53 protein-coding genes (2 of these 53 only partly in view) are annotated in these 57,671 nt (G+C 73.1%); 40 read left to right on the top strand and 13 right to left on the bottom strand.

Features of this window, described 5'->3' with window-relative positions:
• The 3 genes in view from IEX42_RS09450 to IEX42_RS09440 are tightly spaced (at most 21 nt apart) and all read left to right on the top strand, a layout consistent with a single transcriptional unit that may run on beyond the window.
• Positions 1 to 1,473 carry the 3' portion of an APC family permease gene (locus IEX42_RS09450; RefSeq protein ID WP_188779544.1) on the top strand. Its footprint begins 21 nt before the window's first position, so 1,473 of the gene's 1,494 nt are visible here — the last part of the coding sequence; its start codon lies beyond the left edge, outside the window; its stop codon occupies positions 1,471 to 1,473.
• Positions 1,470 to 2,357, top strand: coding sequence for a universal stress protein (locus IEX42_RS09445; protein WP_188779543.1), 888 nt, complete (start codon positions 1,470 to 1,472; stop codon positions 2,355 to 2,357). The genes IEX42_RS09450 and IEX42_RS09445 overlap by 4 nt, the downstream gene beginning before the upstream one ends.
• 21 nt (positions 2,358 to 2,378) lie before the next feature.
• On the top strand, positions 2,379 to 3,209 hold the full coding sequence (locus IEX42_RS09440; protein WP_188779542.1) for an SDR family NAD(P)-dependent oxidoreductase: 831 nt from the start codon (positions 2,379 to 2,381) through the stop codon (positions 3,207 to 3,209).
• Between the two features lie 85 nt (positions 3,210 to 3,294).
• Here the strand turns inward: IEX42_RS09440 and IEX42_RS09435 are convergent, their stop codons facing one another.
• Positions 3,295 to 4,605 (bottom strand): lytic transglycosylase domain-containing protein, encoded by a 1,311-nt coding sequence (locus IEX42_RS09435; RefSeq protein ID WP_188779541.1) that lies wholly within the window; start codon positions 4,603 to 4,605, stop codon positions 3,295 to 3,297.
• A gap of 225 nt (positions 4,606 to 4,830) precedes the next feature.
• Between IEX42_RS09435 and hemL the strand changes: the two genes are divergently transcribed.
• From hemL to ccsB, 6 genes are read left to right on the top strand one after another with little or no spacing between them, the layout of a single operon-like run.
• A complete protein-coding gene (gene hemL / locus IEX42_RS09430; RefSeq protein WP_188779540.1) occupies positions 4,831 to 6,114 on the top strand; it encodes a glutamate-1-semialdehyde 2,1-aminomutase in 1,284 nt (427 codons plus the stop codon).
• Positions 6,111 to 6,854, top strand: coding sequence for a histidine phosphatase family protein (locus tag IEX42_RS09425; RefSeq protein ID WP_188779539.1), 744 nt, complete (start codon positions 6,111 to 6,113; stop codon positions 6,852 to 6,854). The genes hemL and IEX42_RS09425 overlap by 4 nt, the downstream gene beginning before the upstream one ends.
• Positions 6,851 to 7,420, top strand: coding sequence for a TlpA family protein disulfide reductase (locus tag IEX42_RS09420; protein ID WP_188779538.1), 570 nt, complete (start codon positions 6,851 to 6,853; stop codon positions 7,418 to 7,420). Before IEX42_RS09425 ends, IEX42_RS09420 begins: the two co-directional genes overlap by 4 nt.
• Positions 7,417 to 8,181, top strand: a complete 765-nt coding sequence (locus IEX42_RS09415) for a cytochrome c biogenesis CcdA family protein (RefSeq protein ID WP_188779537.1) — start codon at positions 7,417 to 7,419, stop codon at positions 8,179 to 8,181. The genes IEX42_RS09420 and IEX42_RS09415 overlap by 4 nt, the downstream gene beginning before the upstream one ends.
• Positions 8,181 to 9,788 carry a cytochrome c biogenesis protein ResB gene (resB, locus tag IEX42_RS09410; protein WP_188779536.1) on the top strand — a complete coding sequence of 536 codons (1,608 nt, stop codon included), beginning with the start codon at positions 8,181 to 8,183 and terminating at the stop codon, positions 9,786 to 9,788. Before IEX42_RS09415 ends, resB begins: the two co-directional genes overlap by 1 nt.
• Complete coding sequence (gene ccsB / locus IEX42_RS09405; RefSeq protein WP_188779535.1) at positions 9,785 to 10,786, top strand: c-type cytochrome biogenesis protein CcsB; 1,002 nt, start codon at positions 9,785 to 9,787, stop codon at positions 10,784 to 10,786. Before resB ends, ccsB begins: the two co-directional genes overlap by 4 nt.
• Before the next feature lie 139 nt (positions 10,787 to 10,925).
• Here ccsB and IEX42_RS09400 read toward each other — a convergent pair whose 3' ends face one another.
• Positions 10,926 to 11,186 (bottom strand): DUF4229 domain-containing protein, encoded by a 261-nt coding sequence (locus IEX42_RS09400; protein WP_188779534.1) that lies wholly within the window; start codon positions 11,184 to 11,186, stop codon positions 10,926 to 10,928.
• Between the two features lie 72 nt (positions 11,187 to 11,258).
• On the opposite strand from IEX42_RS09400, the gene IEX42_RS09395 reads away from it, so the two are divergent.
• A complete protein-coding gene (locus IEX42_RS09395) occupies positions 11,259 to 11,501 on the top strand; it encodes a hypothetical protein (RefSeq protein WP_188779533.1) in 243 nt (80 codons plus the stop codon).
• A gap of 1 nt (position 11,502) precedes the next feature.
• On the opposite strand, the gene IEX42_RS09390 is transcribed toward IEX42_RS09395, so the two are convergent.
• Together IEX42_RS09390 and IEX42_RS09385 are read right to left on the bottom strand one after the other, a co-directional pair.
• A complete protein-coding gene (locus IEX42_RS09390; protein ID WP_188779532.1) occupies positions 11,503 to 12,003 on the bottom strand; it encodes a putative immunity protein in 501 nt (166 codons plus the stop codon).
• Positions 12,004 to 12,027: 24 nt separating this feature from the next.
• Positions 12,028 to 12,912, bottom strand: coding sequence for a 1,4-dihydroxy-2-naphthoate polyprenyltransferase (locus tag IEX42_RS09385; protein ID WP_188779531.1), 885 nt, complete (start codon positions 12,910 to 12,912; stop codon positions 12,028 to 12,030).
• A 43-nt stretch (positions 12,913 to 12,955) separates the two neighbouring features.
• Here IEX42_RS09385 and IEX42_RS09380 point away from each other — a divergent pair, with 43 nt between their 5' ends.
• The 3 genes from IEX42_RS09380 to menD are packed head-to-tail and all read left to right on the top strand — an operon-like array spanning position 12,956 to position 16,508.
• Complete coding sequence (locus tag IEX42_RS09380; RefSeq protein ID WP_229660747.1) at positions 12,956 to 13,963, top strand: AMP-binding protein; 1,008 nt, start codon at positions 12,956 to 12,958, stop codon at positions 13,961 to 13,963.
• Positions 13,960 to 14,901, top strand: a complete 942-nt coding sequence (locus IEX42_RS09375) for an o-succinylbenzoate synthase (protein WP_188779530.1) — start codon at positions 13,960 to 13,962, stop codon at positions 14,899 to 14,901. Before IEX42_RS09380 ends, IEX42_RS09375 begins: the two co-directional genes overlap by 4 nt.
• Complete coding sequence (gene menD / locus IEX42_RS09370; RefSeq protein WP_188779529.1) at positions 14,898 to 16,508, top strand: 2-succinyl-5-enolpyruvyl-6-hydroxy-3-cyclohexene-1-carboxylic-acid synthase; 1,611 nt, start codon at positions 14,898 to 14,900, stop codon at positions 16,506 to 16,508. The genes IEX42_RS09375 and menD overlap by 4 nt, the downstream gene beginning before the upstream one ends.
• A gap of 321 nt (positions 16,509 to 16,829) precedes the next feature.
• Here the strand turns inward: menD and IEX42_RS09365 are convergent, their stop codons facing one another.
• Positions 16,830 to 17,297: a PGPGW domain-containing protein gene (locus IEX42_RS09365; RefSeq protein ID WP_229660746.1), complete on the bottom strand. Its 468-nt coding sequence runs from the start codon at positions 17,295 to 17,297 to the stop codon at positions 16,830 to 16,832.
• Positions 17,298 to 17,576: 279 nt separating this feature from the next.
• On the opposite strand from IEX42_RS09365, the gene hpt reads away from it, so the two are divergent.
• The 8 genes from hpt (at position 17,577) to IEX42_RS09325 (ending at position 23,878) form a co-directional block, all read left to right on the top strand.
• Entirely contained in the window at positions 17,577 to 18,128 is a 552-nt protein-coding gene (hpt, locus tag IEX42_RS09360; protein ID WP_188779527.1) for a hypoxanthine phosphoribosyltransferase, read from the top strand.
• A gap of 163 nt (positions 18,129 to 18,291) precedes the next feature.
• Positions 18,292 to 20,340, top strand: coding sequence for an ATP-dependent zinc metalloprotease FtsH (gene ftsH, locus IEX42_RS09355; RefSeq protein WP_188779526.1), 2,049 nt, complete (start codon positions 18,292 to 18,294; stop codon positions 20,338 to 20,340).
• A 40-nt stretch (positions 20,341 to 20,380) separates the two neighbouring features.
• Positions 20,381 to 20,965, top strand: coding sequence for a GTP cyclohydrolase I FolE (folE, locus tag IEX42_RS09350; RefSeq protein ID WP_229660970.1), 585 nt, complete (start codon positions 20,381 to 20,383; stop codon positions 20,963 to 20,965).
• Between the two features lie 65 nt (positions 20,966 to 21,030).
• Positions 21,031 to 21,849: a dihydropteroate synthase gene (gene folP, locus IEX42_RS09345; protein WP_188781039.1), complete on the top strand. Its 819-nt coding sequence runs from the start codon at positions 21,031 to 21,033 to the stop codon at positions 21,847 to 21,849.
• Complete coding sequence (gene folB, locus IEX42_RS09340) at positions 21,846 to 22,208, top strand: dihydroneopterin aldolase (protein ID WP_188779524.1); 363 nt, start codon at positions 21,846 to 21,848, stop codon at positions 22,206 to 22,208. The genes folP and folB overlap by 4 nt, the downstream gene beginning before the upstream one ends.
• Positions 22,205 to 22,774, top strand: coding sequence for a 2-amino-4-hydroxy-6-hydroxymethyldihydropteridine diphosphokinase (gene folK / locus IEX42_RS09335; RefSeq protein ID WP_188779523.1), 570 nt, complete (start codon positions 22,205 to 22,207; stop codon positions 22,772 to 22,774). The genes folB and folK overlap by 4 nt, the downstream gene beginning before the upstream one ends.
• Positions 22,771 to 23,280, top strand: a complete 510-nt coding sequence (locus tag IEX42_RS09330; protein WP_188779522.1) for a DUF3180 family protein — start codon at positions 22,771 to 22,773, stop codon at positions 23,278 to 23,280. The genes folK and IEX42_RS09330 overlap by 4 nt, the downstream gene beginning before the upstream one ends.
• 10 nt (positions 23,281 to 23,290) lie before the next feature.
• Positions 23,291 to 23,878, top strand: a complete 588-nt coding sequence (locus IEX42_RS09325) for a hypothetical protein (RefSeq protein ID WP_188779521.1) — start codon at positions 23,291 to 23,293, stop codon at positions 23,876 to 23,878.
• 25 nt (positions 23,879 to 23,903) lie between these two features.
• Here IEX42_RS09325 and IEX42_RS09320 read toward each other — a convergent pair whose 3' ends face one another.
• Positions 23,904 to 24,461, bottom strand: coding sequence for a TetR/AcrR family transcriptional regulator (locus IEX42_RS09320; protein WP_229660745.1), 558 nt, complete (start codon positions 24,459 to 24,461; stop codon positions 23,904 to 23,906).
• A complete protein-coding gene (locus tag IEX42_RS09315; RefSeq protein ID WP_188779520.1) occupies positions 24,458 to 25,291 on the bottom strand; it encodes a PhzF family phenazine biosynthesis protein in 834 nt (277 codons plus the stop codon). Before IEX42_RS09315 ends, IEX42_RS09320 begins: the two co-directional genes overlap by 4 nt.
• A gap of 92 nt (positions 25,292 to 25,383) precedes the next feature.
• Between IEX42_RS09315 and IEX42_RS09310 the strand changes: the two genes are divergently transcribed.
• From IEX42_RS09310 to IEX42_RS09245, 14 genes are all read left to right on the top strand, one after another.
• Positions 25,384 to 26,553, top strand: coding sequence for a glycosyltransferase family 2 protein (locus tag IEX42_RS09310; RefSeq protein WP_229660744.1), 1,170 nt, complete (start codon positions 25,384 to 25,386; stop codon positions 26,551 to 26,553).
• Positions 26,546 to 27,322, top strand: coding sequence for a metallophosphoesterase family protein (locus IEX42_RS09305; protein ID WP_229660743.1), 777 nt, complete (start codon positions 26,546 to 26,548; stop codon positions 27,320 to 27,322). The genes IEX42_RS09310 and IEX42_RS09305 overlap by 8 nt, the downstream gene beginning before the upstream one ends.
• Before the next feature lie 40 nt (positions 27,323 to 27,362).
• Positions 27,363 to 27,848 (top strand): PH domain-containing protein, encoded by a 486-nt coding sequence (locus tag IEX42_RS09300; RefSeq protein WP_229660742.1) that lies wholly within the window; start codon positions 27,363 to 27,365, stop codon positions 27,846 to 27,848.
• The gene (locus tag IEX42_RS09295) at positions 27,845 to 29,233 is read left to right on the top strand and encodes a PH domain-containing protein (RefSeq protein WP_188779519.1); all 1,389 of its coding nucleotides are present in this window, start codon (positions 27,845 to 27,847) and stop codon (positions 29,231 to 29,233) included. Before IEX42_RS09300 ends, IEX42_RS09295 begins: the two co-directional genes overlap by 4 nt.
• 16 nt (positions 29,234 to 29,249) lie before the next feature.
• Positions 29,250 to 30,200, top strand: coding sequence for a Rossmann-like and DUF2520 domain-containing protein (locus tag IEX42_RS09290; protein ID WP_188779518.1), 951 nt, complete (start codon positions 29,250 to 29,252; stop codon positions 30,198 to 30,200).
• On the top strand, positions 30,197 to 31,099 hold the full coding sequence (gene panC / locus IEX42_RS09285; protein ID WP_229660740.1) for a pantoate--beta-alanine ligase: 903 nt from the start codon (positions 30,197 to 30,199) through the stop codon (positions 31,097 to 31,099). The genes IEX42_RS09290 and panC overlap by 4 nt, the downstream gene beginning before the upstream one ends.
• Complete coding sequence (gene panD, locus IEX42_RS09280; protein WP_188779517.1) at positions 31,099 to 31,560, top strand: aspartate 1-decarboxylase; 462 nt, start codon at positions 31,099 to 31,101, stop codon at positions 31,558 to 31,560. Before panC ends, panD begins: the two co-directional genes overlap by 1 nt.
• Positions 31,557 to 33,233 carry an L-aspartate oxidase gene (locus tag IEX42_RS09275; RefSeq protein WP_188779516.1) on the top strand — a complete coding sequence of 559 codons (1,677 nt, stop codon included), beginning with the start codon at positions 31,557 to 31,559 and terminating at the stop codon, positions 33,231 to 33,233. The genes panD and IEX42_RS09275 overlap by 4 nt, the downstream gene beginning before the upstream one ends.
• On the top strand, positions 33,230 to 34,105 hold the full coding sequence (gene nadC, locus IEX42_RS09270; protein WP_188779515.1) for a carboxylating nicotinate-nucleotide diphosphorylase: 876 nt from the start codon (positions 33,230 to 33,232) through the stop codon (positions 34,103 to 34,105). Before IEX42_RS09275 ends, nadC begins: the two co-directional genes overlap by 4 nt.
• A complete protein-coding gene (locus IEX42_RS09265; RefSeq protein ID WP_229660739.1) occupies positions 34,102 to 34,932 on the top strand; it encodes a type III pantothenate kinase in 831 nt (276 codons plus the stop codon). The genes nadC and IEX42_RS09265 overlap by 4 nt, the downstream gene beginning before the upstream one ends.
• Positions 34,933 to 35,021: 89 nt before the next feature.
• Positions 35,022 to 36,533 carry a lysine--tRNA ligase gene (lysS, locus tag IEX42_RS09260; protein WP_188779514.1) on the top strand — a complete coding sequence of 504 codons (1,512 nt, stop codon included), beginning with the start codon at positions 35,022 to 35,024 and terminating at the stop codon, positions 36,531 to 36,533.
• Positions 36,534 to 36,622: 89 nt separating this feature from the next.
• Positions 36,623 to 36,952, top strand: a complete 330-nt coding sequence (locus IEX42_RS09255) for a histone-like nucleoid-structuring protein Lsr2 (protein ID WP_188779513.1) — start codon at positions 36,623 to 36,625, stop codon at positions 36,950 to 36,952.
• A gap of 100 nt (positions 36,953 to 37,052) precedes the next feature.
• A complete protein-coding gene (locus IEX42_RS09250) occupies positions 37,053 to 38,252 on the top strand; it encodes a sensor histidine kinase (RefSeq protein WP_188779512.1) in 1,200 nt (399 codons plus the stop codon).
• Positions 38,249 to 38,899 carry a response regulator gene (locus IEX42_RS09245; RefSeq protein ID WP_188779511.1) on the top strand — a complete coding sequence of 217 codons (651 nt, stop codon included), beginning with the start codon at positions 38,249 to 38,251 and terminating at the stop codon, positions 38,897 to 38,899. The genes IEX42_RS09250 and IEX42_RS09245 overlap by 4 nt, the downstream gene beginning before the upstream one ends.
• A 1-nt stretch (position 38,900) precedes the next feature.
• Here the strand turns inward: IEX42_RS09245 and IEX42_RS09240 are convergent, their stop codons facing one another.
• On the bottom strand, positions 38,901 to 39,617 hold the full coding sequence (locus IEX42_RS09240) for a YqjF family protein (protein ID WP_229660738.1): 717 nt from the start codon (positions 39,615 to 39,617) through the stop codon (positions 38,901 to 38,903).
• Positions 39,618 to 39,789: 172 nt separating this feature from the next.
• Between IEX42_RS09240 and IEX42_RS09235 the strand changes: the two genes are divergently transcribed.
• Positions 39,790 to 42,360: an ATP-dependent Clp protease ATP-binding subunit gene (locus tag IEX42_RS09235; protein WP_188779510.1), complete on the top strand. Its 2,571-nt coding sequence runs from the start codon at positions 39,790 to 39,792 to the stop codon at positions 42,358 to 42,360.
• Positions 42,361 to 42,433: 73 nt separating this feature from the next.
• Here the strand turns inward: IEX42_RS09235 and IEX42_RS09230 are convergent, their stop codons facing one another.
• Positions 42,434 to 46,648 (bottom strand): FtsK/SpoIIIE domain-containing protein, encoded by a 4,215-nt coding sequence (locus tag IEX42_RS09230; protein WP_188779509.1) that lies wholly within the window; start codon positions 46,646 to 46,648, stop codon positions 42,434 to 42,436.
• A gap of 206 nt (positions 46,649 to 46,854) precedes the next feature.
• Here IEX42_RS09230 and IEX42_RS09225 point away from each other — a divergent pair, with 206 nt between their 5' ends.
• Positions 46,855 to 47,130, top strand: coding sequence for a WXG100 family type VII secretion target (locus IEX42_RS09225; protein WP_188779508.1), 276 nt, complete (start codon positions 46,855 to 46,857; stop codon positions 47,128 to 47,130).
• Positions 47,131 to 47,186: 56 nt separating this feature from the next.
• Here IEX42_RS09225 and IEX42_RS09220 read toward each other — a convergent pair whose 3' ends face one another.
• Genes IEX42_RS09220 through IEX42_RS09205 form a run of 4 tightly spaced genes read right to left on the bottom strand, consistent with a single transcriptional unit; the run spans position 47,187 to position 51,437 of the window.
• The gene (locus tag IEX42_RS09220; RefSeq protein WP_188779507.1) at positions 47,187 to 48,038 is read right to left on the bottom strand and encodes an aldo/keto reductase; all 852 of its coding nucleotides are present in this window, start codon (positions 48,036 to 48,038) and stop codon (positions 47,187 to 47,189) included.
• Between the two features lie 35 nt (positions 48,039 to 48,073).
• The gene (gene zwf / locus IEX42_RS09215; RefSeq protein WP_188779506.1) at positions 48,074 to 49,522 is read right to left on the bottom strand and encodes a glucose-6-phosphate dehydrogenase; all 1,449 of its coding nucleotides are present in this window, start codon (positions 49,520 to 49,522) and stop codon (positions 48,074 to 48,076) included.
• Positions 49,523 to 49,579: 57 nt separating this feature from the next.
• Positions 49,580 to 50,893 (bottom strand): competence/damage-inducible protein A, encoded by a 1,314-nt coding sequence (locus IEX42_RS09210; RefSeq protein WP_188779505.1) that lies wholly within the window; start codon positions 50,891 to 50,893, stop codon positions 49,580 to 49,582.
• 58 nt (positions 50,894 to 50,951) lie between these two features.
• Positions 50,952 to 51,437, bottom strand: coding sequence for a hypothetical protein (locus IEX42_RS09205; RefSeq protein ID WP_188779504.1), 486 nt, complete (start codon positions 51,435 to 51,437; stop codon positions 50,952 to 50,954).
• Between the two features lie 203 nt (positions 51,438 to 51,640).
• Here IEX42_RS09205 and IEX42_RS09200 point away from each other — a divergent pair, with 203 nt between their 5' ends.
• From IEX42_RS09200 to IEX42_RS09190, 3 genes are all read left to right on the top strand, one after another.
• The gene (locus IEX42_RS09200) at positions 51,641 to 52,045 is read left to right on the top strand and encodes a hypothetical protein (RefSeq protein ID WP_188779503.1); all 405 of its coding nucleotides are present in this window, start codon (positions 51,641 to 51,643) and stop codon (positions 52,043 to 52,045) included.
• A gap of 180 nt (positions 52,046 to 52,225) precedes the next feature.
• Complete coding sequence (locus IEX42_RS09195; RefSeq protein WP_188779502.1) at positions 52,226 to 52,507, top strand: pyrophosphorylase; 282 nt, start codon at positions 52,226 to 52,228, stop codon at positions 52,505 to 52,507.
• Positions 52,508 to 52,625: 118 nt separating this feature from the next.
• On the top strand, positions 52,626 to 57,671 hold the 5' portion of the coding sequence (locus tag IEX42_RS09190; RefSeq protein WP_188779501.1) for a DUF6531 domain-containing protein. 276 nt of this gene lie beyond the right edge of the window; only the first 5,046 of its 5,322 coding nucleotides appear in the window; it begins with the start codon at positions 52,626 to 52,628; its stop codon lies beyond the right edge, outside the window.

The following is a 57,671-nucleotide window of genomic DNA, read 5'->3' as shown; positions in this document are numbered from 1 at the left end:
ACCCGGACCAAGAGCGTCGACGAGGTCATCCACCAGAACGACGCCGATCCCGAGGAGGGTGACGGCCAGCTCAAGAAGAACCTCACCACCAAGGACCTCATCGGCTTCGGCATCGGCATCGTGATCGGGACCGGCATCTTCACCCTGACCGGTCTGCAGGCGAAGGAGAACGCCGGTCCGGCGATCGTCATCTCGTTCCTCATCGCCGGGTTCGTCAGCCTGCTCGCCGCACTGTGCTACGCCGAGCTGGCCTCGGCGGTCCCGACGGCGGGGAGCTCCTACACCTACGCGTACGCGACGATCGGCGAGATCTTCGCCTGGATCATCGCCTGGGACCTGATCCTCGAGTTCGCGCTCGGCGCGGCCGTGGTCGCCCGCGGCTGGTCGGGCTACCTGGCGGGTGTGTTCGACCTGCCGACGGCCTGGTTCGCGGAGGAGGGGTCGATCGTCAACGTCGGCGCCATCTTCATCACCCTGGTGCTCGGGTACGTCGCCCTGCGCGGGATCCGCGAGTCCAAGTGGGTCACCAACGGCCTGGTCGTGATCAAGGTGTCGGTCTGCCTCTTCGTGATCGTCGCCGGCGCGTTCTACGTCAAGGGCGGCAACCTCTCGCCGTTCATCCCCAAGGCGGTGCCCGGGGACGACGACGCCTCGCAGACGTTGAAGGCGCCGTTGTGGCAGTTCGTCTCCGGCATCTCCCCGGCCACGTACGGCATCGCCGGCGTCTTCGTCGCCGCCGCCGTCGTGTTCTTCGCCTACTCCGGCTTCGAGGCCGTCGCCAACCTGGGCGAGGAGACCAAGAAGCCCGCCCGGGACATGCCGCTGGGCCTGCTCGGCACCCTCGGCATCTCGACGCTGCTCTACGTCGGCGTCTGCCTGGTGATCACCGGGATGGTGTTCTACAAGAACCTCTCCGAGGGCGACGCGGTGGCCGACGTCTTCGAGCAGGTGGGCCTGGGGTGGGCCGGGATCCTCATCGGCGTCGCGGCCGTGGCCGGCCTGACCTCGGTGATCCTCGTGGACATGGTCGCCATGGGTCGGATCGGATTCGCGATCGCTCGCGACGGGCTGCTGCCGCCGATGTTCAAGAAGATCCACCCCAGCTGGGGGACCCCGGTGCTGATGACGGGGCTGACCGTCGCAGCGGTGGCGGTCCTCGCCGGCTTCATCCCCATCTCGGTGCTCTCGGAGATGGTCTCGATCGGGACCCTGTTCGCGTTCGTCGTGGTGTCGGTCGCGGTGCTCGTGCTGCGTCGTACCCAGCCCGAGATGAAGCGTCCCTTCCGGACCCCGCTGGTCGCGGTCGTGGCGCCGCTGTCGGTGCTCAGCTGCGTGGGCCTGATGGCGTCGCTGGCGGTGGAGACCTGGCTGCGGTTCCTGGTCTGGCTGCTGCTCGGGTTCGTCGTCTACTTCGCCTACGGCATGCGGCACTCCCGCGTCGGCCGCGGCGAGACCGCGGGCAGCCGGCGATGAGCGGCGTCGTCCTCGGCTTCGGGCCGGAGTCGCGCAGCCGGTCCGGGCTCAACCTCGCGGCCCGGCTGGCCCGTTCGACCGACGACTCGCTCGTGCTGTGCTGCGTGGTGCAGGACTCCTACGACACCCCGACCCTGCGCGACGGCCACGACGTGGGGGCGGAGTGGCGCACGTACCTCACCGAGACCGCGCGCGAGGCGATCGCCGAGGCCCGCGCGGAGCTGCCCGACGACGTCGCCGTCACCGAGGTGGTCCGCTCGGGCCGCTCGGTGCCGGCCGCCCTGGCCGAGGAGGGTGCCCGTCGGGGAGCGGACCTGCTGGTCGTGGGCTCCGCGTCGGTCGGCAGCGTCGGCCGGATCTCGCTGGGGTCCACCTCCGACCGGCTGGTGCACTCGTCGCAGGTCCCCGTCGCGCTCGCCCCCCGCGGCTACCCGGTCGGTGACCGGCTCACCCGCATCGTGCTCGCCGTCGAGCCCACTCGCGGCGACGTCGCGCTGGCGCCCAAGGTGCGGGCCCTGGCCGAGCGGCTGGGAGCCGAGATCGAGGTGGTGACGTTCGGCGTCCGGCCGAGTCGCCGCTCTGCCCTCGGCGCCCTGGCCGACCAGGGCGTGTACGACGCCTGGCGCGCGCAGGTCCGTGAGACCCACGACGAGGTCCGCGCCGCGCTCTCGTCGGGCGACCACCCGGTCCCCGTCTCCGGCGCCGGGCTGGTCACCGGGGAGCGCTGGTCCTCCGCGCTGGACGGTGTCGAGTGGGCCGACGGCGACCTGCTCGTGGTCGGCTCAAGCCGGCACAGCCAGGTGGCCAGCGTCTTCCTCGGCTCGACGGCGACCCGGATCCTGCGGCACTCGCCCGTACCCGCCGTGGTGCTGCCCCGCCGCTGAGGCGCCGCTAGCCTCGGCACCGTGCGAGAGCTGAGCGAGCAGACCGTCCTGGTGACCGGCGCGACCGACGGCCTCGGCCGGGCGCTGGTGCACCGGCTGGCCGAGCACCAGGCGCTGGTCGTGGCGCACGGGCGCGACCCGCGCAAGCTGGCCGACCTCGTCGAGGAGGTCGACCGGGAGCACGGCGTCGCGATCGACACCGTGGTGGCCGACCTCGCGTCGCTGCGCGAGGTGGACGCCCTCGCCTCCGCCGTGATCGCGGAGTACGACGCCCTCCACTGCCTGGTCAGCAACGCCGGGGTCGGCTTCGGCCCGCCCGACGCGCCCCGTGAGACCAGCCAGGACGGGATCGAGCTGCGGTTCGCGGTGAACCACCTCGCCGGCTACCACCTGGCCCAGCGCCTGCGGCTGCTGCTGGAGACCAGCGCCCCCTCCCGGGTCGTGCAGGTCGCCTCGGCCGGTCAGCTCGCGCTCGACCCCGACGACCCGCTGACGGAGAGCGGCTACAGCGGCCTGAAGGCGTACCGCCGCGCCAAGCTCGCCCAGGTGATGGCCACCTTCGACCTCGCCGCCGACCTCGTCGGCACCGGCGTCAGCGTCAACGCGGTCCACCCCGCGACGATGATGGACACCACCATGGTCCGCGACACCGAGCTGCCCGCCCAGAGCACGCTCGAGGAGGGCCTCGACGCCGTCTGGCGCCTGGTCGCCGACGCCGACCTGGACGACGTCAGCGGGCGGTACTTCGACGGGCAGGAGATCGCCGACCCCGACCCCCAGGCCGACGACCCCGCCGCGCGGGCGTGGGTGCGTGGATTGTCGGACCGGCTGGTGAGGGACGCGCTGGGCTGAGGTCGCCTCAAGGCGTACGGTCGCCGGTCTCGACGACCGCTCCCTCGCTAGCGCTCGGTCGCTGCTCGACCTCCGGTGGTCGAGGTCAGCTGTTTCGGCCGAGGATGCCGCCGAGTCCGAGCACGTCTTCGAGAAGTGTCCCAACCACGCTTCGAGCATTGGCGGTCGCGTCGGACAGGGTCTTGACCGTCAAATCCGCCACGCACTGACTCAACAACTTGGGGAAATTCTCGATCTGCTTGTTCGCGCCAATACACAGCGACTGGGCCTTCAGATCGCTGATCGTGTCGTCGACGGTCTTCTTCAAGCCGTTGGTCGCGTTCTCGACCGCCTTCTTGGTGGCATCGCCGGCCTTCTTGGTGGGATTGTCGCTGGGGCCCTTCGGGCCGCTAGGACCCGCCGGGCTGCTCGGGCTGCTCGGGCTTGTGGCCGACGAACCAGGCGCCGTTGCCGTCCCGGGGGTACCAGCCTTACCGGAGCCGCCGCCGGTCGCTCCCTTGCCGGCCTTGCCGCCCTTGGCGCCGGCCTTGCTGCTGCCGCTGCCGAACGACGTCGTCCCGCCCTCGCTGGTCAGCGAGTACAGCGAGCCGGAGGTGGTGCTGTTCGGGACGGCCGTGTAGTCGCCCTGGGAGTACGCCTGCATCAGCCGCAGCACGAGGTCGACGTAGGACTGGCTGTGGTTGTAGCGGTAGACCGACGCGCGCTGGCCGGCGGTCGTCGACAGGTCGTCGGAGCCGGAGCAGAGGTAGACGGCGGTCGCGAGCGAGGCGTCGTCGATGTCCTGGGGGTTGCGCTGGCCGTCGCCGTCGGCGTCGACCTTCACCGAGGACCAGGTGCTGGGGATGAACTGCATCGGGCCGACGGCGCGGTCCCAGACCGGGTCCTTGTCGAGCTGGCCGGCGTCGGTGTCGGGCACCTTGATGGTGCCGTTGGTGCCGTCGAGCGGGATGCCGTAGATGCCCGGCGTGCTCACGCCCTGGGCGGACAGCACGTTGCCGCCGTAGCGGCCGTGGTCGGACTCGACGCGGCCGATCGCCGCGATCAGCTCCCACGGGATCTTGCAGGTGGTGTCGGCGGAGTCGATGATCTGGGCTCCGCGCTGGTAGGCGGACAGCGCCGCGGACGGGATGCCGCTGGTCGAGGCGCCGTCGACGACCGAGTCGGTCGCGCCGTTGGGCACGCCGGGGGCGACGACGCCGGGCAGCGAGACGTTGGCCGGCGCCTGGATCGCCTCGGACGGGACGGAGGCGCCGTCGGGGAGCTTCGGCTCGATCTTCGCGTCCACCGCGGTCGCCGCGCCGAGGCCGCCGAGACTCGCGGTCCAGACGCCGCACACGATGGCGAGCGGGACGATCGTCATCGCCTTCTGGCGACGAGTCAGCTTCTTCGATGCCATGGACCGCACTACCTTCTGTTGCTCTCCCCGTTACCCCTCCGCCAGGGGTAACCCTCGTCACGTCAACGCGTGAGTGTGGCCGAGGTTACGCTCCAGTACGGCATTCTGCCCACCGGTGGGTTTGGCTGCCCGTGGGGCGACGGACACAATGCTGAGGTGTCCGGATCCGCTGCTGCCCCCTCAGGCGCTCGCGGCCCCGTCGATCCTGTCGCGTCGCAGGAGCTGATGGAGCGCGCCCGCGCGGTCACGCCCGGCGGGGTCAACTCCCCGGTCCGTGCCTTCCACGCCGTCGGCGGCACTCCCCGCTTCATCGCGCACGCGCAGGGCGCCCGGCTCACCGACGTCGACGGCCTCGAGTACGTCGACCTGGTCGGCTCGTGGGGGCCGATGCTGCTCGGTCACGCGCACCCCGAGGTGGTCGCCGCGGCCACGGCGGCGGTCGGGCGCGGCACGTCGTACGGCACCCCGACGCGGACCGAGGTCGAGCTCGCGGAGGAGATCGTCGGGCGGACGCCGGTCGAGCGGGTGCGCCTGGTGTCCTCCGGCACCGAGGCCACGATGTCGGCCGTACGCCTGGCGCGCGGGTTCACCGGGCGCGAGCTCGTGGTCAAGTTCGCCGGCTGCTACCACGGCCACCTCGACGCGCTGCTCGCCTCGGCCGGCTCCGGGCTGGCCACCTTCGGCATCCCCGGCACGCCCGGCGTTCCCGAGGCGGCGACCGCGGCGACGATCGTGCTGCCCTACAACGACCGGGCCGCGGTCGAGAAGGTCTTCACCGAGCGCGGCGACGAGATCGCCTGCCTGGTCACCGAGGCGTCCCCCGGCAACATGGGCGTCGTCCCGCCCGAGCCGGGCTTCAACGGCTTCCTCGCCGAGACCTGCCGCCGGCACGGTGCGCTGTTCCTCTCCGACGAGGTGATGACCGGCTTCCGGGTCAGCCGCAGCGGCCAGTGGGGCCTCGACGGGGCCGTCGAGGGCTGGGCGCCGGACCTGATGACCTTCGGCAAGGTGATGGGCGGCGGCTTCCCGGCCGCGGCCTTCGGTGGACGCGCCGACGTGATGTCGGTGCTCTCGCCGGACGGTCCCGTCTACCAGGCCGGCACGCTGTCGGGGAACCCCGTCGCCACGGCAGCCGGGCTCGCCACGCTGCGCCTGGCCGACGACTCGGTGTACGCCCGCCTCGACGAGGTGTCCTCGGCGATCTCGGGCGCCGCGCACGAAGCGCTGACCGCCGCCGGCGTACCCCACCTGGTGCAGCACGACTCGAGCATGTTCAGCGTGTTCTTCACCGGCCGTGACGAGGTCGTCGACTTCGACGGTGCGAGCGAGCAGGACGTCCCGGCGTACGCCGCGTTCTTCCACTCGATGCTCGACCAGGGCGTCCACCTGCCGCCGAGCGCCTTCGAGTGCTGGTTCGTCTCCGCCGCGCACACCGACGCCGACGTGCAGCAGGTCGTCGACGCGCTGCCGGCCGCCGCCGAGGCCGCGGCCCGGGCCTCCGCCTCGTGAGCGCCCCCGGCACGACGGTCCACCTGGTCCGCCACGGCGAGGTCTACAACCCGCACGGTGTCCTGTACGGCCGGGCGCCCGGCTACCGGCTCTCCCGCCGCGGCGAGGCGATGGCCGACCGGGTCGGTGAGGCGCTGGCCACCCGTGACGTCGTCGCGGTGACCGCGTCGCCCCTGGAGCGCGCGCAGCAGACCGCGGGTCCGCTCGCCGCGCTGCTCGGGCTCGAGATCGGCACCGACGAGCGGATCATCGAGTCGGAGAACTTCTTCGAGGGCGCTCGCTTCACGATCCGCCGCGGGCTGCTGCTCAACCCGCAGGCCTGGCCGAAGCTGTGGAACCCGTTCCGCCCGTCGTGGGGCGAGGCGTACGACGAGGTCGCCGCCCGGATGTGGGCCGCGGTCCTCGACGCGCGCGCCGCCGCCGAGGGGCACGAAGCCGTCCTGGTCTCCCACCAGCTGCCGGTGTGGGTGTGCCGGCTGCACGCCGAGGGCCGCCGGCTCTGGCACGACCCACGCAGTCGCCAGTGCACGCTGTGCAGCGTCACCTCCGTCGTCTTCGGCGGCGAGGACGGCACGGACGTGGTCGCGGTCGGCTACGCCGAGCCCGCCGCGGACCTGATCCCGGTCGCCGACCGGCGGGCGAACTTCTCCTCCGGCGGTGCCGGCGAGATGCTGCCCGGCGTCGCGCCGGGCAGCGAGCAGGAGGAGGCCGCCGAGGCGGAGGTGGACGGCCCCCGATGATCGCCTCCCGCCGCCTCCTCGCTGCCGCCGCCGGCCTGCTGCTGGCGCCGGTCCTGGTCGCCTGCGGGACCGACGGCACGGGCGTCAAGGGCTACGTCACGGGCACGGGCAGCATCTCGCAGGTCTCCCCGTCGGACCGCAAGCCGATCGGAACGATCGAGGGCGAGACGCTCGACGGCAAGCAGCTGCGACTGGCTTCGTACGCCGCCGGCCGACCGGCGGTGGTCAACACCTGGGGGTCGTGGTGCGCGCCCTGCCGCAAGGAGGCGCCGGTCCTCGTCGCTGCGCAGCGCAGGCTGGGCGAGGACGTGGCCTTCCTCGGGATCAACATCCGGGACTCCGGTGCGCAGGACCAGGCGAAGGCGTTCGAGCGGCGCTTCGAGGTCCCTTACCCCTCGCTCTACGACCCCACGGGGCGCAGCCTGCTCCGTACCCCCGGCCGTACCGCCTCCGTCTCCATCCCGAGCACGCTGGTGATCGACTCGAAGGGTCGGCTGGCGGCCACCGTCGTCGGCGCGGTCCCGACCGCGCGGACGCTGGCCGAGCTGGTGCAGGACGCCGGATGACCCCGCTGGACATCGGGCAGGACTTCGCCGGCATCGCGTACTCCGGGACGCTGCTGCTCGCCGTCCCGGTCGCCATGCTCGCCGGGCTCGTGTCGTTCCTCTCGCCGTGCGTGGTGCCCCTGCTGCCCGGCTACCTGTCCTGGGCGACCGGCCTGTCCGGTGCGGACCTGGAGAGCGCCAAGCGGGGTCGGATGGTGCTGGGCGGACTGCTGTTCGTGCTCGGCTTCGCAGTGCTCTACGTCGCGCTCGGCGCCGCGCTCGGCGGTGTCGGCGACCTGCTGATCGAGCACCAGCGGGCGATCTCGGTGGTCTCCGGAGTCGTCATCGTGCTGCTGGGCCTGGCCTTCATGGGCCTGGTGCCGCTGCTGCAGCGCGACGTCCGCATCCACCGCGTGCCTGCGGTCGGACTGGCCGCCGCGCCGCTGCTCGGCGTGATCTTCGGCCTGGGGTGGACCCCCTGCGTCGGCCCCACCCTGGGCGCCGTCCTGGGGCTGTCGATCAACGACGCCTCGCCGACGCGCGGAGCGGTGCTGGCGTTCGCCTACTGCCTCGGTCTCGGCGTGCCGTTCGTCGTCGCCGGGCTGGCCTGGCGCAAGGTCCTCGGCGCGCTGCGGGTCGTGCGCCGCCACCAGGCCTGGGTGACCCGGATCGGCGGCGGGCTGCTCGTCGTGGTCGGCGTCCTGCTCGTGACCGGGGCCTGGGACGCGATGATCGCGTGGATGCAGGCGTCGTTCCTCGTCGGCTACACCCCGGGGATCTGATGACCGACGTCACCGAGCGCGTCGACCGGCAGGCCGAGCCGCTGCCGCCCGACCTCGGACCGGTGGCGCTGGCGCGCTGGGCGTGGCGCCAGCTCACCTCGATGCGGACCGCGCTGATCCTGCTGTTCCTCCTCGCGCTCGCCGCCGTGCCCGGCAGCGTCGTACCCCAGGAGGGCGTGGACCCGCAGCGCGTGGCCCGTTGGAAGACCGACCACGCCTCGCTGACGCCGATCTACGAGAAGCTCGGCCTGTTCGACGTCTACGCCTCGCCGTGGTTCGCCGCGATCTACGTCCTGCTCACCATCTCGCTGGTGGGCTGCATCCTGCCGCGGACGAAGGTGTACTGGCGCGCCGCCCGCGCGCAGCCGCCCTCCGCGCCCCGGCGCCTGGAACGGCTCCCGGAGCACCGGGTCTTCGAGGTGCCCGACGACGAGGGCACCTTCCTCGAGCGGGCCCGCCGGGTGGTCGGCAAGGACTTCGGCTACCGCGTGCGCGGTGACGACGCCGCCGGCGTGGTCTCCGCCGAGCGCGGCTACATGCGCGAGGCCGGCAACCTGATCTTCCACCTGGCGATCCTCGTCGTGCTGGTCGGCTTCGCCTGGGGCGCGCTGCTCGGCTTCAAGGGCGGCGTGATCGTGGTGACCGGCGACGGGTTCTCCAACTCGGTGAGCCAGTACGACGACTTCGATCCCGGCGCCCTCTTCTCGGCCGGCTCGCTCAAGCCGTTCACCGTGGACGTGAAGAAGTTCGACGTCCGCTTCATCACCAAGGGCCGTGGAGCCGGGTCGGCGCAGAAGTTCGTCGCGGACCTCGGGGTGCGGTCCTCGCCGACCGCCGCGGAGACGGACACGCGGATCCGGGTGAACAAGCCGCTGAACGTCGACGGCACCAAGGTCTTCCTGATCGGGCACGGCTACGCCCCGCACATCACGGTCCGTGACGGTGAGGGCAACGTCGTGACGCCGAAGTCGACGGTCTTCCTCCCGGAGAGCGCGGACTTCCGGTCCTTCGGCGTGGTCAAGGCGGCAGACGCGCTGCCCGAGCAGATCGGGCTCGAGGGGGAGTTCTACCCGACGTACGCCTTCACGCAGGCGACCGGTCCGTTCTCGGCCTACCCGGACGCGAAGAACCCGGCGATCTCGATGCTCGCCTACGAGGGCGACCTCGGCCTGGACTCCGGCGACCCGCAGTCGGTGTACTCCCTGGACAAGAAGGGGCTCAAGCCGATCCGGGACGCCGACGGGAAGCCGCTGCGGATCGACCTGCCGATGGGGGCCACGAAGCAGCTGCCCGACGGGCTGGGCAGCGTGACCTTCGACGGGCTGAGCCGGTTCGTGCGGCTGCAGGTGAGCAGCACCCCGGGGACCGGGGTCGCCCTCGGCGGCACGATCCTGGCGCTGATCGGGCTGTGCGGGTCGCTGTTCATCCGACCCCGCAGGGTCTGGCTGCGCACCCGCCGCGAGGGGGACCGTACGATCGTGACGCTGGCCGGGCTGGACCGCTCCAGCGGCGGTGACCTGGCCGGTGCGCTCGACCGGCTGCAGCGCGAGCTCGACCCCGCGGCAGCGACGGCGGGCACGTCCGGAGAACGCGAGGAGAGCACGTGAGCCACGACCAGTTCGAAGTCCTCAGCAACCAGGCGGTCGCCGCCTGCGCGTTCGTCTACTTCCTCGTGTTCCTGTCCCACCTCGCCGCCTGGGTGACCCGCCCGCGCGAGGTCGCCGCCGCCACGCCGGCGGCCGTGTCGACCGGAACGGCCGGGGGCGTCGCGGTCGCCGACCCTCCGGCGCAGGACACCGTCGGTGGCGGGTCGGACCGCGCCGACCTGTGGAAGCGGATCGCGGTCTCGCTGACCGTCGTCGCCGCCGTGATCCACCTGCTCGCGCTGGTCACCCGCGGCCTGGCCGCGGACCCGGTCAGGGTGCCGTGGAGCAACATGTACGAGTTCACGCTGACCGCCACCTGGGTGGTCGTGGCGCTGTTCCTCGTGACGTACAAGCGCTTCAAGCTGGCCTGGCTCGCGCCCGTGCTGTCGGTCTTCGTGCTCGTCGTGCTGATGGTCGACGTGCTGTTCCTGTACGAGCCCGTCGTGCCGCTGCGCGACGCGCTGCAGTCGCCGTGGCTGGTCATCCACGTGCTGGCGGCGATCACCGCCACCGGCGCCTTCACGATGGGCGGCATCTGCTCGGCGCTCTACCTCGTCAAGGACCGCTCGCAGACCAAGCACGGCACCGCGCGGGGCTGGCTCGCCTCGATCCCGAGCCTCGACGCGCTGGACCGGCTGGCGTACCGCTGGCACGCCTTCTCGTTCCCCGTGTGGACCTTCGCGGCGCTGATCGCGGGCCCGATCTGGGCGGAGTACGCCTGGGGCCGCTACTGGGGCTGGGACCCCAAGGAGGTCTGGGCCTTCATCACCTGGGTCGTGTACGCCGGCTACCTGCACGCCCGCGCCACGGCCGGGTGGAAGGGCCGCCGCGCCGCGATCGTCGCCCTCGTCGGGCTGGCGACGCTGTGGTTCAACTTCGTCGGCATCAACTTCTTCTTCGGTGCCGGCAGCCAGCACTCGTACGCCGCCGAGCTGATCGTCCGCAGCGTCGGGGGTTAGGCCCGCCCTCCGTTGGCGCCGCACGACGCGGCGCTGGTCGTAGCTCGACGTACCCAACGAGAGCACCGGCGCGGTCGCAACGCTCCTCTTGGCCGGTCCCGCGCCGGTAGGTACGTCGACCTCCGAGCCGCGCGACCGCTCAGTCCGCGTCCTCCTTCGAGCGCATCTCCTCGAAGCGCTCGGTGGCGCGAGAAGCCCGGGCCTGGACGTTCTCGGCGAGCCGCTCACGGGGGCCCTCGAGCAGCTTCCACGAGGCGACCGCGGAGATCGCGGCGGCCAGGAGGACCACGACGATCAGGTTGATCCGGTCGGCGACGATCGCGTACACGCCCCAGACGACGGCGAACGAGGCCACGAACAGGCCGATGCGCATGAGGGTGTAGCTCCAGAACGCCTTCACGCCTCCGAGCGTACGGACGCGCCCCACCGCGGTCGCCTGACACCCCTTGGGCGGGGTGCTTAGTCTTCTCGCGTGGTCCGGTTCTTGTTCGTGATCCTCCTCCTCGCGGCCGTGATCTATGCCGTGTTCTGGGCGATCAACCGGCGCAACGACGGTCCGCAGCAGCCGGCCGGTCCGCGCGGGCCCGTCGGTCCGGACGACGACGAGGACTTCCTGCGCCAGCTGGACTGGGAGCGCCGTCGCGACGCCCACCGCAAGCAGCAGGGCGAGGGTGGCGACACCGGCGGTGACCCGCCGCCGGCACCGACCGGCTGACTCAGCGCAGCAACGCGTCCAGCGTGTGTACCAGCGCCCCGGTGCGGCCGCCGCCGTCCGGGGGCCCCGGGTAGCGCCGCAGCACCTCCCGCACGACCGGCCCGGCCGCGTCGCTCGCGTCGCGCAGCGCCTCGTCTACCGAGGCCCCGTCGGTCAGCTCCGCGACCCGCACCGCCAGTGCCGCCGAGCGCAGGAGGTGCGGCACCTGGGTCGCGTGAGCGAGCGGGTGCAGGTACGCCGACGCGGCCGCGTCCCCCGCCGCGAGGGCGGCCAGCGCCGCTGCCTCGTCGGGGCACTCGCGGCCGGCCCGGAGGGCGTCCGCGGCCCTCGTGCGCAGCAGTGCCGTACGACGTCCGCCGGCGGCGAACGCCGCCGCGGCGTCGAGCGCGCGACGCGGTCGGTGGTCGTCGGAGCGGCTCGCCTCGAAGACCGGGAGCACCCGCTCGGCCCGAGCAAGGGCGTAGCCGGTCACGGCGCGCAGCTCGTCGAGGGTCAGCTCCACGGCTCCACCCTGCCGCGGCCCGGGTCAGGCGACGAGCAGCCCCACGAAGACCCCGACGCCGAGCAGCAGGTCGCCGGCGCCGGTCTGTGCGAGGACGGCGATCAGGGTGCGGCCGCGCGCGCCGCGCAGCACGGTGCGCGTCGCGCGGGCGACGGGGAGCAGACCGACCAGGCCGAGCAGCGCCCACCACGAGGTGACCGCCGCCAGCACGACCACGCCGGCGAGGGCGAGGAGGGCGAGCGCGGCGTAGAGCGTCCGGGTGCGGCGGTCGCCGAGCAGCACCGCGAGGGTGCGCTTGCCGACCACCGTGTCGGAGTCGATGTCGCGCAGGTTGTTGGCCACGAGGATCGCGCAGGCCAGGGCGCCGATCGCGACCGCTGCCGCCAGCGTCGCCGTCCAGGGGGAGCGGCCGGTGCCGGCGAGCTGGACGTACGTCGTCCCGCCCACGGCCACCAGCCCGAAGAACACGAACACCATCACCTCGCCCAGGCCGAGGTAGCCGTACGGCGTCGACCCGCCGGTGTAGTACCAGGCGGCGACGATGCACAGCACCCCGACGACGACCAGCCACCACGCGGTCGCGACCGCGAGCACCAGGCCGGCGACGGCGGCGACGCCGAAGCAGGCGAACGCCGCGGCCTTGACGTGCCCGGGCGAGGCGACGCCGGACCCGACCAGCCGGAGCGGGCCCACCCGCTCGTCGTCGGTGCCGCGGATCCCGTCGGAGTAGTCGTTGGCGTAGTTGACGCCCACCTGCAGGGCCAGGGAGACGACCAGCGCCAGGACGGCCTTCCACCAGACCGGGTCGCCGGCGTACGCCGCGACCGCCGTACCCGCCAGCACCGGCGCGACCGCCACCGGCAGCGTGCGCGGACGCGCACCCTCGATCCACTGCGCCGTCGTCGCCACGGGGCGCGATTCTGTCACCGGGAGGCGCGACTAGCCTCGCAGGGTGAGTGAGCGCGCGGGTCTGCGTCCGGTCGTGGGGGCGACCGCCGAGGTGGTCGGGCTGCTGGGCGACTGGCTGGTCGCCGAGGCCCCCGCGCCGCTGCTGATCGAGACGTCCGGCTCGACCGGGCGGCCCAAGCGGGTCGCGCTGTCCCGGGACGCCGTGGTCGCGTCCGCCACCGCGACCCACGAGCGGCTCGGCGGACCCGGGCTGTGGACGCTGCTGCTGCCGTCGTCGTACGTGGCCGGGGTGCAGGTGGTGGTCCGCGCCCTGCTCGCCGGCGCGGCGCCCGACGAGTCGCTGACGCGCCACGAGACACGCAGCTACGTCTCGGTCGTGCCGACGCAGCTGGTCCGGATGCTCGCCGACCCCGACGAGGCCGCGCTGCTCGCGTCGTACGACGCCGTCCTCGTGGGCGGCGCCTCGCTCGACCCCGCGCTCCGTGCGCGGGCGGAGGCCGCGGACGTACGGGTGGTGACGACGTACGGCTCCAGCGAGACGGCCGGCGGCTGCGTGTACGACGGCTACCCGCTCGACGGGGTGCGGCTGCGGACCGATGCTGCCGGACGGTTGCTCGTCGGCGGGCCCACGCTCTTCGACGGCTACGACGCCGACCCCGCTCTCACCGCCGAGACCCTCGTCGACGGCTGGTTCCGCACCTCCGACCTCGCCGAGATCGAGCCCGACGGACGGCTGCGCGTCCTGGGTCGCGTGGACGACGTCGTCAACACCGGCGGGGTCAAGGTGCCGGCCGCGGCCGTCGCCCGGAGACTGCGCGAGCACCCGGACGTCGAGACGGCCGAGGTGCTCGGCGTCCCCGACCCCGAGTGGGGCGAGCGCGTGGTCGCCGTGGTCGTCGGTCGTCTCGACCTCGGTGCCGCCCGCGACTGGGTCGCGGCCGAGCACCCGCGCACGTGGGCGCCGCGCGAGGTGCGTCGCGTGGACGCGCTCCCGCTCCTGGCCAACGGCAAGACCGACCGCCAGCGCCTGCGGGAGCTGGTGGGGGCGTGAGCGTGCACGTGTGGTCGGTGCCGATGCGCACCCGCTTCCGCGGCATCACCGTCCGCGAGGGCGTCCTGCTCGAGGGGCCGGCGGGATGGGGTGAGTTCTCGCCCTTCCTGGAGTACGACGCCCCCGTCGCCGCGCCGTGGCTCCAGGCGGCGCGCGAGGCGGCGTACGAGCCGTGGCCGGAGGCGGTCCGCGACACCGTCCCCGTCAACGTCACCGTCCCCGCGACCGGCGCCGACCGCGCGCACCGGATCGTGGCGGCGGGCGGGTGCCGGACCGCCAAGGTCAAGGTGGCCGAGCCCGGCCAGACGCTCGGCGACGACCTCGCCCGCGTCGAGGCGGTCCGTGACGCCCTCGGGCCCGACGGGCGGGTCCGGGTCGACGCCAACGGCGGGTGGGACGTCGACGCGGCCGTCGAGGCGGTCCGCGCCCTGGACCGGGCGGCCGGCGGGCTGGAGTACGTCGAGCAGCCGTGCGCGTCCGTCGAGGACCTCGCCGCGGTGCGTCGACTCGTCGACGTCCCGGTCGCGGCGGACGAGTCGATCCGGCGGGCGGAGGACCCGTACCGCGTGCGCGACCTCGCCGCCGCGGACGTCGCCGTGCTCAAGGTGCAGCCGCTGGGCGGGGTCCGGGCGTGCCTGAGGATCGCGGCGGACATCGGGCTGCCGGTGGTCGTCTCCAGCGCGCTGGAGAGCTCGGTCGGGATCGCCGCCGGCGTCGCGCTCGCGGCGGCGCTGCCGGAGCTGCCGTACGCCTGCGGCCTCGCCACCGTGCAGCTGCTCACCGACGACCTCGTCGCCGACCCGCTGCTCCCGGTCGACGGGGCGCTGCCGGTCCGCCGGCCCGTGCCCGACCCGGCCGCGCTGCGGCGGCTGGCGGCCGACCCGGAGCGCACCGCGCACTGGACCGAGCGGCTCGCCGCCGTCGAGGACCTGGTGTGAGCGCCCCCGACGCCGCCGACGCCACCGGCCTGGCCCGAGCCGTGCTCACCCGGCTGCTCGACGCCGGCGTCGAGCACCTCGTGCTGTGCCCCGGCTCGCGCAGCGCGCCGCTGGCCTTCGCAGCGTACGACGCTGAGCGGGCGGGCCGGCTGAGGTTGCACACGCGCACCGACGAGCGGACCGCGGCGTTCCTCGCGCTCGGCCTGGCCAAGGGGTCGCACCGCCCGGTGCCGGTGCTGTGCACCTCGGGCACGGCCGCGGCGAACCTGCACCCGGCCGTCCTCGAGGCGGCCCACGCCGGTGTCCCCCTCGTCGCGCTGACCGCCGACCGTCCGGCGGCGCTGCGCGGCACCGGCGCGAACCAGACGACCCTGCAGGTGGGGATGTACGCCGACGCCGCCCCGACGGTGGACGTGGCCGCGCCCGAGGACCTCGCCGACCTGACGATCGCCCGCGACGCCCCGACCCACCTCAACGTGCAGCTCGCCGAGCCGCTCGTCCCCGACGCGCTCGGCTGGGTCCCGGAGCCGTCCCACCCGGAGCGGCCCGACGAGCAGGCGTCGCACCGGGAGGTGCTCGGGCTCGGGCCCCGCACCGTCGTCGTCGCCGGGGACGACGCCGGTCCCGCCGGGCGGCGGCTGGCCGAGCGGGCCGGCTGGCCGCTGCTGGCCGAGCCGTCCAGCGGCTCGCGGACCGGCGACCACGCGATCCGGGCGTACCGCCTGCTGCTGGCCACCGACCTCGGTGCGCGTGTCCAGCGCGTCGTGGTCCTGGGCCACCCGACGCTCTCCCGGCCGGTCACCCGGCTGCTGGCGCGCGACGACGTCGAGGTGGTCTCGGTGCGCGCCCGGGGCCGGTGGCCCCGCCGCCCCCACCCGGTGGCCGTGGAGGTCGGGCCCGAGGTCACGCTGGTCGCCGACCCGGACGACCCCGCCTGGCTCGGCGAGTGGCGCGGGCGCGACGCCGAGGTCGTACGACGTCTCGACGCGCTCGTCGACACCGAGGCCGCGACCCACGGGCTGGGCCCGCACGCGGTCGCCCGCGAGGTCAGCCGCGCCCTCCGCCCGGGCGACCAGCTCGTCGTCGGCGCCTCGAACCCGGTGCGCGACCTCGACCTCGTCGGGCGTGCGCACCCGGTGGGAGAGCGCCGCAAGGTGCTGGCCAACCGCGGGCTGGCGGGCATCGACGGGACGGTCTCGACGGCGGTCGGGGTGGCACTGAGCCGCCCCGACGCACACACGTACGCGCTGATCGGCGACGTGACGTTCCTCCACGACGCCGGGGCGCTCGTCCTGGGTCCCGGCGAGCCGCGCCCGGACCTGACCGTCGTGGTGGTCAACGACGACGGCGGCTCGATCTTCGCGGGGCTCGAGCAGGGCGCGCCGGAGTACGCGGCCGCCTTCGAGCGGCTCTTCGGCACCCCCCACGGCACCGACCTCGCCGCGCTGTGCGCCGCCAGCCGCACCCCGCACTGGCGCGTCGAGTCGCTGCCCGAGCTGCAGCAGGCGCTCGCCTCGCCGAACGGCGGCATCGAGGTCGTCGAGGCCCGCGTCCCTCGCTCGGACCGTCGCGCCCTCGACGCCCGGATCCGGGCCCTGGCCGACTAGGGGCGCGCGCGGTGGTCTCGACGTCCTCCCTCGCTGGCGCTCGGTCGGGCTCGACCACCCAGGTGGTCGCGCTCGAGGTGGCCGAGCAGCGAGCGCGTCGAGACCCGGCGAGGTGTCCGCGGGGCCGTCAGTCGGGCTCGACCACCCGGGTGGTCGCGCTCGAGGTGGTCGAGCAGCGAGCGCCAGCGAGCGCGTCGAGGGCCGGCGAGGTGTCCGCGGGGCCGTCAGTCGGGCTCGACCACCCGGGTGGTCGCGCTTGAGGTGGTCGAGCAGCGAGCGCCAGCGAGCGCGTCGAGGGCCGGCGAGGTGTCCGCGAGGCCGTCAGTCGGGCTCGACGGCGGCGTCGATGACCCGCTCCTGCTCGGCCTCGGACTTCCCGCGGAAGTTCCGCACCGAGTAGACGATCGTCGCGGCCGCGATCAGGGCGGAGGCGATCAGGGTGGCGCCGGTGCCCCAGCCGCCGAGCAGCCAGTACTTCTCCGGCAGCGGCCACCACGACGGGCTCGGCGGGTGCAGGCCCCAGACGACCCCGACGGCGGCGAGGGCGACGGCCCCGAGGCAGGAGGCGACGATCCGGGGGACCGTGGCCACGCCGTCGGCCGCCGTGCGCAGCGCCGCGCGCTTGACCGGCTCGAGGCGGCGCTCGGCCCACTCGTACTGCGTGGACAGCAGCGCCATGCCCGCGAACAGTGCGAGCAGGCCCGGCCCGGGCAGCACCAGGGCAGCGATGCCGACGACCACGAGCAGCCAGCCGAGGGCCTCGACACCGAACCGTCGGAGGAGCTTCACGCGGCCATCCTGCCGCACACACGCCGCTGGCATGCTGTCGCGCGTGCCGAGTGACGACGACCCTTCGACTCTGGACGAGCCCGAGGCGTCCGAGGCGTCCGAGGCGTCCGAGGCATCACCGTGGTCGCGACGGATGCCCACCAGCGTCGCCGGGCTGGCGGTCGGCATCCTGGCCTGCACGCTCGTGATCGCGCTGTGCCTGGCCGCCATGGCCGCGGCGGTCGGCCTGCTCACCGGTCGCTGACGCCGGGGGCGGCCACGTGTGCAAGGCTGCCGGGCATGGACGCAGCCGACGTCGAGGGTGACCTGGTCGAGATCCTCTTCACCGAGGCGGAGATCCAGGACAAGCTGGCCGAGATGGCGGCGCGGATCCGCGCCGACTACGAGGGCGAGGACCTGCTCCTGGTCGGCGTGCTCCGCGGGGCGGTGATGGTGATGGCCGACCTGTCCCGGGCGCTGGACCGGCACCTGGAGATGGATTGGATGGCGGTGTCGTCGTACGGCTCGGGCACCAAGTCCTCGGGTGTGGTGCGGATCCTCAAGGACCTCGACACCGACATCTCGGGCCGCAACGTGCTCATCGTCGACGAGATCATCGACACCGGGCTCACCTTGAGCTGGCTGGTCTCCAACCTGTCCTCGCGCAACCCGAGGTCCGTCCGCGTGGCGACCCTGCTGCGCAAGCCCGAGGCCGGCAAGGTCGACCTCGACGTGGCGTACGTCGGGTGGGACATCCCGGACGAGTTCGTCGTCGGGTACGGCCTCGACTTCGCCGAGCGCTACCGCAACCTGCGCGACGTCGGCACGCTGGCGCCGCACGTCTACTCCTGAGGGCTCCACGGGAGGCTCCCCGGCCCACCCCGAGGGCTGTTCGCCACGGGTGAACGCCGGTTCCGGGAACGCGACCGGCGGGTTCGAACGTTCTTCGATCCGTGTACCGTCGGTTTCTCCCAGAGGGGTCCCGGGCGACAGTCCAGTCACGGGGCCGGAGTAGGTGAACGTGAAGCGCTTCGTCCGTAGCCCGTGGTTGTGGGTCGTCGTCGCCGTGGCCGGGGTCCTGCTGCTGCTGCAGCTGGTCTCCTCGAGCAGCGGCCCCGAAGAGGTCAAGACCTCGACGATGCGCAGCTACATCACCTCCGGCCAGGTCGACAAGATCACCTTCGTCGGCGGCGACCAGAAGATCGACGCGACCCTCGACAACGGCAAGAAGGTCAGCGCCATCTGGGTCGCCGGCACGCAGCGTGGTCTGGTCGACGAGGTCCAGAAGCAGATCGACGACAACAAGATCGAGTCGTACAACGGCGACCTGGCCAAGGGCAGCGTGATCGGCACCCTGCTGGTCAGCTTCCTGCCGATCGTGCTGATCCTGCTGGTCATCTTCTGGTTCATGAACTCCATGCAGGGCGGCGGCGGCCGGGTCATGCAGTTCGCCAAGTCCAAGGCCAAGACGATCAGCAAGGACATGCCGAAGACCACCTTCGCCGACGTGGCCGGCTGCGAGGAGGCCATCGAGGAGCTCGGCGAGATCAAGGAGTTCCTCTCCGAGCCCGCGAAGTTCCAGGCGGTCGGCGCCAAGATCCCCAAGGGCGTCCTTCTCTACGGCCAGCCCGGTACGGGCAAGACGCTGCTGGCCCGCGCGGTCGCCGGTGAGGCCGGCGTGCCGTTCTACTCGATCTCCGGCTCCGACTTCGTGGAGATGTTCGTCGGCGTCGGTGCCTCGCGGGTCCGTGACCTGTTCGAGCAGGCCAAGGAGAACGCCCCCGCGATCGTGTTCATCGACGAGATCGACGCCGTCGGCCGCCACCGCGGCGCCGGCATGGGCGGCGGCCACGACGAGCGCGAGCAGACCCTGAACCAGCTCCTGGTCGAGATGGACGGCTTCGACGTCCGTGGCGGCGTCATCCTGATCGCGGCCACGAACCGTCCCGACATCCTCGACCCGGCGCTGCTGCGCCCGGGCCGCTTCGACCGGCAGATCAGCGTCGACGCCCCCGACCTGGCCGGGCGCGAGCAGATCCTCGGCGTCCACGCGCGCGGCAAGCCGATGGCCGAGGACGTCGACCTGACCAGCGTCGCCCGTCGTACGCCCGGCTTCACCGGCGCCGACCTGGCCAACGTCCTCAACGAGGCCGCCCTGCTCACCGCCCGCAACGGCAACAAGGTGATCGACAAGGCGGCGATGGACGAGGCCATCGACCGGGTCATCGCCGGCCCGCAGAAGCGGACCCGCCTGATGAGCGAGAAGGAGAAGCTCATCACCGCCTACCACGAGGGCGGCCACGCGCTGGTCGCCGCGGCGCTGCCGGGCTCCGACCCGGTGCACAAGATCACGATCCTGCCGCGCGGTCGGGCGCTGGGCTACACGATGGTGCTGCCCGACGAGGACAAGTACTCCCAGACGCGCTCGGAGCTGCTGGACAAGCTCGCCTACATGCTCGGCGGCCGCGCGGCGGAGGAGATGGTCTTCCACGACCCGACGACCGGCGCCGGGAACGACATCGAGAAGGCCACCTCGCTCGCCCGCTCGATGGTCACCCAGTACGGCATGACCGAGCGCCTCGGTGCGATCAAGCTGGGCGACTCCAGCTCCGAGCCGTTCCTGGGCCGCGACATGGGGCACAGCCGCGACTACTCCGAGGACGTCGCCGCGATGGTCGACGAGGAGACCAAGGCGCTGATCACCGGCGCGCACCAGGAGGCCTTCGACATCCTCGAGGAGAACCGCGCCGTCCTCGACGATCTCGTCTTGAACCTGATGGAGCACGAGACGCTGGACAAGGCGGCCGTGGCGGCGATCTTCGAGCCGCTGCACAAGCGCGACGCCCGACCGGCGTGGACCGGGTCGCCGGACCGCATCCCCTCGGCCATCCCGCCGGTGGAGATCCCCGCGAAGGTGATCGCGGCCTCGTCCAACGGGGTCAACGGCTCGGAGCCGGAGGAGGGCGGCGTCGTGCTGACCCCGCCCGGTCCGGGCGGAGCCGACTCGCACGGCGAGTCGCCGTACCCGGGCAGCTCCCGCGAGTCCGGGAACGCACCGGAGTGACGCCGCGATGACGTCGTCCATCGGGCCGGTCAGCGACCCGATGGTCGCGGCGAAGGAGTACGACCACGAGCGTGCCGCGGCGGCCGTGCGCGAGCTGCTCCTCGCGATCGGTGAGGACCCCGACCGCGAGGGTCTGCGGGACACCCCGGCCCGGGTCGCGCGCGCGTACGAGGAGATGACCCGGGGCCTGCACCAGCGGGCCGAGGACGTCCTCACCACCGTCTTCGACCTCGGTCACGAGGAGATGGTGCTGGTCAAGGACATCGAGCTGTGGTCGATGTGCGAGCACCACCTGGTGCCTTTCACCGGGGTGGCGCACGTCGGGTACATCCCCAACCCGAACGGCAAGATCACCGGGCTGTCCAAGCTGGCCCGGCTGGTCGACGTCTACGCCCGGCGGCCCCAGGTCCAGGAGCGGCTGACCACGCAGGTCGCGGACGCGCTGGTGGAGATCCTGGAGGCGCAGGGCGTGATCGTGGTGATCGAGGCCGAGCACCTGTGCATGACGATGCGCGGGGTGCGCAAGGCCGGAGCTCGGACGATCACCTCCGCCGTGCGCGGGCAGATGACCGCGTCGGCGACCCGGGCCGAGGCGATGTCGCTGATCCAGGCCCAGCGGCGCTGAGCGTGATCACCCCGCTGCCTCCCGCCGCGGTCGCCGGGCTGCCGCGGCGGACCCGGCCGCTGGTGATGGGCGTGGTCAACGTGACCCCGGACTCCTTCTCCGACGGTGGCCGCTGGCTCGACCCCGACCTCGCCGTCGCGCGCGGGCTGCAGCTCCTCGAGGAGGGTGCCGACCTGCTCGACGTCGGAGGGGAGTCGACCCGGCCGGGGGCGACCCGTCCGCTGGTCGTCGAGGAGCTGGACCGGGTGCTGCCCGTGATCGAGGCGCTGGTCGCCGAGGGGGCGCCGGTGTCGGTGGACACGATGCGCTCGGAGGTGGCCGCCGCGGCGCTCGAACGGGGCGCCCGCATGGTCAACGACGTGAGCGGTGGGCTGGGCGACCCGGCCGTGCTGGACGTCGTGGCCGACGCGGACGCGGCGTACGTCGCCATGCACTGGCGGGCGCACGCCGACGTCATGGCCGGCCACGCGAGGTACGACGACGTCGTCGCCGACGTCGTCACCGAGCTGGGGCAGCGGGTCGACGCGGCCCTCGCGGCGGGGATCGACGCGGATCGTCTCGCCGTGGACCCCGGCCTGGGCTTCGCGAAGACCGCGGACCACAACTGGGCGCTGCTGCGCCGGCTCGACGCCCTGGCCGTGCTGGACCTGCCGGTGCTGGTCGGGTCGAGCCGCAAGTCCTTCCTCGGCACCCTCCTCGCCTCCGCGGACGGGACGCCGCGCCCCGCGCTGGAGCGCGAGGACGCCAACGCGGCACTGACGACCGTCGCCGCGCTGGCCGGCGTGTGGGCCGTACGCGTCCACGAGGCGGGCAAGGCGCTGGACGCGCTGCGGGTCGTGGAACGCTGGCTGCTCCCCGAGGACCAGGAGGGCCCGTCCGCATGACCGACCGACTGGCGCTCACCGGGATCGAGGTGTTCGCGCACCACGGCGTCTTCGCCTTCGAGAAGCGCGACGGACAGCGCTTCGTGGTCGACCTCGTCCTGGGTGTGGACACCGCGCCCGCTGCCGCCGGGGACGACTTGAAAGACGCCGTGGACTACGGAAAGGTCGTCGCAGACGTGGTCGAAGCGGTCACGTCGGAGCCTGTCGACCTGATCGAGACCCTGGCCCAGCGCGTAGCCGACGTGGTCCTGCGCGACCCCCGGGTGGAATGGGTGGAGACGACCCTGCACAAGCCTGACGCCCCCATCGACGCGACGTTCGCGGACGTCGCCCTGACCATCACCCGGAGCCGTACGTGACCGAGACCCCGAACCCCAACATCCCCGACACCGACACCCTGACCGGCGAGATGCACCCCATCCGCCGTGCGGTGATCTCGCTCGGGTCCAACCTCGGTGAGCGCGAGAACAACCTGCAGGGGGCGGTCGACTCGCTGCGCGACACCCCCGAGGTGTGGGTGACCGACGTGTCGGCGGTCTTCGAGTCCGAGCCGGTCGACGCGCCGGAGGGGGCGGGGGACTACCTCAACGCGGTGGTGCTGCTGGACACGACGCTGGCCGTGCACACGCTGCTCGAGCGGGCGCTGGCCATCGAGGACGCCTACGGCCGTGAGCGCGGCGAGCGCAACGCCCCGCGGACCCTCGACGTCGACCTGGTGGTCGTGGGTGAGCGACGCGCCGACGACGACCAGCTCGTGCTCCCACACCCGCGGGCGCACCAGCGGGCCTTCGTCCTCGCGCCCTGGTACGAGCTGGAGCCGGACGCCTCCATCCCCGGCGTCGGCCCCGTCGGCGAGCTGCTCGAGGGCATCGGCATGGCCGGTGTGACCCGACGCGACGACCTCGGACTCGACATCGGTTCGTGAGTCCCGAGCAGCAGCCCCCCGGTCGGCCCACCGCGCGTCCGACCCGTCCGGGTCCGCTGGTGGTCGCCGGGTGCGTGGCTGCCGTGGCGGGGTGGGCGATCCGTCCCGTGGCCGCTGCGCTGGGCCGACCGCAGCCGCTGGTGGGCTGGTCCGGCGTGGTCGTGGTGTGGCTGCTGGGGCTCGCGGTCGGCTTCGTCGCGCTGCGGACCTGGTTGGTGCTGCAGCGCGCCGTGGCCAAGGGCGACGTGAAGCGGCGGGCGACGATGGAGCCGTACCAGGCCGTCAACCGGATGGTGCTGGGCAAGGCGGCGGCGGTCGTCGGCGCGCTGGTCGTGGGCGGGTACGCCGGCTACGCGCTCTCCCAGCTCGGCGTCCCGGTGACCCCGCTGACCGGGGACCGGGTGGTCCGTGCCCTGGTGGCGGTCGTCGGCGGCGTCCTGCTCGTCGTCGCCGGGCTGCTGCTCGAGCGGGCGTGTCGCGTCCGCGAGGACGACAAGGAGACCTAGTCTTCGCGACATGGCAGCGTCCGGACGTCGCACCCGTCGCAGCGCGCGGCTGACCGGCGCGCTCTCGCTCCTGGTCCTCGCCGGCGTGGTCGTCGTCGCGGCCGTCGTCCTGGGCGACCTGCTCGCCGTCTCGGTGGCCGCCGTCGCGGCGCTCGCCGCCGGCACGACGTCGTACCTCCTCGTCCGCGGTGAGCTGCTCGCCGCCCGCCGCGCGAACGCCGTCGAGCGACGGGACCTGGCGCGGGAGTACCGCGACCTCTTCGCCCGCCGGGCCGACGAGACCACGCGGCAGCACGACCGGCTGCGCGAGGCGCTGGGGCACACCGAGCGGCGCGCGAGCGGCGCGGAGGCGATGCTGGGCGACGTACGACGACGCCTCGGCGAGGCCGAGGACCGCTACGCCGCGATGGAGGCCTACGCCGTCAGCGAGTCCCGCGAGGACGAGCAGACCCTGCCCGTACGCCTCGGTGAGCGTGGTCCGTCCCTGCCCGAGTGGGCGCGGCTCGAGTCCGACCCGGTCCAGGCGCTCCTCGCCTGGGAGGAGCACGCCGGACGCGTGGCGGGCGCCGAGCGGACCGAGCTCCGCAAGCACGCCTGACCCGCCGCGAGAGGGCGGGGCGCGCTCAGACGGTCGCCAGCAGCCCGAGGACCGCGTCGACAGCGACCTCGACGATGTCCGCCAAGGGCTCACCCGACTCGACCTGGGTCGCGATCAGCTCGCGCAGACCGCCGACGAGGATCACCGTCAGCGCGACCGACGGCAGCTCGTGCTCGGCGCGGAAGCGTGGGCCCGAGGCGATCTGCCGCACCAGCGTGACGAACCGCTCCTGGGAGCGCACCTGGATGTCGCGCGCGGAGGGGTGCCCGGCGGAGTCGCGGATCCAGGTCAGGGTCAGCGCGGGCTCCTCCTCCGAACCGTCGATCCAGGCCTGCACGGCCTGACGCACCTGGGTGGCGACGTCCGCGGCGGGGTCGACGGCTGCCGAGATCCGGGCGATCAGCTGCTCGTTGAGGTCGGCCAGCAGCGCGACGTAGCAGTCCTCGCGCGAGGCGAAGTGCTCGTAGAAGGTCCGCCGCGACGTCCGGGCGTGGCGTACGACGTCGGCGACGGTGGTGGCCGGGAAGCCCTTCTCGACGATCGCGTCGGCCATGCCGGCGACGAGCCGGCCGCGGGTCGTCACGACGGCGCCGTCCCCGGGTCCGCCTCGCCGCGCACCCCGACGACGGTGTCCCCGCCGACCCAGGTGCGGCCCGCCTCGGTGGTGACGTGCACCCGGCCGCGGCGGCCCAGCGCCGTGCCCTGGGCGGCGACGTACGACGCCCCGACGCGCCCGGCGGGCACCAGCCACTGGCCGATCGCGGCGTTGAGGCTGCCGGTCACCGGGTCCTCCCAGGTCTCGGTGAACGCGCGCACCTCGAGGTCGACCTCGGGCCCGGCCGGGTGCGGCCCGACGACGCCGACGTGCGGGAACGGACCGGTCAGCGGGCCCGGGTCCAGCGAGAGCACGCGCTCGGCGCTCTCCAGCAGCAGCGTCACCCACCCGGGGCCGTTGTCGCACCACTGGGCGTCCACGACCTCCTCGACGCCGACCCCCAGCTGACCGGCGATCGCGGCGACGTCCTCGGCCTCGACCGGCCCGCCGCGCAGCAGCGGCGGCGCGGCGAACGCGAGCCGGTCGCCCTCGCGGCGTACCTCGACGAGGCCGGCGCCGCACTCCTGCACGAGCCTGTCTGCCCGAGGCACCCCGCCCGCTGTCAGCCAGGCCCGTGCCGACCCGACGGTGGGGTGCCCGGCGAACGGGAGCTCGCGCGAGGGCGTGAAGATCCGCAGCCGGTAGTCGGCGGCCGGGTCGGTCGCGGTGAGCAGGAACGTCGTCTCGGAGAGGTTGGTCCACCGGGCGAAGAGCTGCTTCTGCGCGGGCGTGAGCGTGTCCGCGTCATGCACCACCGCCACCGGGTTTCCCAGTCCGAGGGAGTCGGTGAACACGTCGACGCACGAGTAGGGGAGCACGGGGCCAGTCTCGCGCGTCTGCTCCCGTAGGGTGGCGCGCGGCCCGCGGACGACGACGACCGCCGGGCTGCCGACAGCGGACAGGAGGCTCAGTGGCCGAGCGTCGAGGGCTGTTGCGCAGTGCCCGTGACCGCGTCCGGCCGCTGCGCGCGAGCCCCGGTCACGACGGGCCGCTGCTCAGCGTCGTGGTGCCGGTCTACAACGTCGCGCGCTGGCTCCCGGCCACGATGGACACGCTGCTGGCTCAGCCGGTGCGCGACGTCGAGGTCGTGGTGATCGACGACGGGTCGAGCGACGACACCCTCGCGGTGGCGCACGGGTACGCCGCCCGCGACCCGCGCGTGCGCGTCATGACGCAGCCGAACTCCGGGGTCTCGATCGCCCGCAACACCGCCGTCCCGACGTGTCGCGGGGAGTTCCTCACCTTCGCCGACGGCGACGACGTGCTGCCGGCCGACGCGTGGACGACGATGCTGCGCACGCTGCGGCGCACGGGCTCGGACTTCGTCGTCGGCAACGCCGTGCGCGAGGAGCTCCCGCCGGAGGGTCCTGAGAGCGACCGGGCCGAGCCGCGCCGCTTCGTCACCCCGCTGATGAAGCGCAACCACGGCGAGGACCGGTTCGGCCTGCGGATCGAGGACGCGCCGCTGCTGCTGGCCGACATCTTCGTGTGGAACAAGGTCTTCCGCACCGCCTTCTTCACCGGTGCCGACGGCACCGAGCCGATCCACTTCCCCGAGCGCACCCGCTACCAGGACCAGGTCGCGCTGACCCAGGCGTTCTTGAAGACGCGGCACTTCGACGTGCTCACCGAGACGGTGTACGTCTGGCGCGTCCGCCCCGACCGCACCTCGGCCACGCAGGTCCGCTGGGAGCAGACCAACCTCGTCGAGCGGATGACCACCAAGGACATGACGGTCGCGCAGGTGCTCGCCCACGGCGGTGCCACGCTCGCCGAGACGCTGTTCACCGAGGTGCTCCCGATCGACATGTGGGAGCACTTCCGGCGGGCGACCGTGGCCGACGACGCCTACTGGTCGACGCTGCGCGACGGCACCCGGCGGATCTGGCACGACGGCACCGTCCCGTTCGAGCGCACGAGGGTCCCGCCCCAGCAGCGGCTGATGGGCTGGCTCACCGTCCGCGACCGCCGCGCCGACCTCCAGCGGTGGGTCGCGCGGCTCGACGCCGAGGGGCCGACGTACGACGGCGACGTGCTGGTGCACCCGTGGTCCGACGAGGTCGTCCTGAGTCGTGGCTAGCACGGGCGGGAGCACGTACGGCTCGATCGCCGTGCTGTCCGACGTCCACGGGGTCCTCCCCGTCCTGGAGGCGGTGCTCGAGGAGCCCGACGTACGCGCGGCCGACCTCGTGGTGGTGACCGGTGACCACGCCTCGGGCCCGCAGCCGCGCGAGGTCCTCGACCGGCTGCAGCGCGAGGGGTCGCGGGTCCTGCTGGTCCGGGGCAACGCGGACCGCGAGCTCGTCGCGCTGCGTCGCGGCGCCGCGGTCGACGTGCCGGACCGGGTCACCCCCTGGGCGGCCGACCAGCTCACCGACGCCCAGGTCGACCTGCTCGAGAGCCTGCCCCACCCCGTCGTCCTCGAGGTGTCCGGGTTCGGCCCGGTCGTGTTCTGCCACGGCAGCCCGCGGCGCGACGACGAGCTGGTGCTCGTGGACTCGCCGGTGGGCCGCTGGCGCGCGGCTCTCGGCGAGCTGCCAGAGGGCCACCGCACGGTGGTCTGCGGGCACACGCACATGCCGTTCGTGCGGCTCCTCGACCGGCGGCTCGTGGTCAACGCGGGCAGCGTGGGGATGCCGTACGGCCGCCCCGGCGGTGCGTGGGCGCTCCTCGACGACGGAGGTGTCGCGCTGCGGCACACCGGGATCGACGTGGACGCGACGGTCGCGCAGGTGATCGCCGGCTCGACGTACCCCGGACGCCGGGAGTGGGCGGACGAGTACGTCCGTGCCGCCAACAGCGACGTCGACGCGATCGAGGCGTTCACCCCCGCCGGGGACCGCCCCTGAGCCTGGGCGCCAGGCGGAGCGCGAGGCTAGGTTGAGCGGCGTGGACGACCTCTTCGACCCGCCCGGCACCGAGTGGACCCGGGTGCAGCCGTCGTTGGCGGTGATGCGCCGTGTGCTGCTGGCCGTCGGGGTGGGTGTGCTGGCGATCCTGGTGGTCGTCGCGGCCCTGGTGGTCCACCTGCCCGTGGGGCTGGTCGTCCTGGTCGTCGTGGCGGCCGTCGGTGGCTGGCTGTGGTGGCTGGTGGGACGCAACGTCGCGAACTGGGGGTACGCCGAGCGCGAGGACGAGCTCTGGGTCACCAAGGGCGCCTGGGTGCGACGGCTGGTCGTCGTGCCGTACGGCCGGATGCAGCTGGTCGACGTCACCGTCGGGCCGGTCGAGCGGGCCTTCGGCCTGGCCGCGGTCCAGCTGCACACGGCGTCCCCCGCGACCGATGCGCGGATCCCGGGCCTGCGCCCCGAGGAGGCCGCCCGGCTCCGCGACCGGCTGACCGAGCTCGGGTCCGCCGAGCAGTCGGGTCTGTGAGCGCCGAGGGGCCCTCGGGCCCCGTGGACCCGCCGCCCGCGGCCGACGGCGACCTGCGCAGGCTGTCCCCGCTGACTCCGCTGGCCCGGTCGGGCATCTTCCTCGTCGTCGTCGTCTTCGCGGGTGGCCGCGAGGTCGTCCAGGAGGGCGACCTGCGCATCGTCCTCGGTCTCCTCGTCCTCGTGCTGCTCGCAGGCGCGGTCTTCGGCGGGCTGTCGTGGTACCGCACCTTCTTCCGGATCACCGCCGACGAGCTGCGCATCGACACCGGTCTGCTCAACCGCCGTTCCCGCCGCGTCCGGCTGGACCGGATCCTCGAGATCGGCGTCGACCAGCCGCTGGTGGCGCGCGTGCTGGGCCTGGCCGAGCTGAGGATCGAGACCGCGACGAACGAGTCGGAGGTCCGGCTGGCCTACCTCTCCGAGGCAGACGCGCACGAGGTACGTCGTACGCTCCTCGCCCGCCGCGACCGCGCCCGCGACGAGGAGGAGGCCGCGGAGCCGAGCACCGAGGCGCCCGCCCGGCTGCTCGTCCGGGTGCCGGTCAGCTGGCAGCTGGTCGGCGTGCTGCTCAGTCCCGAGACGATCGGCCTGGTCGTCGTCGTGCTGGTGGTGGTCGGTCTGCTGATCGGCGGCATCCCCTTCGGCGCCTTCGGGGTCGGCGTCCTCAGCCTCCTGGGAGCGGCCGTCTCGCTCGGGCGCAAGGCCTCCGACTGGTGGGACTGGACCGTCAGCGCCGTGCCGTCGGGGCTGCAGGTGCGCCACGGGCTGTTCGGGGTCAGCACCCGGACGTTCAACGTGGAGCGGCTGCAGGGGGTGCGGATCGTCGAGCCGGTCCTGCACCGCCCCTTCGGCCTGGCCAGGCTGGAGCTCTCGGTGGCCGGCGGCGGGGTCAAGGAGTCGGACGAGGACTCGACCGGCGTGGCGCTCCCGGTGGCGCCGAGACACCTCGTCCGGCGGATGGCCGAGGACCTCATCGGCGCCCGGCCCGGCGATCTCGGCAGGGTCGCGACCACCCTGCCGCCCCGGCGCGCGGGCTGGCTGGCCCCGATCAGCCGGCGGTGGCTCGGCTTCGGCGTGAGCGAGGACCTCGTCGTCGGGCGCTCGGGCTGGTTCGCGCGCCAGACCGACGTGGTGCCCCTCGCGCGGGTGCAGTCCTTCCGTGCCACCCAGGGCCCGCTGCAACGGGTGCTGGACGTGGCGACGGTCCACGCGGACACCCCGGTCGGCCTCGTCGCGGTGGCCGGCCCGCACCGCGAGCCCGCCCAGGCGCGGCGACTCGTGCTCGAGGGCGCGGACCGGGCCCGGGTCGCGCGCGGTGGCCTGGGGAGCCGTGTGACGGCGGACACCATCGAACGCCTGTCGTCCGAGACCGTCCGCGACTAGGCTCGGCCTCGTCGAGATGTCTGGTACCCCTCGCGGGACTGGAACGGAAAGGCGAACTGCGATGACCCGGATCGGGGTTGTCGGTGCCGGCAAGGTCGGTGCCGTCCTGGCTGCGCGCCTGCGCGACGCCGGCCACCAGGTGGTGGCGGCCGCGGGCGAGTCCTCGGCCTCGCGCGCCCGTGCAGCGGCGCTGCTCGCCGGCGTGCCCCTGCTCAAGCCCACCGACGTCGCCCGCTCGTGCGACCTGCTGATGCTGACGGTCCCCGACGACATGCTCGGCAACGTGGTCGCCACGCTCGCCGACGCGGGTGCGCTGCACGAGGGACAGGTCGTCCTGCACACCTCGGGCCGGCACGGCCTCGCCGTCCTCGAGCCCGCCCGCCGGGTCGGCGCCCGGGTGCTCGCGCTGCACCCCGCGATGACGTTCACGGGCACGTCGCTCGACCTGCCCCGACTGAGTGGCTGTGTCCTCGGCGCCGCCGCCGACACCGACGAGACCCGCGCGCTGGTGCAGTCGCTCGCCGCGGACCTCGAGGGCCGGCTGGTCTGGGTGGCCGAGGAGCGCCGCGCGCTCTACCACGCAGCCCTGGCGCACGGCGCGAACCACCTCGTCACGCTGGTCGCCGAGGCGAGGGAGCTCCTCGACGCCGCCGGCATCGAGGACCCGGCCGGCACCCTGCGACCGCTGCTCACCGCCGCCCTGGACAACGCCTTGGAGCACGGCGACGCCGCGCTGACCGGCCCGATCGTCCGTGGGGACGTCCAGACCGTGGCCGCGCACCTCGAGCAGGTCGCCACGCACTCACCCGCGGCGCTGCCGTCGTACGTCGCCCTGGCGCGCGCGACCGCCGACCGCGCCGTGCTCGACGGACGGCTGCTGCCGATCCGCCGGGCCAGCCTCGTCGCGCTGCTCGACGCGGCCGAGGCGGGTGCCCACCGTGCCGCGACCGGGGGCGAGGTCCGGTGAGCGCCGCGGTGGCGGCGCGGCCCACCCTCGCGCGCAGCCGGTCGGAGCTCGCCGCGCTGCTCGGCGCGGGCTCCGGTCCCGTCGCGCTGGTGCCCACGATGGGGGCGCTGCACGAGGGTCACGCCTCGCTGATGCGTACGGCGCGGGAGCACGCCGGGGCCCGGGGCACCGTCGTGGTGTCGGTCTTCGTCAACCCGATGCAGTTCGCGCCGGGCGAGGACCTCGACCGCTACCCGCGCACCTTCGACGCCGACCTCGAGCTCTGCGCGGCCGAGGGGGTGGACGTGGTGTTCCACCCCGAGGTCGCCGAGGTCTACCCCGGCGGCGACCCGCAGGTCACCGTCGACCCGGGGCCGCTGGCCGCCGAGCTGGAGGGGGCCTCGCGCCCCACGCACTTCCACGGCGTGCTGACCGTGGTCGCGAAGCTGTTCGGGCTGGTCCGCCCCGACCTCGCGGTGTTCGGCGAGAAGGACTACCAGCAGCTCGCCCTGATCCGGCGGATGGCCGAGGACCTGTGCCTCGCAGTGCAGGTCGTCGGGTCGCCGACCGTGCGCGAGGCCGACGGGCTGGCGCTGTCCTCGCGCAACCGCTACCTCGACGCCGACCAGCGCGCCACCGCGGTCGCGCTCTCCCGCGCGCTGCGTGCCGGCCGCGACGCCGCCGGGTCGGGTGCGGACGCCGTCCTGGCCGCGGCGCGCACGGAGCTGGACGTACCCGGCGTGGACGTCGACTACCTCTCGCTGCGCGCGAGCGACCTCGGCGCTACCCCCGCCACCGGCGAGGCGAGGCTGCTGGTCGCCGCCCGCGTCGGCGCCACCCGACTGCTCGACAACACCGACCTCGTCCTGGGCCGAGAACCAGCCCAGGGAGCCACACACCCGTACGGAGGGAACCCCTGATGCTGCGCACGATGATGAAGTCCAAGATCCACCGCGCGACCGTCACCCAGGCCGACCTGCACTACGTCGGCTCGGTCACCGTCGACCCGGACCTGCTCGACGCCGCGGACCTGCTGCCCGGCGAGCTGGTGCACATCGTCGACATCACCAACGGCGCCCGGCTGGAGACGTACACCATCGCCGGCGAGCGCGGCTCCGGCGTGCTCGGGATCAACGGTGCCGCGGCGCGGCTGATCGCCCCGGGTGACCTGGTGATCCTCATCGCCTACGGCCAGATGGAGAGCGCCGAGGCGAAGGAGCACGTCCCGCACGTCGTCTTCGTCGACTCCGAGAACCGGATCACCGGCACCGGCGGCGACCCGGCCGAGGCGCTGCCCGGCACGGGGCTGCTGCGCGGGGACGTGACGTACGCCGGCGCGGCATCCGGCCCCGCGCACTGGGACACGCGCGACCCCCGGTGAGCGGCCTGCCCGCGCGGCTGGCCGCGCCCGCTCCCGGCTGGGAGCAGGAGGCCGACGTCGTGGTCGTCGGTTCCGGGGTCGCGGGCCTGACCACCGCGCTCCGGCTGAGTGGCAACGACCCCGTGCTGCGGGTGCTCGTGGTGACCAAGGACCTGCTCTCGGCCGGGTCGACCCGGTGGGCGCAGGGCGGGATCGCGGCGGCGCTCGGCCCGGGTGACACCCCCCAGGAGCACCTGGCGGACACGCTGGTGGCGGGCGCCGGGCTGTGCGACGAGGACGCCGTACGCGTACTCGTCACCGAAGGCCCCGAGGCGGTCCGCGAGCTCATCGCGCAGGGCGCGCACTTCGACGAGTCGGGCGGCGAGCTGTCGCTGACCCGTGAGGGCGGCCACCACCGCGACCGGATCGCGCACGCCGGTGGCGACGCGACCGGCGCGGAGATCCAGCGGGCGCTGGTGGCGGCGGTGCGCGCCGCCCCCGGGATCGAGGTCGTCGAGCACGCGATCGCCGTCGACCTCGCGCTGGACGGGGCGGGCGCGGTCGCCGGGCTCACCGTCCACGTTCTGGGCGAGGGGCAGCGCGACGGCGTCGGCCTGCTGCGTACGCGGGCGGTCGTGCTGGCCAGCGGCGGTCTCGGGCAGGTGTTCTCCCAGACGACCAACCCGTCGGTGGCCACCGGCGACGGCGTCGCGCTCGCGCTGCGCGCCGGGGCGGTGGTGCGGGACCTGGAGTTCGTGCAGTTCCACCCCACCGTGATGTGGCTGGGCGAGGACGCCGAGGGCCAGCAGCCGCTGGTCTCCGAGGCCGTACGCGGCGAGGGCGCCGTCCTGCGCGACTGGTCGGGCGCCGCCTTCATGCGCGGCGAGCACGAGCTGGCCGACCTCGCGCCGCGCGACGTGGTGGCCAAGGCGATCACGCGGCGGATGCACGCCGAGGACCGCCCGCACGTGTGGCTGGACGCCACCCGGATCGGCGGTGCGAGGACCGACGAGGAGGCCGAGGCATTCTGGGCGCGGCGCTTCCCCACCATCCTCTCCGTGTGCCGCGCGCACGGCGTCGACCCGGCCCGGGAGCCGATCCCGGTCGCCCCCGCCTGTCACTACGCCTCGGGCGGGGTCGCCACGGACCTCGACGGCCGCTCGTCGGTCCCCGGTCTGCTGGCCACCGGTGAGGTCGCCTGCTCCGGGGTGCACGGCGCGAACCGGTTGGCCTCCAACTCGCTGCTCGAGGGTCTGGTCTTCGCCCGCCGGATCGCGGACGCGCTGCTGCGCGACGGCCTGCCCGCGCCGACCGTGCCGGCACTCGACGCCCGGCCCGAGGGGCTCGTGGGGCAGGACGTCGTCCCTCTCCTGCAGGCGGAGACCACCGCGCGCGTCGGGGTGCTCCGCTCGGCCCACGGGCTGGCGCAGGCGCGCGAGCGGCTCGCCGCGCTGGCGGCGACGCCGGGGTCGACCCCCGGTGCGGCGGCGTGGCAGGCCACGAACCTGCTGACGGTGGCGAGCGCGCTCGCCGCCGCGGCCCAGGCCCGTGAGGAGACCCGCGGCTCGCACTGGCGCGACGACTTCCCCGACCGCGACGACGTCGGCTGGCAGGGGCACCTCGACGTCGTCCTGACGGCCGGGGCACCTGCGACGCTCTGGAGCCCGAACCACGCCGAGGAGGTCTCGCGTTGAACGACGTCCACGAGGAGCTGACGGCGGCCGGTCTGCCGGCCGCCGAGATCGAGGCCGCCGTGCTGCGCGCGCTCGACGAGGACCGGCCGGCCGGTGGCCCCGGCGACGTCACCTCGGTAGCGACGATCCCGGCCGACCAGCACGGCACCGCGACGATCGGCGCGCGGGAGGCCGGCGTGCTCGCCGGCGGCGCGGTGGCCGAGCTCGTCTTCCGTACCGTCATCGGTGACGACGTGGTCGTCTCCGAGCGGCTGCCCGACGGCTCCGCCCTGGCGCCGGGCGACGTCGTGCTCCGGGTCGAGGGCCCGGTGCGCGGCCTGCTGACCGCCGAGCGCACGGCGTTGAACTTCCTCTCCCACCTCTCCGGGGTGGCCAGCGCGACCGCGCAGTGGGTGCGTGCCCTGGACGGCACGCGGGCCAGGGTCCTCGACACCCGCAAGACGCTGCCGGGCTGGCGGGCGCTGCAGAAGTACGCCGTCCGCTGCGGCGGCGGCCTGAACCACCGCACGTCGCTCTCGGACATGGCGCTGGTCAAGGACAACCACGTGGTCGCCGCAGGCGGCGTCGTCGCCGCGTACGACGCGGTACGCCGGGCGTACCCGGACATCCCCGTCGAGGTGGAGGTCGACGACCTGGACGGGCTGCGCGCGCTGCTGGAGGCCGGATGCGACCGGATCCTGCTGGACAACATGTCGGTGGCGGACATGACCGAGGCGGTGCGCCTGGCCGCCGGCCGCGCGAGCCTGGAGGCGTCGGGCGGGCTGACCCTGGACCGCGCCCGCGAGGTCGCCGCGACGGGCGTCGACTTCATCTCCACCGGTGCCCTCACCCACTCCGTGCGCGTGCTGGACCTCGGGCTGGACCTGTCGTGACCCAGCCCGCCGGCCCTCCCGGGACGCTGCTCTGCGCGGACATCGGCAACTCGCGCACGACGCTCGGTCTGCTGCGCGGCGGCGAGGTGCTCGACACCTGGCGGGTGGCGACCGACGAGCGGAGGACCGCCGACGAGTGGGCGGTCCTCGTGCGCGGTCTCCTCGCGGAGTCGTCGGCCGCCGTGTCCTCCGGTGCCGTCGAGGAGCCGGAGCGCTGGCTGGAGGGCGTGGCCGTCTGCGCCACCGTCCCGGCGGTGCTGCACGAGTGGCGCGAGATGCTCGAGCGGCGCTTCGCCGGGCTGACCGCGGTGATCGTCGAGCCAGGCGTACGCACGGGCGTCCCCGTCCACATGGACAACCCCCGCGAGGTCGGGGCGGACCGGATCGTCAACGCGCTGGCGGCCGCGACGTACCACCCGGGTCCCGCGATCGTCGTCGACTTCGGCACCGCGACCACCTTCGACGTGGTCGACGCGCGCGGTGCGTACGTCGGCGGCGCCATCGCCCCGGGGATCGAGATCTCGCTGGACGCGCTGGGGCGGCGTGGTGCGCAGCTGCGCCAGGTCGAGGTGGCGCGCCCGCGCACGGTGATCGCCCGCAACACGGTCGAGGCGCTGCAGAGCGGGATCGTCTTCGGCTTCGCGAGCCAGGTCGAGGGGATCGTCGCGCGGATGGTCGACGAGCTCGGCCTGGAGCCCGACGACGTCTCAGTGGTCGCCACCGGCGGCCTGGCACCCGTCGTGGTCGACGAGATCGACGGCCTCACCGCGCACTCCCCGTGGCTCACCCTCCTCGGTCTCGAGCTCGTCTTCGCCCGCAACCGGTAGTCCCTGACGTTCTGGTGGTCGATCCCGCCCGATGACCACGAGAACGTCCTGGACTACCGGCCGTGGGCCGGCGACTAGGCTGACCCGCCGTGAGTGACCAGACGCCTGAGGCCCCCGTGTCCGACGCACCCGAGCAGGTCCGCGTGCGCCAGGAGAAGCGGCAGCGACTGGTCGACTCCGGCGCCGGGGCGTACCCGATCTCGGTGCCCCGGACCCACTCGCTGGGCGAGGTGCGGTCGACGTACGACGCGCAGGGCCTGGAGCCCGACACCCACACCGGGGACGTCGTCTCCGTCGTCGGCCGGGTGATCCACCAGCGCAACACCGGCAAGCTCTGCTTCGCCCGGCTGCGCGAGGGCGACGGCACCGAGCTGCAGGTGATGCTCTCGCTGGCCGACCTGGGCGAGGAGGCGCTCGACGACTTCAAGGCGCTGGTCGACATCGGCGACTTCCTCGGCGTCACCGGCGAGGTGATCACCAGTCGTCGCGGCGAGCTGTCGGTCCAGGCGCGCAGCTGGGTGATGGCGGCCAAGGCGCTGCGCCCGCTGCCCAACGAGCACAACGAGCTCTCCGACGAGGCCCGCGTCCGGCTGCGCTACCTCGACATGGTGGTCCGCCCCGAGGCCCGCGAGATGGTGCGCACCAAGGCGGCCGTGCTGCGCTCGCTGCGCGCGACCCTCGACGGCCAGGACTACGTCGAGGTGGAGACGCCGGTGCTCCAGCTCACCAACGGCGGCGCGGCCGCGCGGCCGTTCCGCACCCACCTGAACGCCTTCGACCAACCGATGCTGCTGCGGATCGCTCTCGAGCTCGACCTGAAGAAGGCCATGATCGGCGGCGTCGACCGGGTGTACGAGATCGGGCGGACATTTCGCAACGAGGGGATCGACTCGACCCACTCGGCGGAGTTCTCGATGCTCGAGGCCTATTGCGCGTACGGCGACTACGACACGATGAAGCAGCTGTGCCGTGATCTGGTCATCAATGCCGCCCGCGCCGTGGGTCGTACGACCGTGACCGGCCGGGACGGGTCGACCATCGATCTCGAGGCGCCGTGGCGCGAGGCCCCGATCCTCGACCTCGTCTCCGAAGCGACCGGGACCACCGTCACCGTGGACACCAGCGTCGAGGAGCTCAGCGCGCTGGCGGAGAAGCACGACGTGGCGCTGGCGGAGGGCTGGGGCCCGGCCGAGATCGTCGTCGAGCTGTACGAGCAGCTGGTCGAGGACTCCCTGATCCAGCCGACGTTCGTCACCGACTATCCCGCCGCGGTCAAGCCGCTGGCCAAGCCGCACCGCAGCGAGCGGGGCCTCAACGAGGCCTTCGACCTGATCATCAACGGGGTGGAGCTGGCGCCGGCGTACTCCGAGCTCAACGACCCGGTCATCCAGCGCGAGCGCCTCACCGAGCAGTCGCTGCTGGCCGCGGCCGGTGACCCGGAGGCGATGGAGCTCGACGAGTCGTTCCTGCGGGCGATGGAGCACGGAATGCCGCCGGCCGGCGGAATGGGCCTCGGTGTCGACCGCCTCGTGATGCTGCTGACCGGTGCCGGCATTCGGGAGACCATTCTCTTCCCGTTGCTGCGGCCAGAGTTGGAATGATTGCCAATGCGTGCGTGAATCGTTATTCGGCTTCCCGATGCAGTAATGTTGTTCCGGAGTGATTCGACACGTTCCTCGGGAGGGAATTAATGGCACAGAAAGTCAACATCGTCCTGATCGACGACATCGACGAGTCCGAGGCGGACGAGACCGTCTCCTTCGGGCTCGACGGCAAGGAGTACCTGATCGACCTCACCGCCGAGCACGCCGGGCAGCTGCGCGACGCGCTCGCCCCGTACGTCGGCCACGCCCGACCCGCCGGTCGGCGCTCCGCGACCCGCAAGAGCGCGGCCGCGGCCCCTCGCAGCAGCAGCGACGCCACCGCGATCCGTGAGTGGGCGCGCGGCAACGGGTTCGACGTCCCCGAGCGGGGGCGGCTGCCCAAGGAGGTCAAGGAGGCTTACGAGTCCGCTCACTGAGCGTCTCGTGAGACCCCGCGTACGACACCCCCGGCCGGGGAACGCAGTTCCCCGGCTCGGGGGTGTCGTACGTCCGGGGTGGTCGCCCAGGGTGAGTGCCATGACCCAGACCGCTGCTCGGCTCGCTGACATCCCGCGCCGCTACGTCGTGCTCGCCGCGATCGCAGCGCTCGCCGTCCTCTACCTCGCTGTGGCCACCCCCGCGATCGGCGGCGACGTCTTCAACGGCGACCGGGCCCCGGCGCTGTTCGGGTCCCTCAACGTGGTGACGGCACTCCTGTCGGCGGGCGCCTGCGTGCTGGCCCTGCGCCAGGTCCTCGTCCCCCTCCTGCTCGTCGCGGCACCCGCCGCGGTCCTGCTCCTCTACACCTCGATGTGGACGGTGACGACGTACGTCGCCCTCGTCGCGGTGATGGCCGTGGCCACCTGGGCACGTCCGCGACGGGCGTGGCTCGCGGGCGTGGTCGCGGTGCTCCTCGCTGCGACCTATCCCCTGGGGGCGGTGGTGGTCGCGCCGGACGGGGCGCAGTCCAGCGCCGAGTACCAGAGTGCGGGGGAGGCGTGGACGACGGTCGCCCTCTACGCCGTGGCCGCCGTCCTGGTGCTCGGTGCCGTGATGTGGTTCCGGCAGCGGGGTGTCCGGGAGGCCGAGCTGCGAGCCCTGGCCGCGGACCGGCTCGAGGCCACCAACCAGACGGCCCTGGTGGGCGAGCGGTCCCGGCTGGCCCGAGACCTGCACGACGTGGTCGCCCACCACGTCTCGCTGATCGCCGTCCGTGCCGAGACCGCGCCGTACACCGTCGACGACCTGAGCCCGGCGGCGCGCGTCGTGCTGGCCGACATCGCCGACGACTCCCGGCGGGCGCTCGACGAGCTGCGCGGCGTGCTCGGCATCCTGCGGCGCGCCGACGACGGCACGCCCGAGCGTGCGCCGCAGCCAGGCGTCGCCGATCTCTCCGGCCTCGTCGAGGGGGCGCGGCAGGCCGGCCCGGTGACGGTCGAGGGGCTGGAGGCGCTGGACGTGCTCGACCCCGCGCGCGGCTACGTCGCGTACCGCCTGGTGCAGGAGGCGCTGACCAACGCACGCCGGCATGCGCCGGGCGCCCCGGTCGAGATCGGCTGCGGCCGGGTGGGCGGCGGGGTACGGCTGCGGGTGACCAACCGGAGTGACGAGGACGCGCCGATCGTCGCCGGGCGCGGTGTGACCGGCATGCGCGAACGGGTCGAGGCGGTCGACGGCACGCTCAGCGTCGATCGTCGTGGCGGCGACGTGGTCGTCGAGGCGGTGCTGCCGGCGTGAGGGTCGTGCTGGCCGACGACCAGCCGGCGATCTGCGCCGGCTTCGCCGCGCTGCTCGACGCGCAGGACGACCTCGAGGTGGTGGGCACCGCGCACGACGGGGCCGCACTGGTCGCGCTGGTCGAGCAGAGCGCACCCGACCTCGCGCTGGTCGACGTACGCATGCCGGTGCTGGACGGCATCGCCGCGACCCGCCGGATCACCGCCGAGCACGCCACCCGGGTGCTGGTGCTGACCACCTTCGACCTCGACGCGTACGTCTTCGACGCCATCCGCGCCGGTGCCTCCGGCTTCCTGCTCAAGGACGTCACGGCCGAGCGGCTGGTCGAGGCGGTGCGCCTGGTCGGCGAGGGGTCGATGCTGCTGGGACCGCGGGTCACGCGTCGGCTGGTCGAGGACTTCGGCGTACGCCGAAGCGAGCCTCGTGCCGCGCTGGCCGGCCACCGGCTCACCCCGCGCGAGACCGAGGTGCTGCTGCTCCTGGGGCAGGGCTGGTCGAACGCCGAGATCGCCGACTCGCTGGTCGTCGGCGCCGAGACGGTGAAGAGCCACGTCGCCGAGGTGCTGCGCAAGCTCGCCCTGCGCGACCGGGTGCAGGCGGTGGTCTTCTGCTACGAGCGTGGGCTGGTGCGCCCGGGCGAGGCGTGAGTCAGACCCACCGCGGCAGACCGAATCGCGTGCGCACGCCGGGCGACCAGAGCACCGAGTCCGGCGCACGAGCGGTCAGGCCCCCGAGCCCCGCGGCGGCGACGAGCCCGTCCTCGCACCGGACGACCTCGGCGACCCGCAGGGGCCACGGCTCGTGCGTGTTGGGGACGTACGCGCCTCGGCCGGCGACCTGGGTGTGCATGCACCACCGGGCGGTGAGGAAGACCGAGAGCGCGTCGTCGGCAGGCTCGTCGCGGGTTCGCAGGACCAGGTCGGTCCGCGCACCGCGGTGCGGCGGGGCGAGCCGCTGCGAGCGGTAGGTCAACCGCTCGTCCTCCCGGCGCGCGTCGGCCCGCGCCCAGCGGTAGCGGACCCCGAGCAGGCCGGCCAGGCCCACCACTGCGAGCCGCTCGGCGTCGAGGGACGCGAAGACCACCCCCTTCCGGCCGGCGGCGTCGGTGGAGTAGAGCCGTACGTTGACCTCGACGAAGTCGCCGAAGAACGGGACCGGCCGGCCGCTGCCGAAGCCGGCGCGGTGCATGACGAAGCCGATCAGGCCGACGTACGTCGCCCCGTCGAGGACGTCGACCCGCGCACCGCTCGGCATCCATGGTGCGACCACGGCGGGGTCGACCCGCCAGTGCAGGAAGGCGGCGTCGCGCCACTCCTGGTCCATCAGCACCGGCCCGTCCAGCGCGGGGAGGCGGCCCTCGCTCACGCGGCCACGGTACGGGTCCGGCTCCGGCCCGTACGGGTGGTCTGTTCGCCCCTGGCGGACGGAGCGGGTCCATCGTGAGGGAACACGTAGTGTGGAACGAGCAGTTGTACGACTCGAGCTCGACGGCGAGTCCCGTCGTACTCCCCACTGCAGCGAAGCGAGGAGCGTGCCCATGTTCGAGCGGTTCACCGACCGTGCACGGCGGGTGGTCGTGCTGGCCCAGGAAGAGGCCCGCATGCTCTCCCACAACTACATCGGCACCGAGCACATCCTGCTCGGGCTGATCCACGAGGGCGACGGCATCGCCGCCAAGGCGCTGACCAGCCTGTCCATCTCCCTGGAGGGCGTGCGCGCCCAGGTCGAGGAGTCGATCGGCCCCGGCCAGCAGGCCCCCAGCGGCCACATCCCGTTCACCCCCCGCGCCAAGAAGGTGCTGGAGCTGTCCCTGCGCGAGGCGCTGCAGCTCGGTCACAACTACATCGGCACCGAGCACATCCTGCTCGGCCTGATCCGCGAGGGCGAGGGCGTCGCCGCCCAGGTGCTGCAGAAGCTCGGCGCCGACCTCAACCGGGTCCGCCAGCAGGTCATCCAGCTGCTCTCGGGCTACCAGGGCAAGGAGACCGCGGCGTCCGGCGCCGGGCAGCAGGAGCAGGCGCCGAGCTCGAGCCTGGTGCTCGACCAGTTCGGTCGCAACCTCACCCAGGCCGCCCAGGAGGGCAAGCTCGACCCGGTCATCGGGCGCGAGAAGGAGATCGAGCGGGTCATGCAGATCCTCTCGCGGCGCACGAAGAACAACCCTGTCCTCATCGGTGAGCCCGGCGTCGGCAAGACGACGATCGTCGAGGGTCTCGCGCAGGACATCGTCAAGGGCGACGTGCCCGAGACGCTGCACGAGAAGCAGATCTACACCCTCGACCTCGGCGCCCTGGTCGCCGGCTCCCGCTACCGCGGTGACTTCGAGGAGCGCCTGAAGAAGGTGCTCAAGGAGATCAAGACCCGCGGCGACATCGTGCTGTTCATCGACGAGATCCACACCCTCGTCGGGGCCGGTGCGGCCGAGGGCGCGATCGACGCCGCCAGCATCCTCAAGCCGATGCTGGCCCGCGGCGAGCTGCAGACGATCGGTGCGACGACCCTCGAGGAGTACCGCAAGTACCTCGAGAAGGACGCCGCCCTGGAGCGACGCTTCCAGCCGATCCAGGTCCAGGAGCCCTCGATCGCGCACACGATCGAGATGCTCAAGGGGCTGCGCGACCGCTACGAGGCGCACCACCGGGTCACCATCACCGACGAGGCGCTGGTCGCCGCGGCCACGATGGCCGACCGCTACATCTCCGACCGGTTCCTGCCCGACAAGGCGATCGACCTGATCGACGAGGCCGGGTCGCGGCTGCGGATCCGCCGGATGACGGCGCCGCCGGACCTCAAGGAGTACGACGAGAAGATCGCCGACGTGCGCCGTCGCAAGGAGGGCGCCATCGACGGCCAGGACTTCGAGGCCGCCGCGTCGCTGCGCGACGAGGAGAAGCAGCTGGTCAACGCGAAGGCCGACCGCGAGCGCCAGTGGCGCGCCGGCGACATGGACACGGTCGCCGAGGTGGACGACGAGCTGATCGCCGAGGTGCTGGCGGTCGCGACGGGCATCCCGATCGTGAAGCTCTCCGAGGAGGAGTCCACGCGGCTGCTCAGCATGGAGGACGAGCTGCACAAGCGGGTCATCGGCCAGGAGGAGGCCGTCAGGGCGCTCTCGCGGGCGATCCGGCGTACCCGTGCGGGCCTGAAGGACCCCAAGCGTCCCGGTGGCTCGTTCATCTTCGCCGGCCCCTCGGGCGTCGGGAAGACCTGGCTGTCCAAGACGCTGGCGGAGTTCCTGTTCGGCGACGAGGACGCGCTGATCCAGCTCGACATGTCGGAGTTCTCCGAGAAGCACACCGTGTCGCGGCTGTTCGGCTCGCCTCCCGGCTACGTCGGGTACGAGGAGGGCGGCCAGCTCACCGAGAAGGTCCGTCGCAAGCCGTTCTCCGTCGTCTTGTTCGACGAGGTGGAGAAGGCCCACCCGGACATCTTCAACTCTCTGCTGCAGATCCTCGAGGAAGGTCGCCTGACCGACTCGCAGGGGCGGATGGTGGACTTCAAGAACACCGTCATCATCATGACCACCAACCTCGGTACGCGCGACATCGCCAAGGGCGTCAACCTCGGCTTCAACCAGGCCGGCGACGCCCAGGGCTCGTACGAGCGGATGAAGGCCAAGGTGAACGAGGAGCTCAAGCAGCACTTCCGGCCGGAGTTCCTCAACCGCGTCGACGAGATGATCGTCTTCCCGCCGCTGTCGCAGGAGCAGATCATCAAGATGGTCGACAACATGGTCGAGTCGGTCGAGAAGCGGCTCCAGGACCGCGACATGTCCATCGAGCTGACCCAGGGTGCGAAGGACCTGCTCGCCAAGCGTGGGTTCGACCCGGTGCTCGGTGCGCGTCCGCTGCGCCGGACGGTGCAGCGCGAGGTCGAGGACGTCCTCGCCGAGAAGATGCTCTACGGCGAGGTCGGTCCGGGTCAGATCGTGCTGGTCGACGTCGACGACAAGGAGGGCCCGGAGCAGTCGTTCACGTTCCACGGCACTCCGCGCGGCGACGTGCCGGACACGCCTCCGCTGGAGACGGTCGGCGCCGACTCGGACCCCGACCCGGGCCGTGACTCCGACGGCCCGACGGACGTCCCGCGCGGCGACGACGACGCCTGACCCGTACGCCTTCGACCAGGGCCGGGCTCCCCGCGTGGGAGCCCGGCCCTGTCGCACGTCCGCCGAGCGGCGGTCACCCCGGCCAGATCACCTGCACCCGCTCGGCACGTCCGGCGGTCATCAGGTAGCCCGCACCGGCGGGCAGCAGCTGTCCCAGCGCCGAGCGGGGGAGCCGCGCGGAGTACAGGTCGGCGTCGGTCGACGCCTGCGGTGAGAGCAGCAGACCCGACCCGGAGCGCTTGAGCGTGACGACCGGGCCGCGGTAGACCGACGCCAGCTCGGCCGGGGAGCCCGCGGCGACGAGCACCGAGCCGGAGTCGCGCAGGCCCTCTAAGTGCCGCTCGAGCAGGGCCGGCAGCCAGCCGTCGACCCCGACGAGCTCGACGTCGTCGACCAGCGTCATCGTCGCCACGTCGGTGTCGCGCAGCTTCGCGAGGAGCTCGGCGACCGCGGTCGGGTCGCTGTCCTCGTCGAACGGTCCGTGCACCCCGGGCTCGGCGCACAGGCTGCGCAGCGGGCTGGTCCGCGGTGTCACCACCGCCACCTCCCAGCCTTGTCGCAGCGCGGTCGTCGCCATCGTCCGCAGGGCCGTGGAGCGCCCCGAGCGTCGCGGCCCGGTGACGAGCAGGCCGGGTCCGTGGCGCAGCGGATCGAGCCCGCGCCGCTCGAGGGTGTCGCCCCCCACCGCGAGCACGAGCTCGTCCGTTGCCGGCCCAGCGAGGTCGAGTGCCTCCTCCAGCCCGATCCGCACCGGCAGGACGTCGAGACGGAAAGGACGGCGGGTGGTCGGCACGTCCGCCCACCGCGTCGTGGCCTCGCGCCCGATCCGCTGCACCGCCGCGACCTGCGCAGTCCCCGAGGGGTCGGTGTCGAGCAGCGCCACCTGCGTCTCCCGCAGCCCGGCGGCGCGGAAGCCACGCCCCGGCACCATCGACTCCGGCACCTGCCTGGCGGGCAGGCCGATGACGGCGTAGTCGCCCTGCTCCGGCGTCCGCAGCACCAGCCGGTCGTCGAGCAGTGCGGCCATCCGGCCGACGCCCAGGCTGCGGTCTCCGGTGACCACGACGGTCACTCCGACAGCGCCACCCTCCTGCATCAGCTGCTGCCAGGCCGTGACCACGGCCCCGCCGTCGACGGAGTCGTACGCCGCGACCAGGCCCTCCCACCGGTCGAGCAGGACGACGACGTACGGCATCCGGTCGGCGGGAGCGGCCGACGCGCGCTGCTCCGCGACGTCGGCGAAGCCGTCGGTTGCCAGCGTCTGCTGCCGCTCGGCCACCAGCCTCCGCAGGCGTTCCACGAGACGGGTCATCCGGTCCGGCTGGTCACGGGTGACGACCACGCCGACGTGGGGGAGCGCGACCAGCGGGAGGAGGGCGTTCGCCCCGCAGTCGACGGCGTGCAGGTGGACGTCCTCGGGGCTGCTGGACCGGCCGATCGCACCGGCGATCGATCGCAGCGCCGTCGACCGACCGGCGCGCGGCCCGGCCACGATGCCAAGGTGCCTGCCGGCCGCGAGATCGAGGACGGCGCTCTCGCGACGCTGCTCGGTCGGGACGTCGGCCAGCCCGAACGGCACGAGCGGCTCGGTCGCCGGTGGGAGGTCGTCGAGGACGACGACGTCGGGCAGCGACGGCAGCCACGGACGCTGCGGAGGGCGTACGTCGACCAGCGTCGCGGCCTCCTGCACCGCCGCCACGAGCCGGGCGAGGTCGCTCGGCCCGTCGGACGACTCCCCGCCGGAGTCGAGCGACTCGCCCGCCGCCGACATGGGTGCGACCCGGACCCGGTCCAGGGCGCGCGGCCCGGCTCGCCCACCGACCCGGGCGGTCTGGAAGGCCACCGGCGCTGCGGTGCCGAGGCGTGCGAGCGCCCGCCCCGGCGTGGCCGCGGCGATGTCCACCGCGGCGCTCGAGTCGATGATGTCCTGGGAGTCGGCGGCGTCGGTGACCCGCAGCGCGATCCGCAGGGCGGTGTTGGCGCGGATCTCGGCGCTGACCACGCCCGCGGGTCGCTGGGTCGCGAGCACCAGGTGCACCCCGAGCGAGCGCCCACGCCGGGCGACGTCGACCAGACCGGTCACGAAGTCGGGCAGCTCGGTGGCGAGAGCGGCGAACTCGTCGATGACGATCACCAGCCGCGGCACCGGCGGGTCGGAGGGTCCGCGGGCGTCGAGGTAGGCCTCGACGTCCTTCGCCCCGGACCGCGCGAGCACCGCCTCGCGACGGCGCAGCTCCGCGCCCAGGCTGTCGAGGGCACGCGCGGTCAGGTGCCCGTCGAGATCGGTGACCATCCCGACCGTGTGCGGCAGGTCGCGGCAGTCGGCGAACGCCGCGCCGCCCTTGTAGTCGACCAGCACGAACGTCAGCTCGTCGGGACGGTTGCCCAGTGCCAGCGAGGCGATCAGCGTCTGCAGCAGCTCGGACTTGCCGGCGCCCGTGGTGCCCGCGACGAGAGCATGGGGACCGTCGCGGACCAGGTCGATCTCGAACGTCTTGTCCTCGGTCTGGCCGAGCACCGCGCCGGTGGAGCGCGGGCGTTGCTCCCAGCCGGAGCGGACAGCCTCGGCGGTGAGCGGCGTGGCGAGCACGTCGAGCAGCCGCGACGTCCGCGGCAGCGCGTCCGTGCCGGCGTCGCCGACGTCGCGCACCGGTGCCAGCGCACGAGCCACCCGCTGCGCCCACGCGGCGCAGACCTGCTCACCGCGTACGTCGGCCACCGTCGCCGCCCCGGTCGTGCGGACCGTGGCAGCGTCGACGTCGACCACGACCCGGCACTCCTCGGGCAGCAGGCGCTCCTCGGTGTCCAGGCACACGAAGCAGATGCCGACGCCGGGTCCGCGACGGAGCAGGTCTGCCACACCGGGCAGCAGCCGGAGCCGCCGCGACCCGTCGATCACGACCAGCACCGGGCCTTCGTCGACCGACCGGTTCTCCGCACGCGCGGCGAGGCGACGCTCGACGAGCGCCAGCAGCTCGGTGAGGCGGCGCGCCGTGCTCTCCTCCTCCGCCGCGACCCGCACTGCGCCGGTCGCGTCGAGGGCGTGCGGCACCCAGCGCAGCCAGCCCCACTCGTCGCTGCTCGTGGTGAGCACCACCACCTGCAGGTCGGCCGGGGAGTGGAGGACGAGCGCCTGGCCCACGATCCACCGCGCGAGCCCGACGCGTACGGGTCCCTCGGCCGCGACGCCGGTGACCCCGGCCTCGGTCAGGTGGACGCAGACCGGCACGTCCGGGGCGGTCCAGGTGAGCAGGCCCTCGTGGCTCTCGCGCGCGGGATCCTGCAGCGTCACCTCCGAGGGCTGGTCCGCGGTGCCGACCCGGACGAGGAGGAAGTCGGGGTCGTGGCGTCGCCGCTCCCACAGCCGGGCCCGCGGCCCGACCGCGGTGACCAGGAGCGCCGCGGCGTCGGGGAGCCCGTGCCGCCGCGCCGTCCGCTCCTCGACCAGCGCGGATCGTGCGGCGTCGCGCACGGCGGCCGTCCGTCGCGCGTACTCGCGCACCTCGCCGCGCCACCTGCGTCGCTGATGGCGGCTCCCCGTGCTGAAGCTGGCGAGCGCCATCAACGGCGACATGCCGAGGAAGATCAGCGAGTAGGCGCTGCGCGTCACGAGGTAGAGCACGACCCCCATCAGCACCGGCACCAGCATCATCGCCAGCGGGAACGGCGGCCGGTCGGGCCGCTTCGGCTCGGGTGGCAGGCTGAACGCCGTCGTGCGCCGCTGCGGCCGCAGCCGCGGCGGACGGGTGAGGTCGAGCGTCGCTCCACCGGGGCCCGGGGTCAGCGGGGCGTCGGGTGCGCGCACGGGGTGGACCTCCAGCAGGACCTCCCCGACCGAGAGCTGCCTGCCGTGGCGCCAGTCGGCCGAGGACGAGACGTCGTCCCCGTCCAGCCGCAGCGGGGTCGCCCCGGGCTCGAGGCTGACCCGGCCGTCCGGAGCGACCCGGAGCCGTCCGCCGGCACGGGGCACGACGGCGTCGAGGGCATAGCTCCCGGCGTTGAGGCGTACGACGCGACCCGTGCCCGGTCCGCTGGTGACCCGGACCTCGACCACGCCGCCGGGCGCGGTGCCGAGGTCCCGTGCAGGTGCGCCGTCGCGCAGCACGCTGCCGTGGCGTACGACGCTGTCGGCCAGCGGCAGGGCGGGATCGAGCCGCTCGTCCCCGCAGAACAGCGGTCCCGCCCAGCCGAGCGCCGAGGCGAGCTCGCCGACGCTCGGGCTGTCACCGGCGTCGACGACCACGTCGCGCAGGTCGGCACCGTCGTCGAGCGTGAGGAGCAGTCGCACGGTCGGTCCCCCTCGGGTGCGTCCAGCCGGCCGCCGCACCGGCGTCCGGGTTCGTCACGCTAACGGCGGGAGGGGACCGGCGAGGCGGACCGACGGGGTTATCCACAGCTCGACGCTCGTGGGTGCCGCGGACGGCGCCGCGCGGTGATCCTGGTGGGGCGGACGGCGCAACCGGTGTCGCTCGCGAGCAACGAGAGGGGCCTGACATGGCTGAGGTCGGTGGCGACCTGGAGACGCTGCGCACGCTGCACCGCGGGCTGGGAGAGCTCGGTGACCAGGCGTCGGAGATGAAGTCCAAGGGCGACGCCCATCTGCACCAGACGGTGTGGAAGGGCGCGAACTCGGAGAAGTTCCGCACGGCGTGGGAGGAGTTCAAGCCCAGCTTCGACCGGCTGCAGCAGGCGCTGCACGAGGGTCGCGACGACATCCGCGTGCAGCACAACAACATCGCCGCGGCGACGGGCGAGCCGGCGGCGATCTGACGCAGCGAGGGCCGGACCACCGTGACGGTGGTCCGGCCCTCGGCGACTTGGAGGACTCAGTCGGGGATGTAGTCGAACGTGTCCGGGTTCGGGCCGGTCCGGCCCTCCTCGCCCTTGTCCAGCGCGTCGAGCGCGGCCATGTCGTCCGCGCTCAGCTCGACGTCGAAGAGGTCGATGTTCTCCCGCATCCGCTCCTCGTGCGTCGACTTGGGGAAGATGACGTCTCCGCGCTGGAGGTGCCAGCGGAGCACCACCTGCGCCGGGGACTTGCCGACGCGCTCGGCGATCTGCGTGATGGCCGGGTCCTTCAGCACCCCACCCTGCGCGATCGGCGACCAGGCCTCGACCAGCACGCTGGCGTCGGTGCTGGCCTTCCGGGCCGCCTCGTTGGCGAAGTACGGGTGCACCTCGATTTGGTTGACCGCGGGGAGCACGCCCGTCTCCTCGGCGATGCGCTGGAGGTGGTCGGGCTGGAAGTTCGACACGCCGACGGCGCGAGCGCGGCCGTCGCCGGTGAACTCCGTCATCGTCTGCCAGGTCGCGACGAAGTCACCGCCGTAGCGGGTCGGCAGCGGCCAGTGCATGAGGAACAGGTCGACGTGCCCGATGTCGAGGTCGGCCAGCGTCTGGTCGAACGCCCGCCGCGCCGCGTCGGGCTCGTGGAAGCCGTTGTTGAGCTTGCTGGTCACGAAGATCTCGTCACGCGGGATGCCGCTGGCGCGGATCGCCTCACCGACGCCCTTTTCGTTGCCGTACATCTCGGCGGTGTCGATGTGCCGGTAGCCGACCTCCAGCGCCTTCGCGGTCACCTCGGCGGTGTCCTCCGGAGGGACCTGGAAGACCCCGAAGCCGAGCTGCGGGATGGTGCTGCCGTTGTTCAGGGTCAGGTCGGGGATCTCAGAAGCCATGTCAGGCGCAACGACTCACCTCTGCGCGTATTCCGCTAGGAGCCGTTCGCGTCGGGGTCGCGCCAGGTGCGCTCGAACGGCAGCCGCCAGGTGGCGGGCGCGATCAGCTGGTGCATCTGGTTCGGGCCCCAGGAGCCCTTCGGGTACGGGCGTACGACCGGCGGGTTCTCCAGCAGCGGCGTCGAGGCCTCCCAGAGCCGCTCGATGCCCTGGGCCGAGGTGAACAGCGTGCGGTCGCCGCGGATGGCGTCGTAGATGAGCCGCTCGTACGCCTCCAGCACCGCGCCCGCCCAGCCGGTGTCCTGCATCGCGAACTGCATCGACAGCTTGTCCAGCTTCATGCCCGGACCGGGCTTCTTGCCGTAGAACGACAGCGACATCTTCGCCCGGTCGGCGAGGTCGAAGGTCAGGTGGTCGGGGCCGTGGTCGCCGACGCCGGACCCTCGGGGGAACATCGACCGCGGCGGCTCCTTGAAGGCGATGGAGATGATCCGTGCGCCCTCGGCCATCTCCTTGCCGGTCCGCAGGTAGAACGGCACCCCGGCCCAGCGCCAGTTGTCGATGTAGCAGCGCAGCGCGATGAAGGTCTCGGTGTCGGACTCCGGGTCGACTCCCTCGATGCCCTTGTAGCCGACGTACTGGCCGCGCACGACGTCCTCGGGCTGGATCGGCTGCAGGGAGCGGAAGACCTTGTTCTTCTCCTCCGTGATCGCCTCGGGACTCAGCGAGGTCGGCGGCTCCATCGCGGTGAACGCCATCACCTGGAAGAGGTGGGTGACGACCATGTCGCGGAACGCGCCGGTCGACTCGTAGAACTTCGCCCGCGTCTCGAGGCCCAGCTCCTCGGGCACGTCGATCTGGATGTGGTCGATGTGGTTGCGGTGCCAGATCGGCTCGAACAGCCCGTTGGCGAAGCGGAAGGCGAGGATGTTCTGGGCCGCCTCCTTGCCGAGGAAGTGGTCGATCCGGAAGATCTGCTCCTCGTCGAACACCTCGTGCAGCTGGGCGTTCAGCTCGACGGCCGAGGTGAGGTCGGTGCCGAACGGCTTCTCCATGATGATCCGGCTGTTCTCCACCAGCCCGGCCTGGTCGAGCTCGTGCACGACGGGGAGCGCGGCCTTGGGCGGCACGCTCAGGTAGTGCAGCCGGCGTGCCTTGCCGGCCGTACCCGTCTCCTCCTCGACCTCGTCGACCGCCTTGCGGAGATCGGCGGCGCCGCTGCTCGGAGCCCAGTGCAGCCGGGGGGCGAACTCGTCCCACGCCTTGCGGTCGGAGGCGTCGCCGAACTCCTCCACCGCCTCCTGGGCGAACTTCACGAAGCTGTCGCGGTCGAACTCCTCCAGCGAGGTGCCGACCACCTGCAGCTCGGAGACCAGCCCGGTCTCGAACAGGTGCAGCATGCCGGGCAGCAGCTTGCGCCGGGACAGGTCGCCGGTCGCGCCGAACAGGACGACGGTGGTCGGGGTCGGCTTGGTCTTCGCCATGGCACCAGTTTCCCACCTCGCGGCGAGCGGCGGGTGACGGGAGTGTGACCGGTCGGCTCAGTCCTCCAGCTCGCGCCGCAGCAGGTGCAGGGCGGCGATGGTCGTCCGCAGCCGGATCTCGTCGCGCGGCCCGCCCAGGTGCAGCTCCACGGGCCGGGTCCCTGACGGCCCGGCCAGGCACACGTGGACCAGGCCGACCGGCTTCCCGGCCGTCCCGCCGTCGGGTCCGGCGACGCCGGTCACGCCGATGCCGTACGTCGAGCCCACCCGCTCGCGTGCGCCGACGGCCATCGCCTCGGCCACCTCTGCGCTGACCGCGCCCACGCTGTCCAGCAGCTGCTGCGGCACGCCGGCGAGGTCGACCTTGGCCTGGTTGGCGTACGTGACCAGCCCGCCCAGGAGGTACGCGGACGACCCCGGCCGGTCCGCGAACCGGGCGGCCAGCATGCCCGCGGTGCACGACTCGGCGGTCGCGACCGTCTCGCCCCGGGCGAGCAGCGCCTCGGCGACCACGTCGTCGACGGACCGGGCGTCGTCGGCGAAGACCTGGTCGCCGAACCGGTCGTGCAGGGCGGCGACGAGCCGCTCGTACGCCGGCGAGGCCGCCGGTGCGTACCGGGTGACCACCTCCAGCTCCCCCTTGCGCAGGCAGGTGGTGATCTCGAGACCCTGCTCGTCCAGCGGGCTACCCGTCTCCTCCTGGAGGTCGCGCAGCAGCGCCGCGAGCTCGGCCTCGGGCGGCCCCCAGATGCGTACCGTGCCCTGCCGGATCTCGCGGCCGCGGTCGAGGACGGCGCGCACCAGGTCGTCGGCCTCGGCGGCGGCCCACATCGGCTGCAGCTCGCCGGGCGGCCCGGGCAGCACCACGACGGGCGTTCCCTCGCCGGACGCGGGGGTGACCACGACACCGGGCGCGGTCCCCACCGGCTCGAGCACGTGGGCACCCTCGGGCACCATCGCCTGCTTGCGGGTCCCTACCTCGAGCACCGCGGTCGGCGTGCTCCAGCCGCGCCGCCGGACGATGCCGGCGACCCGGTCCCGGATGCGCTGCTCGAGCGCCTCGTCGTGGCGTACGACGCGTCCCTGCACGGCGGCGACGACCTCGACGGTCAGGTCGTCGGCAGTCGGACCGAGCCCGCCGGAGGTGATCACCAGGTCGTGCTCGTCGAGGAGGTACGACAGCGCCGACGCCAGGTCGTCGCGTCGGTCACCGACCACGACCACCCGGCCGACGTCGACCCCGAGCTGGCGCAGGCGCTCGGCCAGGAACGGGCCGTTGCGGTCGGTGACGCGACCGGTCAGCACCTCGGTCCCGGTGACGACGACCGCCGCACGAGGTGGTCCGGACGGCGCGGCGTCGGTGCGGGTCATCCTGCGAGGGTAGGACCTCCGAGGCGTTCCCAGCGGCCCCCGGGGCCGTCTGCAGTCTTCAGCGCCCCTGGCGCTCCATCGCGGCGAGCGAGCGGCGCAGACGGGAGGCGTCCCTGCCGAGCGACTCCGCACGGGACGCGAGGGCGGGATCGCCGGTGCGCTCGGCCTGCTCCTCGAGGTTCGTGATCGTGGCGAGCGCTGCGCGGTAGTCGCCGCGGTCGAGCTGGTCGCGCGCGCGAGCGGCGCCGGTGGACACCCCCCGCAGCTGCGCCTCGCCGGCCGTCTCCTGGGCCAGGGCGCTCAGCGCCTCGCCGAGCTGCGAGGACAGGTGCAACGAGTGGCGGCGGAGCACCTCGACGACGCCGAGCACCAGCAGACCCGGGAGAATCGCGGCGGCGACGTAGATCCGCACAGCGCCCCACGTCAGCCGGAAGCCGCCGCCGATCGCTGCGACGAGCGCTGCGACCAGGACCAGCGCGACGACGGTGAGGAACAGGATCCGCCCCCACAGCGGCCAGACCTCGACCTCGTCGCGCTCGGTCATGGACGTACTCGCCTCCGGGTGCGTGGGCTGCGCGACAGGGCTGGTACGACGACCTCGCCACGGTCGGTCGCGAGGTGCAGGCTATGCCTCATGGGCGGCCGGTGGGACGACATCGCGCCGAGTGGGAAGGATCCGTGGGAGTACGACCAGCACGTCCTCGATGACCGGATCGCGCACGGCGACCGCATCGTGCCCGGGGTGACGTGGTTAACCGCATCGACGCCTTCGTCGTCGAGCACATGAGCTACTTGTGGGACGGCGGGTTCCAGCTGGTGCGCTCCGAGGTCACCGACCACAACGGCGGCGACGGCGCCCTCGTCGTCGAGGGCGGCGACCTGCGGATCCGGATCGTCCAGGACCGCAGCCAGCTGCTGCTGGATCTGCAGCGACGTGCCGACGGCGGGGACGAGTGGTTCCCGATCGACCTGGTCCGTCGGCTCTACACCGGTGAGCGGGAGCGCTCTGCGGTCCTCGACGACGGCTACGCCGCACTCCTCGGCGAGGTGCTGCCCGACCTGCAGCGCCGGTTCGCGGCGGACCGGTGGCCGCAGACCCGTGAGCGGCTGAAGATCCTCAAGCGGCTCCGCTCGACGGAGATGTTCGGCTGAGACGTGCCCGGGCTGCCGCGCCTGCGCTGGAGACGTGGCGAGCCCGGGTCGTGGTCGCCCACGAGAACCGTTCGGATCTTTTTCGGCCGAACAGGTTTCAAATGGTTCGTCACTGGGCAGGATGCCCCCACAGACGTTCAACCAGATTCGCCCTGCGGGGCGTGGAGGAGGTTTCATCCCATGACTCGTGTGCTGTCGACCCCGGAGGCCAAGACGGCCATCCAGCAGCTGCGGACGCTGATCACCGGTGGGTTCACCGACCAGATCACGCAGATGGACGCGCAGGGCAAGACGCTGTCGGACCCGAACGTGTGGGACGGGCCGCTGGCGGAGAAGTTCCGGTCCTCGACGTGGCCGGAGACCCGCTCGGCGCTGGACAAGGCGAAGCAGGAGCTGGAGGAGCTGCGTACCCAGCTGGACCAGATCTCGCAGAACATCATGTCCGCCGGCGGCGGTTCCTGAGTCGTTCCGTACGACTTCTCCGGTTCCCCGCGCCCGAGTACGTGGCGCGGGGGAGCGGGGTGGACGTGCGGGCCGAGCAGGCCATCAACAGCGGCGACAAGCGAGACGAGGACTCTCCATGGTGGACACCAGCGACTGGGCGGGACTGCCCGACGTCAAGATCGACATGGGCGCGGCGAACGCGCTGGCCACGGGGTGCGAGAACGCCGCCTCGACGATCCGGACCCAGTGCACGGGTCGGAGCTCGGCGACGACCACGGCGATGCAGGACTTCGAGGGTCGCTTCTCCGAGCTGTTCCAGCAGAACCAGACCCAGGCCAACACCGACGGTCACGAGATCGCCACTGCGCTCGGCGACGTCGCGAAGGCGGTCCGTTACCTCGTCTCGATCGTGCCGGAGGAGAACGCTCGTCGCAAGGCCGCGCGGGAGTGGAAGAAGCGGCACGACAAGGACAAGAGCGAGATCACGTGGAGCGACTTCGGCGGTGACGAACCACCGCCCAACGACGGCCCCAAGTCCCCGCCGCCGCCGGCCGTCGTCTCCGCCAACGCCAAGGACCGCGAGACTCCTCCGCCGGGCGGTGGCGGTGGTGGGGGCGGCGGCACGTCGTCGGCGCGGCCGGACAAGCTGCGCGACTTCGTGACCGGGGTCAGCGGCCAGATCGAGTCCCTGCACGGGAAGCCGGGGACCCTGAGCGGTCTCAACGACGACTTCACCAACGGCTTCGACTGGGGCACGGGCGAGACGACCAAGATCGACGGGACGAGCGTCTACAACGCCTTCCGGACCTACAACCAGTACAACCAGCAGGACAAGACCTGGGTCAACACCGTGGCCGGCGCCTTCGAGGAGGCGGGCGGCTCGGGCGGCATGGTGACGGTCTCCAACGCGGCGCTCCAGCAGTCGCTCAACGCCGCAGGAGTTCCTGCCTCGCGCAAGGACATCCCGGCGACGTCGCCGATGCTGATGGGCATCGCCCCGACGACCGGGTACTCCGACGACCCGGTCAACGCCGCGACCGGCAACTTCGTCGAGCCCGAGACCGACCTCGTGTTCCCGGGTGCCGCCAGCGAGCTGACGCTGACCCGGATGTACAACTCGTTCGTCTCGGCGGCGGGAGCGTTCGGCACCGGCTGGGTGAGCTGGCCGGAGGTGCGGCTGACGTTCGGCGACGAGTCGGCGACGTTCACCCATCCCGACGGCCGCGCCTCGGAGTTCCCGAGGCTCGGCGGCGGGTGGGACCGCGCGTTGGGCGAGTCGCTGTGGTTGGCTCGTGACGAGCAGGCGGGCGAGCTGCGGCTGACCGACAACGACGGCGGCACCTGGCGCTTCACGACGTCCGGTGTGCCCCTGTCGCACGACCGAGGCGTCGGCACGATGGTGAGCCTCTCCCACGAGGACGGGCGACTGGTGCGTCTCGACCACGAGCGGGGCCGCTCGATCGCCCTGGTCTGGGACGGTGAGCGCGTCGTCGCCGCCGAGGGCTCCGACGGCCGCACCGTGACCTACTCCTACGAGGACGACCGCCTCGTCGCCGTCACGGGCGACCTGGGCACGCGGACGTACCGCTGGAACGACGCAGGCCTCGTCGAGGCCGTCGTCGACGCCGACGGCGTGGTCGAGGTCGAGAACACCTACGACGACGAGGCTCGCGTCACCACGCAGCGCTCGCCGCACGGGCGGGTCAGCCGCTACACCTACCTCCCCGGCCACGTCACGGAGGTCGCCGACGTCGACGGCACCCGGGCCAACACCTGGATCCACGACGGTCGGGGCCGCCTGATCGGCCTCGTCGACTCCGACGGCGACCGCCAGTCGCGGGCGTACGACGAGCACGGCAACGAGGTGGTGGTCACCGAGCGCGATGGTTCCGCTCTCGTCCGCGAGTTCGACGATCGCGGTCACGTGGTGCGTGAGGTCACGCCCTCGGGGTCGGACATGTCCTTCGAGTACGACGCCCAGGACCGCCTGGTCCGGGCCACCACGGAGGACGGCGCCGAGACGGTCTTCTCCTACGACAACCACGACCGGCAGCCCTCCCTCGTGGTCGACCCCGAGGGTGGGGAGACCCGGCTGCAGTGGGTGAACGGCTACCTCGTCCGCCTCAGCGACCCGACGGGCGTCGCGCTCGCCTTCGACCACGACGAGCAGGGCAACCTCGTCGCGACGACGAGCTCCGCGGGCGACACCGCACGCCTCGAGTACGACGAGCGCGGTCGCATCGTCGCCTCGAGCACCCCGAGCGGTCACCGCACCACCTACGTCCACGGACCCGCCGGCCTGGAGGAGCGCTGCGACCCGGACGGCGCGGTGTGGCGCTACGAGCACACCGTCGGCGGCCGCCTGAGTGCCGTCGTCGACCCGACCGGCGCGCGCAGCGGCATCGAGTACGGCGCCGACGGCGAGGGGCGGCGCTTCGTCGACGAGCTCGGGCGGGCCACCACGCGGCACCTCGACGACCTCGGCAACCTGTCCTCGGTCGAGCTCCCGGACGGCAGCACCTGGCGCTACGCCTACGACGCGCTGTCTCGTCTGACGTCCGTCTCGTCGCCCGAGGGTCTCACCTGGAGCCAGACCTGGAACTCCGTCACGGACGTCGTCTCGACGACCGACCCGCTGGGCCGGCAGAGCACGACCGTCACCGACGAGGCCGCGGGCACGGTCGTCACGACCGATGCCTCCGGCACGGTGACACAGCGTTTCGACCCGCTCGGACGGCCGATCTCCGAGGACGTCGAAGGGGCTGTCGAGCTGGCGACCTACGACCGCTGCGGCCGCGCGGTCGAGCTCCTGGACGGCGAGGGCGGTCTGACCCGGATCGAGCGTGACGCCGCGGGACGAGCCGTCGCCGTCACCGACCCGACGGGCCTGGTCACGCGCTACGAGTACGACGTCTGCGGTCGCCGCAGCGCCGTGGTCGACCCGGCCGGCAACCGCACCACCATCGAGTACGACGCCGACAGCCTGCCGGTGCGGTGCACGTACCCGACGGGTGAGGTCGGCCGCACCGCGTACGACGCCTGCGGTCGGGTCGTCTCCAGCTGGACCCCCGGTGTCGGGGGCACTCGGGTGCGCTACGACCCGGCCGGTCGAGTCGTCGAGGCGCACGACACCGCCACTGGGCTTCGCCGGTTCACCTACGACGCGGCCGGCCAGCTGGCCGCTGCGACCAACGGCAACGGCGGCGTCACCCGCTACGACTACGACGCGCTCGGCCGCGCCACCACGATCACCGACCCGCTGGGCAACGTGACGCGTCGTGAGTTCGACTCGATGGACCGCTGCATCGCCGAGACCGACCCGCTCGGGCGGACGTTCCGAGCCGGCTACGACGCGGGTGGTCGCCAGGTCTGGCAGGAGGACGCGTCGGGGCGTCGTACGGAGTGGGTCTACGACGACGCCGACCGGGTGGTCGAGGCCCGCATCGACGGGCGCACGATCGCGACGCACACCTGGGACCCGAGGGGTCGGTCGGTCGAGACGACCGACAGCACCCGCGACGACGGTCGCGTGGTCGCGCTGAGCTCGCAGTGGAACCGGCGGGGCCAGCTCGTCCGGGAGACGAGGGACGGCGTGAGCCAGGCGTGGGAGTACGACGCCGCGGGGCGCCGTACGTCGATGACCCTGGCCGACGGCAGCAGCGTCGACTACCGCTGGGACGACGTCTCCGGCTGGCTGCGTGCGGTCGAGCACCCCCTGCTGGGCCGCGCGAGCTTCGAGCACGACGCGCAGGGTCGGGTCGTCGCGGCGACGGCGGGCGCGCTGATCCAGTCCTGGGAGTACGCCGACGGCTTCGTCGTCGGGCACAGCGTGACTGACGTGGACGGGGCGGTGCGCACCGTCGTGGACCGCGACGACGAGGGCCGGATCCTACGCGTCGACCGTGGCGGCGAGGCGACGACGTTCGACTACGACGCCGCCCGGCAGCTGATCGCGTCGCAGACCGGCGACGCGCCGATCCGGTGGCGCTACGACGCCGCCGGCCGGGTGGTCGCGGAGTCCTCGGCCTCGGGCGACCGGGAGTTCTCCTACGACGCGGCGAGCCAGCTCGTGTCCGTCGCGGGCGCCGAGGGAATGACCAGGCACTCCTACGACGAGGCCGGGCGCCGAGTGCGCACCGAGTACGCCGACGGACGGGTCCGGGTTCTCGGGTGGGCGCCGACGGGCTCGTTGGAGTCCGTGCTCGACGAGTCCGGTGGGACCTCGAACCGCATCCGTCTGCACGTGGACGCCTCGGGTCGGCTCTCGTCGGTCGACGACGTGCCGGTGTTCTGGGACGCGGCCGACACCTATGCCCCCGCGCTGGTCCAGATCGGGGCCACCCCGGTGGTCACCACAGGCGGACTGACGGGAATCGGCGAGCAGTGGAGCGCACCGGGCTGGCGCACCTCGCGCACGTACGGCACCGATCCCTGGTCCGCCGCGGGGGCGGCCGTACCCACGCTCCTCGGGCTGCCCGACGGGATCGGCGTGACCGCGGCCGGCGAGCTGAGGCTCGGCGACCTGGAGTGGCTCGGCGCTCGGGTGTACGACGCCTCGACGCGTGGTTTCCTCTCGGTCGACCCTCTCGACCCGGTGACCGGAGCGGGGTGGTCGGGCAACCCGTACTCCTACGCGGGCAACGACCCGATGCACGCCCTCGACCCGACCGGGCTCAAGCCCGTGTCCGAGGCGGACCTCAAGGAGGCCGCGAAGGGCTCGTGGTGGTACCGCAACAAGGACTGGGTCGTCGGCGGCGTCGCCACGGTCGCCGGTGTGGCGCTGATGGCCACCGGCGTCGGTGGGCCGGCAGGCGCGATGCTGACGTCCTTCGGCACGGACGTGCTGATCCAGAAGGCCACCACCGGGAGCGTGAACTACAAGCAGTCCCTCGTGTCCGGCGCCTTCGGCGGGGCCGGTTTCATCGCCAGCAAGGGGGTCTTCATCGGCAAGGCCGGCATGTTCATGAAGAACGCCGAGAAGGTGGCGGTGATCGGGAAGGCCGGCACGAAGACGAAGGTCGCGCTGGGCGCGGCCGAGGGCTACTCCTACCAGGTGGCCGGCGGCGCCGACCCACTGTCGGGCAAGGCGTTCGGCGGTGCTGCCGCCGGCACGTTCACTGCCCACATCGGCGCCCGCGGAGACGAGATCGCCAAGGGAGTGAAGGGCAACATCGTCAGCCAC

It is taken from the genome of Marmoricola endophyticus (genome assembly GCF_014644415.1).
GTDB lineage: Bacteria > Actinomycetota > Actinomycetes > Propionibacteriales > Nocardioidaceae > Marmoricola > Marmoricola endophyticus.
The sequence above is the reverse complement of the archived record's forward strand: the minus strand, read 5'-3'. Positions and strand labels throughout refer to the sequence as shown.

Coding starts and splice junctions, on each gene's coding strand:
- IEX42_RS09210 (WP_188779505.1), bottom strand. CDS start 50,893: ATGACCCGCACCGACGCCGCGCCGTCCGGACCACCTCGTGCGGCGGTC.
- zwf (WP_188779506.1), bottom strand. CDS start 49,522: ATGGCGAAGACCAAGCCGACCCCGACCACCGTCGTCCTGTTCGGCGCG.
- IEX42_RS09235 (WP_188779510.1), top strand. CDS start 39,790: ATGTTCGAGCGGTTCACCGACCGTGCACGGCGGGTGGTCGTGCTGGCC.
- IEX42_RS09205 (WP_188779504.1), bottom strand. CDS start 51,437: ATGACCGAGCGCGACGAGGTCGAGGTCTGGCCGCTGTGGGGGCGGATC.
- IEX42_RS09415 (WP_188779537.1), top strand. CDS start 7,417: ATGACCCCGCTGGACATCGGGCAGGACTTCGCCGGCATCGCGTACTCC.
- resB (WP_188779536.1), top strand. CDS start 8,181: ATGACCGACGTCACCGAGCGCGTCGACCGGCAGGCCGAGCCGCTGCCG.
- IEX42_RS09225 (WP_188779508.1), top strand. CDS start 46,855: ATGGCTGAGGTCGGTGGCGACCTGGAGACGCTGCGCACGCTGCACCGC.
- IEX42_RS09195 (WP_188779502.1), top strand. CDS start 52,226: ATGACTCGTGTGCTGTCGACCCCGGAGGCCAAGACGGCCATCCAGCAG.
- IEX42_RS09220 (WP_188779507.1), bottom strand. CDS start 48,038: ATGGCTTCTGAGATCCCCGACCTGACCCTGAACAACGGCAGCACCATC.
- folE (WP_229660970.1), top strand. CDS start 20,381: ATGGTCGCGGCGAAGGAGTACGACCACGAGCGTGCCGCGGCGGCCGTG.
- IEX42_RS09255 (WP_188779513.1), top strand. CDS start 36,623: ATGGCACAGAAAGTCAACATCGTCCTGATCGACGACATCGACGAGTCC.
- IEX42_RS09325 (WP_188779521.1), top strand. CDS start 23,291: ATGGCAGCGTCCGGACGTCGCACCCGTCGCAGCGCGCGGCTGACCGGC.
- folB (WP_188779524.1), top strand. CDS start 21,846: ATGACCGACCGACTGGCGCTCACCGGGATCGAGGTGTTCGCGCACCAC.
- panD (WP_188779517.1), top strand. CDS start 31,099: ATGCTGCGCACGATGATGAAGTCCAAGATCCACCGCGCGACCGTCACC.
- IEX42_RS09250 (WP_188779512.1), top strand. CDS start 37,053: ATGACCCAGACCGCTGCTCGGCTCGCTGACATCCCGCGCCGCTACGTC.
- folP (WP_188781039.1), top strand. CDS start 21,031: ATGGGCGTGGTCAACGTGACCCCGGACTCCTTCTCCGACGGTGGCCGC.
- IEX42_RS09445 (WP_188779543.1), top strand. CDS start 1,470: ATGAGCGGCGTCGTCCTCGGCTTCGGGCCGGAGTCGCGCAGCCGGTCC.
- IEX42_RS09435 (WP_188779541.1), bottom strand. CDS start 4,605: ATGGCATCGAAGAAGCTGACTCGTCGCCAGAAGGCGATGACGATCGTC.
- hpt (WP_188779527.1), top strand. CDS start 17,577: ATGGACGCAGCCGACGTCGAGGGTGACCTGGTCGAGATCCTCTTCACC.
- IEX42_RS09420 (WP_188779538.1), top strand. CDS start 6,851: ATGATCGCCTCCCGCCGCCTCCTCGCTGCCGCCGCCGGCCTGCTGCTG.
- IEX42_RS09290 (WP_188779518.1), top strand. CDS start 29,250: ATGTCTGGTACCCCTCGCGGGACTGGAACGGAAAGGCGAACTGCGATG.
- hemL (WP_188779540.1), top strand. CDS start 4,831: ATGGAGCGCGCCCGCGCGGTCACGCCCGGCGGGGTCAACTCCCCGGTC.